The sequence below is a fragment of the Staphylococcus sp. NWU MK-U1 genome (assembly GCF_033283505.1).
GTDB lineage: Bacteria > Bacillota > Bacilli > Staphylococcales > Staphylococcaceae > Staphylococcus > Staphylococcus haemolyticus.
This window is the reverse complement of the sequence record NZ_JAVSMG010000001.1, coordinates 57,672-115,342: the sequence shown is the minus strand read 5'-3', so window position 1 is coordinate 115,342 and position 57,671 is coordinate 57,672. Positions and strand designations below refer to the sequence as shown.

The 57,671-nt window shown below is 32.8% G+C and carries 58 protein-coding genes, 1 pseudogene and 1 riboswitch (1 of these 60 only partly in view); of the genes and pseudogenes, 39 read left to right on the top strand and 20 right to left on the bottom strand.

The annotated features are described in order from the left end of the window. On the top strand, positions 1–322 hold the 3' end of the coding sequence (locus SBL16_RS00570; RefSeq protein WP_107611318.1) for a serine hydrolase domain-containing protein. Its footprint begins 854 nt before the window's first position; the window shows 322 of its 1,176 coding nt (coding positions 855–1,176); its start codon lies beyond the left edge, outside the window; the stop codon is at positions 320–322. A gap of 62 nt (positions 323–384) precedes the next feature. On the opposite strand, the pseudogene rihC reads toward SBL16_RS00570, so the two are convergent. From rihC to SBL16_RS00540, 6 genes and pseudogenes are all read right to left on the bottom strand, one after another. Beyond that, a pseudogene (gene rihC / locus SBL16_RS00565) lies at positions 385–1,283 on the bottom strand (ribonucleoside hydrolase RihC). A gap of 142 nt (positions 1,284–1,425) precedes the next feature. Continuing rightward, positions 1,426–1,716, bottom strand: a complete 291-nt coding sequence (gene qoxD, locus SBL16_RS00560; RefSeq protein ID WP_011276176.1) for a cytochrome aa3 quinol oxidase subunit IV — start codon at positions 1,714–1,716, stop codon at positions 1,426–1,428. Next, positions 1,713–2,318: a cytochrome aa3 quinol oxidase subunit III gene (gene qoxC, locus SBL16_RS00555; RefSeq protein WP_037535537.1), complete on the bottom strand. Its 606-nt coding sequence runs from the start codon at positions 2,316–2,318 to the stop codon at positions 1,713–1,715. Before qoxC ends, qoxD begins: the two co-directional genes overlap by 4 nt. Then, a complete protein-coding gene (gene qoxB, locus SBL16_RS00550) occupies positions 2,308–4,296 on the bottom strand; it encodes a cytochrome aa3 quinol oxidase subunit I (protein WP_107611317.1) in 1,989 nt (662 codons plus the stop codon). The genes qoxC and qoxB overlap by 11 nt, the downstream gene beginning before the upstream one ends. After that, on the bottom strand, positions 4,296–5,420 hold the full coding sequence (gene qoxA, locus SBL16_RS00545; protein ID WP_317952286.1) for a cytochrome aa3 quinol oxidase subunit II: 1,125 nt from the start codon (positions 5,418–5,420) through the stop codon (positions 4,296–4,298). The genes qoxB and qoxA overlap by 1 nt, the downstream gene beginning before the upstream one ends. 295 nt (positions 5,421–5,715) lie before the next feature. Next, complete coding sequence (locus SBL16_RS00540; RefSeq protein WP_011276172.1) at positions 5,716–6,033, bottom strand: DUF5011 domain-containing protein; 318 nt, start codon at positions 6,031–6,033, stop codon at positions 5,716–5,718. Positions 6,034–6,295: 262 nt separating this feature from the next. On the opposite strand from SBL16_RS00540, the gene SBL16_RS00535 reads away from it, so the two are divergent. Beyond that, positions 6,296–7,441, top strand: coding sequence for a globin domain-containing protein (locus tag SBL16_RS00535; protein ID WP_037535544.1), 1,146 nt, complete (start codon positions 6,296–6,298; stop codon positions 7,439–7,441). Between the two features lie 151 nt (positions 7,442–7,592). Here SBL16_RS00535 and folD read toward each other — a convergent pair whose 3' ends face one another. Beyond that, on the bottom strand, positions 7,593–8,450 hold the full coding sequence (gene folD, locus SBL16_RS00530; protein ID WP_037535546.1) for a bifunctional methylenetetrahydrofolate dehydrogenase/methenyltetrahydrofolate cyclohydrolase FolD: 858 nt from the start codon (positions 8,448–8,450) through the stop codon (positions 7,593–7,595). Between the two features lie 211 nt (positions 8,451–8,661). Between folD and purE the strand changes: the two genes are divergently transcribed. Genes purE through purD form a run of 11 tightly spaced genes read left to right on the top strand, consistent with a single transcriptional unit; the run spans position 8,662 to position 19,901 of the window. Further along, entirely contained in the window at positions 8,662–9,144 is a 483-nt protein-coding gene (purE, locus tag SBL16_RS00525) for a 5-(carboxyamino)imidazole ribonucleotide mutase (protein WP_107611316.1), read from the top strand. After that, entirely contained in the window at positions 9,131–10,255 is a 1,125-nt protein-coding gene (purK, locus tag SBL16_RS00520; protein WP_107611315.1) for a 5-(carboxyamino)imidazole ribonucleotide synthase, read from the top strand. Before purE ends, purK begins: the two co-directional genes overlap by 14 nt. Positions 10,256–10,258: 3 nt before the next feature. After that, positions 10,259–10,963, top strand: a complete 705-nt coding sequence (gene purC / locus SBL16_RS00515; RefSeq protein WP_107611314.1) for a phosphoribosylaminoimidazolesuccinocarboxamide synthase — start codon at positions 10,259–10,261, stop codon at positions 10,961–10,963. Further along, positions 10,963–11,223 (top strand): phosphoribosylformylglycinamidine synthase subunit PurS, encoded by a 261-nt coding sequence (gene purS, locus SBL16_RS00510; RefSeq protein ID WP_107611313.1) that lies wholly within the window; start codon positions 10,963–10,965, stop codon positions 11,221–11,223. The genes purC and purS overlap by 1 nt, the downstream gene beginning before the upstream one ends. A 1-nt stretch (position 11,224) precedes the next feature. Next, entirely contained in the window at positions 11,225–11,896 is a 672-nt protein-coding gene (purQ, locus tag SBL16_RS00505) for a phosphoribosylformylglycinamidine synthase I (RefSeq protein WP_033079948.1), read from the top strand. Then, complete coding sequence (gene purL, locus SBL16_RS00500; protein WP_107611312.1) at positions 11,889–14,078, top strand: phosphoribosylformylglycinamidine synthase subunit PurL; 2,190 nt, start codon at positions 11,889–11,891, stop codon at positions 14,076–14,078. The genes purQ and purL overlap by 8 nt, the downstream gene beginning before the upstream one ends. Next, entirely contained in the window at positions 14,057–15,541 is a 1,485-nt protein-coding gene (gene purF, locus SBL16_RS00495; RefSeq protein WP_107611311.1) for an amidophosphoribosyltransferase, read from the top strand. The genes purL and purF overlap by 22 nt, the downstream gene beginning before the upstream one ends. Further along, positions 15,534–16,565 (top strand): phosphoribosylformylglycinamidine cyclo-ligase, encoded by a 1,032-nt coding sequence (gene purM, locus SBL16_RS00490; protein WP_107611310.1) that lies wholly within the window; start codon positions 15,534–15,536, stop codon positions 16,563–16,565. Before purF ends, purM begins: the two co-directional genes overlap by 8 nt. Next, positions 16,565–17,131: a phosphoribosylglycinamide formyltransferase gene (gene purN / locus SBL16_RS00485; protein ID WP_037535564.1), complete on the top strand. Its 567-nt coding sequence runs from the start codon at positions 16,565–16,567 to the stop codon at positions 17,129–17,131. Before purM ends, purN begins: the two co-directional genes overlap by 1 nt. 15 nt (positions 17,132–17,146) lie before the next feature. Continuing rightward, positions 17,147–18,625 (top strand): bifunctional phosphoribosylaminoimidazolecarboxamide formyltransferase/IMP cyclohydrolase, encoded by a 1,479-nt coding sequence (gene purH / locus SBL16_RS00480; protein ID WP_107611309.1) that lies wholly within the window; start codon positions 17,147–17,149, stop codon positions 18,623–18,625. Between the two features lie 34 nt (positions 18,626–18,659). Beyond that, positions 18,660–19,901, top strand: a complete 1,242-nt coding sequence (gene purD / locus SBL16_RS00475; protein ID WP_107611308.1) for a phosphoribosylamine--glycine ligase — start codon at positions 18,660–18,662, stop codon at positions 19,899–19,901. A gap of 50 nt (positions 19,902–19,951) precedes the next feature. Here purD and SBL16_RS00470 read toward each other — a convergent pair whose 3' ends face one another. The 4 genes from SBL16_RS00470 to graF all read right to left on the bottom strand — a co-directional run bounded on the left by SBL16_RS00470 (position 19,952) and on the right by graF (position 23,341). After that, positions 19,952–20,761 (bottom strand): energy-coupling factor transporter transmembrane component T family protein, encoded by an 810-nt coding sequence (locus SBL16_RS00470; RefSeq protein ID WP_107611307.1) that lies wholly within the window; start codon positions 20,759–20,761, stop codon positions 19,952–19,954. Continuing rightward, positions 20,754–22,157, bottom strand: coding sequence for an ABC transporter ATP-binding protein (locus SBL16_RS00465; protein ID WP_107611306.1), 1,404 nt, complete (start codon positions 22,155–22,157; stop codon positions 20,754–20,756). The genes SBL16_RS00470 and SBL16_RS00465 overlap by 8 nt, the downstream gene beginning before the upstream one ends. A gap of 12 nt (positions 22,158–22,169) precedes the next feature. Beyond that, positions 22,170–22,745, bottom strand: a complete 576-nt coding sequence (locus SBL16_RS00460; RefSeq protein WP_053017839.1) for an ECF transporter S component — start codon at positions 22,743–22,745, stop codon at positions 22,170–22,172. Positions 22,746–22,832: 87 nt separating this feature from the next. Then, positions 22,833–22,932, bottom strand: a riboswitch (TPP riboswitch). A gap of 289 nt (positions 22,933–23,221) precedes the next feature. Next, the gene (graF, locus tag SBL16_RS00455; protein ID WP_107609884.1) at positions 23,222–23,341 is read right to left on the bottom strand and encodes a glycopeptide resistance-associated protein GraF; all 120 of its coding nucleotides are present in this window, start codon (positions 23,339–23,341) and stop codon (positions 23,222–23,224) included. A 149-nt stretch (positions 23,342–23,490) separates the two neighbouring features. Here graF and auxA point away from each other — a divergent pair, with 149 nt between their 5' ends. The 5 genes from auxA to ptsP all read left to right on the top strand — a co-directional run bounded on the left by auxA (position 23,491) and on the right by ptsP (position 29,067). Beyond that, on the top strand, positions 23,491–24,786 hold the full coding sequence (auxA, locus tag SBL16_RS00450; protein WP_107611305.1) for a lipoteichoic acid stability factor AuxA: 1,296 nt from the start codon (positions 23,491–23,493) through the stop codon (positions 24,784–24,786). A 189-nt stretch (positions 24,787–24,975) separates the two neighbouring features. Then, positions 24,976–26,148, top strand: coding sequence for a class I SAM-dependent rRNA methyltransferase (locus SBL16_RS00445; RefSeq protein ID WP_107611304.1), 1,173 nt, complete (start codon positions 24,976–24,978; stop codon positions 26,146–26,148). 57 nt (positions 26,149–26,205) lie between these two features. Beyond that, positions 26,206–26,748, top strand: coding sequence for a DUF697 domain-containing protein (locus SBL16_RS00440; protein ID WP_107611303.1), 543 nt, complete (start codon positions 26,206–26,208; stop codon positions 26,746–26,748). Positions 26,749–27,082: 334 nt separating this feature from the next. Then, complete coding sequence (locus tag SBL16_RS00435; RefSeq protein ID WP_011276148.1) at positions 27,083–27,349, top strand: phosphocarrier protein HPr; 267 nt, start codon at positions 27,083–27,085, stop codon at positions 27,347–27,349. A gap of 2 nt (positions 27,350–27,351) precedes the next feature. Next, positions 27,352–29,067, top strand: coding sequence for a phosphoenolpyruvate--protein phosphotransferase (ptsP, locus tag SBL16_RS00430; protein WP_107612281.1), 1,716 nt, complete (start codon positions 27,352–27,354; stop codon positions 29,065–29,067). A gap of 110 nt (positions 29,068–29,177) precedes the next feature. Here the strand turns inward: ptsP and SBL16_RS00425 are convergent, their stop codons facing one another. Continuing rightward, positions 29,178–29,411: a glutaredoxin family protein gene (locus tag SBL16_RS00425; protein ID WP_011276145.1), complete on the bottom strand. Its 234-nt coding sequence runs from the start codon at positions 29,409–29,411 to the stop codon at positions 29,178–29,180. A gap of 203 nt (positions 29,412–29,614) precedes the next feature. On the opposite strand from SBL16_RS00425, the gene SBL16_RS00420 reads away from it, so the two are divergent. The 4 genes from SBL16_RS00420 to SBL16_RS00405 all read left to right on the top strand — a co-directional run bounded on the left by SBL16_RS00420 (position 29,615) and on the right by SBL16_RS00405 (position 33,313). Beyond that, positions 29,615–30,967, top strand: a complete 1,353-nt coding sequence (locus tag SBL16_RS00420; protein WP_016930740.1) for a cytochrome ubiquinol oxidase subunit I — start codon at positions 29,615–29,617, stop codon at positions 30,965–30,967. Next, positions 30,967–31,983, top strand: a complete 1,017-nt coding sequence (locus SBL16_RS00415) for a cytochrome d ubiquinol oxidase subunit II (protein ID WP_107612282.1) — start codon at positions 30,967–30,969, stop codon at positions 31,981–31,983. The genes SBL16_RS00420 and SBL16_RS00415 overlap by 1 nt, the downstream gene beginning before the upstream one ends. 126 nt (positions 31,984–32,109) lie before the next feature. Continuing rightward, a complete protein-coding gene (locus SBL16_RS00410) occupies positions 32,110–32,769 on the top strand; it encodes a potassium channel family protein (RefSeq protein ID WP_011276142.1) in 660 nt (219 codons plus the stop codon). A gap of 157 nt (positions 32,770–32,926) precedes the next feature. Then, positions 32,927–33,313 (top strand): YbaN family protein, encoded by a 387-nt coding sequence (locus SBL16_RS00405; RefSeq protein WP_053017963.1) that lies wholly within the window; start codon positions 32,927–32,929, stop codon positions 33,311–33,313. A gap of 78 nt (positions 33,314–33,391) precedes the next feature. On the opposite strand, the gene rnjA is transcribed toward SBL16_RS00405, so the two are convergent. From rnjA to def, 3 genes are all read right to left on the bottom strand, one after another. Continuing rightward, entirely contained in the window at positions 33,392–35,071 is a 1,680-nt protein-coding gene (gene rnjA, locus SBL16_RS00400) for a ribonuclease J1 (RefSeq protein ID WP_037535591.1), read from the bottom strand. Continuing rightward, on the bottom strand, positions 35,071–35,289 hold the full coding sequence (locus SBL16_RS00395; protein ID WP_002448185.1) for a DNA-dependent RNA polymerase subunit epsilon: 219 nt from the start codon (positions 35,287–35,289) through the stop codon (positions 35,071–35,073). Before SBL16_RS00395 ends, rnjA begins: the two co-directional genes overlap by 1 nt. A 486-nt stretch (positions 35,290–35,775) precedes the next feature. After that, entirely contained in the window at positions 35,776–36,327 is a 552-nt protein-coding gene (gene def / locus SBL16_RS00390; protein ID WP_107612284.1) for a peptide deformylase, read from the bottom strand. A gap of 130 nt (positions 36,328–36,457) precedes the next feature. On the opposite strand from def, the gene SBL16_RS00385 reads away from it, so the two are divergent. The 13 genes from SBL16_RS00385 to SBL16_RS00325 all read left to right on the top strand — a co-directional run bounded on the left by SBL16_RS00385 (position 36,458) and on the right by SBL16_RS00325 (position 49,128). After that, positions 36,458–37,081, top strand: coding sequence for a YkyA family protein (locus tag SBL16_RS00385; RefSeq protein WP_037535598.1), 624 nt, complete (start codon positions 36,458–36,460; stop codon positions 37,079–37,081). Positions 37,082–37,253: 172 nt separating this feature from the next. Further along, a complete protein-coding gene (gene pdhA / locus SBL16_RS00380) occupies positions 37,254–38,366 on the top strand; it encodes a pyruvate dehydrogenase (acetyl-transferring) E1 component subunit alpha (RefSeq protein ID WP_011276135.1) in 1,113 nt (370 codons plus the stop codon). Positions 38,367–38,369: 3 nt separating this feature from the next. Beyond that, positions 38,370–39,347, top strand: coding sequence for an alpha-ketoacid dehydrogenase subunit beta (locus tag SBL16_RS00375; RefSeq protein WP_011276134.1), 978 nt, complete (start codon positions 38,370–38,372; stop codon positions 39,345–39,347). 202 nt (positions 39,348–39,549) lie between these two features. After that, a complete protein-coding gene (locus SBL16_RS00370) occupies positions 39,550–40,851 on the top strand; it encodes a dihydrolipoamide acetyltransferase family protein (protein ID WP_011276133.1) in 1,302 nt (433 codons plus the stop codon). Between the two features lie 3 nt (positions 40,852–40,854). Next, positions 40,855–42,261 (top strand): dihydrolipoyl dehydrogenase, encoded by a 1,407-nt coding sequence (lpdA, locus tag SBL16_RS00365; protein WP_011276132.1) that lies wholly within the window; start codon positions 40,855–40,857, stop codon positions 42,259–42,261. A 188-nt stretch (positions 42,262–42,449) separates the two neighbouring features. Further along, positions 42,450–42,722, top strand: coding sequence for a UPF0223 family protein (locus tag SBL16_RS00360; RefSeq protein ID WP_107612285.1), 273 nt, complete (start codon positions 42,450–42,452; stop codon positions 42,720–42,722). Between the two features lie 170 nt (positions 42,723–42,892). Further along, positions 42,893–43,432: a helix-turn-helix domain-containing protein gene (locus SBL16_RS00355; protein ID WP_107612286.1), complete on the top strand. Its 540-nt coding sequence runs from the start codon at positions 42,893–42,895 to the stop codon at positions 43,430–43,432. A 15-nt stretch (positions 43,433–43,447) separates the two neighbouring features. Continuing rightward, entirely contained in the window at positions 43,448–44,542 is a 1,095-nt protein-coding gene (locus SBL16_RS00350) for an ABC transporter ATP-binding protein (protein WP_107612287.1), read from the top strand. Then, complete coding sequence (locus tag SBL16_RS00345; RefSeq protein ID WP_037535609.1) at positions 44,535–45,338, top strand: ABC transporter permease; 804 nt, start codon at positions 44,535–44,537, stop codon at positions 45,336–45,338. The genes SBL16_RS00350 and SBL16_RS00345 overlap by 8 nt, the downstream gene beginning before the upstream one ends. A 5-nt stretch (positions 45,339–45,343) precedes the next feature. Next, complete coding sequence (locus SBL16_RS00340; protein ID WP_037535611.1) at positions 45,344–46,156, top strand: ABC transporter permease; 813 nt, start codon at positions 45,344–45,346, stop codon at positions 46,154–46,156. Further along, positions 46,153–47,226 (top strand): PotD/PotF family extracellular solute-binding protein, encoded by a 1,074-nt coding sequence (locus tag SBL16_RS00335; protein WP_107612288.1) that lies wholly within the window; start codon positions 46,153–46,155, stop codon positions 47,224–47,226. Before SBL16_RS00340 ends, SBL16_RS00335 begins: the two co-directional genes overlap by 4 nt. A 72-nt stretch (positions 47,227–47,298) precedes the next feature. Then, positions 47,299–48,501, top strand: coding sequence for a lipoteichoic acid stability factor AuxB (gene auxB, locus SBL16_RS00330; RefSeq protein WP_037535615.1), 1,203 nt, complete (start codon positions 47,299–47,301; stop codon positions 48,499–48,501). 141 nt (positions 48,502–48,642) lie between these two features. Then, on the top strand, positions 48,643–49,128 hold the full coding sequence (locus SBL16_RS00325) for a DUF4064 domain-containing protein (RefSeq protein WP_107613292.1): 486 nt from the start codon (positions 48,643–48,645) through the stop codon (positions 49,126–49,128). Between the two features lie 57 nt (positions 49,129–49,185). On the opposite strand, the gene SBL16_RS00320 is transcribed toward SBL16_RS00325, so the two are convergent. Together SBL16_RS00320 and SBL16_RS00315 are read right to left on the bottom strand one after the other, a co-directional pair. After that, entirely contained in the window at positions 49,186–50,526 is a 1,341-nt protein-coding gene (locus tag SBL16_RS00320) for an Nramp family divalent metal transporter (protein ID WP_053017971.1), read from the bottom strand. A gap of 349 nt (positions 50,527–50,875) precedes the next feature. After that, entirely contained in the window at positions 50,876–51,487 is a 612-nt protein-coding gene (locus tag SBL16_RS00315; RefSeq protein ID WP_011276122.1) for a YktB family protein, read from the bottom strand. A gap of 179 nt (positions 51,488–51,666) precedes the next feature. Here SBL16_RS00315 and SBL16_RS00310 point away from each other — a divergent pair, with 179 nt between their 5' ends. Beyond that, positions 51,667–52,482, top strand: coding sequence for an inositol monophosphatase family protein (locus tag SBL16_RS00310; RefSeq protein WP_107612290.1), 816 nt, complete (start codon positions 51,667–51,669; stop codon positions 52,480–52,482). Between the two features lie 71 nt (positions 52,483–52,553). Here SBL16_RS00310 and SBL16_RS00305 read toward each other — a convergent pair whose 3' ends face one another. Further along, complete coding sequence (locus SBL16_RS00305) at positions 52,554–52,745, bottom strand: DUF5325 family protein (protein WP_011276120.1); 192 nt, start codon at positions 52,743–52,745, stop codon at positions 52,554–52,556. Between the two features lie 97 nt (positions 52,746–52,842). On the opposite strand from SBL16_RS00305, the gene typA reads away from it, so the two are divergent. Then, complete coding sequence (gene typA, locus SBL16_RS00300; RefSeq protein ID WP_011276119.1) at positions 52,843–54,687, top strand: translational GTPase TypA; 1,845 nt, start codon at positions 52,843–52,845, stop codon at positions 54,685–54,687. A gap of 120 nt (positions 54,688–54,807) precedes the next feature. On the opposite strand, the gene SBL16_RS00295 is transcribed toward typA, so the two are convergent. Next, complete coding sequence (locus SBL16_RS00295; protein ID WP_011276118.1) at positions 54,808–54,999, bottom strand: YlaI family protein; 192 nt, start codon at positions 54,997–54,999, stop codon at positions 54,808–54,810. Between the two features lies 1 nt (position 55,000). Continuing rightward, positions 55,001–55,486: a hypothetical protein gene (locus SBL16_RS00290; RefSeq protein ID WP_107612291.1), complete on the bottom strand. Its 486-nt coding sequence runs from the start codon at positions 55,484–55,486 to the stop codon at positions 55,001–55,003. Between the two features lie 141 nt (positions 55,487–55,627). Here SBL16_RS00290 and SBL16_RS00285 point away from each other — a divergent pair, with 141 nt between their 5' ends. Beyond that, positions 55,628–55,906 (top strand): YlaN family protein, encoded by a 279-nt coding sequence (locus SBL16_RS00285; protein WP_011276116.1) that lies wholly within the window; start codon positions 55,628–55,630, stop codon positions 55,904–55,906. 324 nt (positions 55,907–56,230) lie between these two features. Continuing rightward, positions 56,231–57,457: a cell division peptidoglycan polymerase FtsW gene (gene ftsW / locus SBL16_RS00280; RefSeq protein ID WP_037536194.1), complete on the top strand. Its 1,227-nt coding sequence runs from the start codon at positions 56,231–56,233 to the stop codon at positions 57,455–57,457. The last annotated feature ends 214 nt before the right edge of the window (positions 57,458–57,671 follow it).

Below are 57,671 nucleotides of genomic sequence, written 5' to 3'. Positions count from 1 at the left end.
TATGTCTACACATGATATGGCTAGATTAGTTAATGATTTACAGCAAAATAATATTTTCAATCAAGCAGTTACAACATCCTTACTTCAAGAAATTGGGAGCACTAAATATCCAGAATCTTATAGATATGGATTCTATTCGACTCCTCAAGTCAATCGAATTAATGGTGTGTTTTTCGGTCAAATATTCACGGTATATTTTAATGAAGATTATATTATTGTACTGGCTACGAATAAAGTTGATTATTCTAAAGTGTCAAATGAGTCAATTATTTCTCATATTTATTATCAATTACTTGGTCAAAATATTTATGAAACCAAATAAAGAGAGCTATAACGAAATGTAATAAAGATGCATTTTGTTATAGCTTTTTTAATTAAAATGAATTATTTAATTGTGTCTTTAAATATTGAGCAGTAGTTCTTATTTAGACTTGAAGTAACAATTTTACAATTTCGATAGGGGGAGTCGTAATCAACAACTGTAGCTCCCTTGGTCAATGTGCCATGTAATTCAATTCGTACACTAGCTAGTATCGTTTCATAGCTTTCAGGATCAAGTAAATATAATACTGTGAAGACATCATATAATTTTAACCCTTTAGCGAAGTCTTTCTCTCTATAATGTTGAAAGGTTTGATAGAACATTGAACTTGTTCTACTCATATGTTCAAATGACGCTAAATAGTCATGAGTTAACAGCGATTGTCGCGCTAAATCAAGTCCAATCATAGTAAGGGGAAGGTCACTCTCAAAAACAATATGCGCTGCTTCAGGATCACTATAGATATTAAACTCTGCAAGTGGCGTTACATTACCTCGTCCTGAACTTCCTCCCATTAAGACAATTTCTCTAATATGATCTTTAACTTCAGGAAACGTACTTATTAATAGAGCAATATTCGTAAGCGGACCTAACGCTATAAGCGTAATAGGGGTGTTTGAATGTAAAAGTATTTCCTTCATTGCAGTTATTGAGTTAGTAGAAGCCAATTGGTCATTTGATATAGATGGGAAGTCGTATCCATCCATACCACTTTCTCCATGAACTTGGCTTGCATCTATTGCTTTATTAATTAACGGTTTTGCAGAACCTCTGTGAACAGGTACGTCACTATTGAAGAAAGCTTTCAATTTCAGAGCATTAGCAGTCGTTTTTTCTATATTGACATTTCCATTAACTGTGGAAATCATTTTACATCGAAGAATGGATGTAATAGAGCAACACTCAATTCAGCAGCGTCATCAATTCCTGGATCAGTATCTATGATTATGGGTAAAGTCATTATTCAAATGCATCTCCTTCACAATAAATGATTTAAATTAAAGATAACTTAAATCAGGTATGATATGAAAGCATAAAGAAAGAACCTGTTTGAAACTCTGACGAGTTTCATAACAGGTTCTTTGTATGAGATAAATATTAAATTATAAGTGGTGAGAATGTCCACCTTGCATAACCCAATACGTACCAATAACAGTCACTAATGTGATGATAATCGCAAAGATAACTTTGAACGATTGTACTTGACCATCTTTACCTTCAGTTAAGTGCATGAACATTAATAATTGAACTGCAGCTTGAATAAAAGCAAAGCCAAAGATGATTGTTGTTTTAGCATGGAATGTCATGTTTGTGTATAGAGTTACGAAAACTGCTAATAACGTCAAGACGATTGAGGCAATAAAGCCAACTGTATGTTTTACGATTGTATTCATCCGCTATACACCATCCCTATCATATATACGGCAGTGAAGATGAAGATCCAAACAACATCTAAGAAGTGCCAGTATAAACTTACAATGAATAATTTAGGAGCATTAAATTTATTAAGACCACGTGTAGCCACTTGAATTAATAAACAAATGATCCAACCAATACCTAATGATACGTGAGCACCGTGTGTACCTAATAGGATGAAGAAACTAGACCAATAAGATCCAATTTGTGGTGTTACGCCTTCAGAAACATAGTGAGCAAATTCGTAAATTTCGAATCCAACGAACACTAGACCTAAAAGGACAGTAAGAATCATCCAGAACATCATTAAGTTTTGTTTTTCTTTACGCATGTAATAAATTGATATACCACATGTGTAAGAACTAATTAATAAGGCAAACGTCATAATTAATACAAGCGGTAACTCGAATAATTCTGTTGTCATTTTGCCAGCATAATCGCCACCATGTTGCAACGTTAATAACGTTGCGAACAAGGTACCGAATAATGAGAATTCGGCTGTAAGGAAAATCCAGAAGCCAAGTTTATTTAATTGACCTTCGTGCGTACGTGAATCAACAGTATTTGTATCATGACTCATGACCTACAGCCTCCCTTTCTTTAATACGAGCTTCTCTTAAACGAGCTTCATTTTCAGCAACTTCAGAAGCAGGGATATGATAACCATGATCTTGTACGAAACTTTGGTAAACTAATGAACCAAGAATACCTACTAAGCAGATTGCGGCAGGAATTACAGTTTCGAAGATTAAGAAGAAACCACCTAATAACATGAATATACCCATAATTACACCTGTGTGTGTATTGTTTGGCATATGAATGTCTTTATAGTTATGGTTATCTAAATAATGACGACCATGTTCTTTCATATCAACAAATGTATCATAGTCATTCCAATCTGGAGTGATAGCAAAGTTGTATTTAGGTGGAATTGCAGAAGCAGTAGACCACTCTAAAGTACGTCCAAGACCATCCCAGTTATCTCCAGTAGCTTCACGTGGAGCTTTGATATGACTGTATACAATGCTTACTACTAAGAATAGGAAACCAACAGCCATTAATAATGCACCAATAGTAGAGATTACGTTTAATAACCACCAACCATCAGAAGGCATATAAGTGTATAAACGACGAGGCATTCCGTCTAATCCAAGAATGAATTGTGGTAAGAAACATACGTTAAATCCAATCATGAATAACCAGAAGCACCATGCGTTTAATTTTTCGTTTAATTTGTAACCCATCATCTTAGGATACCAGAAGATTAAACCAGCTAGGCAGGCAAATACAACACCAGTAACCAATGTATAGTGGAAGTGAGCTACTAAGAAATAAGTATTATGGTATTGATAGTCAGCTGATGCCATCGCTAACATTACACCTGTAACCCCACCTAATAAGAAGTTAGGGATGAAGGCTAATGAGAATAGCATTGGTGACTCGAACGTAATACGTCCTTTATATAATGTTAATAACCAGTTAAATAATTTAACTCCGGTTGGTACACCGATTAACATTGTTGAAATTGAGAAGAATGAGTTGATTAAAGCACCATTACCCATTGTGAAGAAATGGTGAACCCAAACTAAGAAACTTAAGAATGCGATACCAGCAGTTGCCCACACCATACTTTGGTGTCCGAATAAACGTTTACGAGCAAATGTTGGAATAATTTCTGAATAAATACCAAATGCAGGCAAGATAACGATATAAACCTCAGGGTGCCCCCATACCCAGAAGAAGTTTGCCCATAACATTGGCATACCGCCATCGGCAACTGTAAAGAATGCAGTTCCAAATACACGGTCAGTAGTCATTAATGCAAGTACAACTGTGAATACTGGGAATGCAAGAATTACGATTAAAGACGTAATAAATGTTGTTACAGTAAACATAGGCATTTGCATGAATTTCATTGTTGGTGTTTTACATCTAAGTATTGTTACGAAGAAGTTAATACCAGTCATTAAACTACCAATACCTGAAATCTGAATTGCGACTAGGTAATAGTTAACACCTGGGCCTGGACTAAATTCACCAGCTAATGGTGCATAGTTTGTCCAACCAGCTGCTGGTGAACCACCAATAATGAATGAAAGGTTGAATAAAATCATACCAACGAAGAATAACCAGAAACTAATGTTATTCATAACTGGGAACGCCACATCACGAGCCCCAATTTGTAGTGGAACGACTACGTTCCATAAACCAAATATGAATGGCATAGCCATAAAGATAATCATGATAACGCCGTGCGTACTGAAGATTTCGTTATAGTGATTTGATTCCAAGAAAGTATTATCTGGAATTGTTAATTGAGTACGTAATAGTAATGCATCAATACCACCACGAACGAACATAAGTACGGCACAAATTAAGTACATTAAACCGATTTTTTTATGGTCTACGGATGTGAACCATTCTTTGTAAAGATATTTCCATAACTTGAAGTAAGTAATTACTGCGATTAAACCAATAACTAGGAATGGCGCACCAATTTGTGCCATTGTAATCATCCAGTTACCTTTAACGAGCAATTGATCCCATGGAAAATTCATTAATGTCCACCTCCATGATCATTGTCTGCTTTGCTACCAAATTTAGACGCATTTTCGTCTTTTGCACTTTTACTGATTTTTTCCATTTCCTTAGAGTTATGATCTTCTTCTTTCTTGAATTCATTATCATAAGGATCATTGTTACCAAGAATCATAGGTTTCATACCATGACGCTTATAGTTAGCGTTAGTGATTTGAACCTTACGAGCTGGTTTTTGTGGTTTATCAGTAACATCTTTGTACAAGTCTTTCTCAGCTACAAAGTTAGGATCTTTTTGAACATAATTGTAACGTTTGTAAGCGTAGAAGATGTACTCTGGATCAGCTGCAGGGTCAACGAATGCCATATGCGTACCACTGAATGTCAATTCTTTATTAGGTGTACTTGGTAAGAGTTGTTTATCAAACTCATCTTGGCTAAGTGTTTTCTTGCTCTTAGCATCTTTAACCCAAGAATCGAATTCACTTTGGTTTACAGAGTGAACTTTAAACGTTTGGCGAGAGAAACCTTCACCATTAAAGTTTGAGTTACGTCCTCTGAAAGTACCTGTTTCATCGGCTTGTAAAGTCCAATCCATTGTCATGCCAGTCATGGCATATTTTTGACCACCTAGTTGAGGAATCCAGAAACTTGTCATCGTATCCATAGCTTGTAATTTGAATACTACAGGACGATTTTTAGGAATAGTTAAAGTATTAACCGTTTCAACTTTTTGTTCTGGATAAGCGAAGAACCATTTGTACCCAGCACTTACTGCGTATACAACTATAGGATCTTCCTTACTTTCTGGTGGTTTCTCATAATCGTATAAAGTTTTAACTGTTGGAATAGATAAAGCAATTACGATAATGATAGGTACCACAAACCAAATTGTTTCAATTAAAGAATTGTGGTGCATCTTACCAGTTTCGCTGTTTTTATTGTAGCTATACTTGAAAATAAAAATAGCGAACATGGTAAGTACAACAGCAACAATAACAAGCATGAAGATGATTGAATAGATAATCAAGAACTTCTGACTACTTGCTACTGGCCCTTTTGCATTAAATACTTCAACATTCGAACAACCACTAAGTAAAATTAGCGTGCCGAACATTAGAAGCAAAGACTTAAATTTTGACACTTTTTTGACCTCCTAATACTACAAATGTAGGGCTTATCATTAATTTTAGTTTATTACGCAATATTTACAAGTACTTATCCGAAAAAAATTATAATTATATATAGGAAACAACTAGAAACAATAGGAATGACGGGGAATGTAAGATTTGTTAAAATTATGTGTCTATTCTGTGAAAAATGACAAATTTAAGTGAAATACGCATATAGTTGAGAAACGTTATCATTTTCAGTGTTTTCAAGGGTTTTTGACACAAAAAAAGATGAGATTATTCATCTCATCTCAAAAATTTATCATATTATTTAACTTCTATGTATCGAGTTGAAGTTTCTTCTGCACCATCTGAATCAATGACATTATATTTCACTTTATATTTGCCTACTTTAGAAGTATCAACATGACCATCTACAGTGATCTTATGTGTTAAATCACCATCTTCTTTATCATAAGCACTAATTCCATTTAGTAGATTATAATTTTGGCCTTTTTCGATTACGATATCATTCACACCTCTAAGCTCAGGGGAGTGATTAGTTGTTGCTTCTGCACTTAAGTTGGGGGTAACTAGAGTTGCGGAGACGCCTAGCGCTGAAAGTGACTGGATTAGTTTATTCATTAAGTTAACCTCCGTTAAAAAATAAAGTCATTGAGTAATTTAATTAAACTATACAATATATTCTGAAAATAAACATCATACTATAGTCCTAATATATCGTATTATTTTAAGAATTTAAATAATAAGAAGAAAAATATATATTAAGATTATGTAAAATGAACAATTTGTGAATTTAATTACAATTGATTTAAAAATTTTGCAAATTGGAATAGAATGAATATGGAAAAGGTTTGAAATATTTAACTAAATGGGAGTGACTTTCATGTTAAATGAAAAAGAAAAAGGCATTATCAAAGAAACGGTACCTGTATTACAAGAGAAAGGCACTGAAATAACATCATATTTTTACAATAGAATGTTCAATCAACATCCAGAATTAAAAAATATGTTTAACCAAACGAACCAACAAAAAGGATTTCAATCAACTGCATTAGCGCAAAGTGTTTTAGCAGCAGCTGTTAATATTGATAATTTAGGCAACATCATGCCTGTAGTTAAAGAAATCGCTTATAAACATTGTGCATTAGAAGTTCCACCAGCAGGTTATGACATTGTTGGAGAAAATTTAATAGAAGCAATTAAGGCAGTAGTAGGACTAGAAGATGATCATCCAATCATCCAAACATGGAAGAAAGCTTATCAAGAAATCGCAGATGTGTTTATTCAAGTTGAAAAAGATATCTATGCTAGTATGCTTTGGGAAGGTTTCCAACCTTTTGAAATCGAAAAAATCGAACAATTATCTTCAGATATCAAAGCTTTCACAGTTAAATCTACTGACTATGACTTAAGTCAATTTACACCGGGTGAATACATCACTGTGGATGTTAGTAGTGAAAAAATGCCATATCGTGCAAAACGACATTATTCAATTGTATCTGGAGAAAAAGAGCGTTTAACATTTGCTGTTAAACGTGATGTGACAACTGACCATGAAGGTGAAGTTTCAACTATATTGCATGATGAATTAAAAGAAGGAGACAAAATTAATTTATCAGCACCTGTAGGTCCATTTGCGGTTGCAAATCCTGAAAACTCTCAATTATTTATTGGTGCGGGTATCGGTGTTACACCATTAGTTTCAATGTTTAATGAAGTGGTTGTTAAAGATAGCAATGCTCAATTTATTCAAGTAACTGGAGATGTCAACGATACACCATTCACTTCATATTTAGAAAATATTAGTCAAAAATCAGACAAAGCAAAATATGAACTTTATGATCGCGAAAAAAATGGCTATTTAACTAAAGAATACTTAGAAAAATATATAAGTGAAAATACAGAGATTTATGTTTGTGGTGGTGCTAAATTCATACAATCAGTTATTGAAGTATTAAAAGCATTAGATGTTGATCAAAGTCATATTCATTATGAAACATTTGTACCAAAATTAAGTGTTGCAGTTTAATATTGAATTAAATATTTATTAATAGGATTTTGTATAAATTATAAATGAATAAAGCACAAGGATGATATTTAATAAACATCACCCCTGTGCTTTTATTTCGAATTGTTTAATTGAAGTTTAAACGAATTACTCATAAGTAAGAATAATTATATTATTCAATGCCACGACGCATTTTTTCAGCTAATAATGTATTATTAAGCACCATAGTAATTGTTAATGGGCCAACACCACCTGGAACTGGCGTAATTGCACCGGCAACTTCTTTAACTTCTTCAAATTCAACGTCACCTTTTAATTTACCATTCTCATCTGGAGTGTTACCAACGTCAACAATAACAGCGCCTTCTTTTACATCATCTTTAGTTACTAAACCTGGTTGACCAACTGCGCTGACAATAACATCAGCATCTTTCAAATGGCTATGCATGTCTTTAGTACGTGAATGTAGAATAGTTACTGTAGCATTAGCTTGTAATAATAATTTTGATACTGGTTGACCAACAATATGGCTACGACCAATAACAACTGCATTTTTACCTTCTAAATCAATATCAGCATGTTTAAGGATTTCCATAATGCCTAGTGGCGTACATGGAACAAAAGTTTGCTCATCAATATATAACTTACCGATATTTGAAGGGTGGAAGCCATCAACGTCTTTTTCAGGATTAATTGCTTCTAAGATTTTTTGTTCACTTACTTGTTTAGGAAGAGGTACTTGAACTAATATTCCACTTACTGAATCATCATTGTTTAAACGGTCTAATTCTTTTAATACATCTTCTTCAGAAGTATCCTCATCTAAATGAACAATTTCAGAAATCATGCCGATTTTTTCAGCAGCTTTCTTTTTAGAGTTTACATAGCTTTGACTAGCACCATCATTACCTACTAAGATTACGGATAATTTTGGTGTGTAACCTTTTTCTTTTAAAGCTTCAACTTGATTTTGTAAACCTTGTCTGTAGTCCTTAGAAATTTGTTTCCCATCTAAAATTTTTGCAACCACAAAAAATTCCTCCTTGTTTGTTTAAATCATACTTATACCTTAACTTTAAATCTTCAGTTACGTCAATTGATAGCCAAAAGACGTAAATTAAAATTAAAAATTAAGTTAAAGTTCGATTTTTGATTGAAAAAGCATCTCATGATTGTTATGCTATATCTGTAATATACAACTAATCGTAACTAAATTTCAAACTTTTGAAAGGGTGTACAACGTGAAAGTAGCGGTTATTATGGGTAGTTCTTCAGATTGGAAGGTTATGCAAGAAAGTTGTGCGATGTTAGATGAATTCGAAATACCGTACGATAAGAAAGTCGTTTCGGCACATCGTACGCCTAAATTAATGTATGAATTTGCAAGTCAAGCTAGAACACATGGATACGATGTCATTATTGCTGGTGCAGGTGGTGCTGCGCATCTACCAGGAATGGTTGCATCAATGACAACAATACCTGTTATAGGTGTACCGATTGAGTCAAAAAGTTTAAAAGGATTGGATTCTTTATTATCGATTGTTCAAATGCCAGGAGGTATACCGGTGGCTACAACTGCAATAGGTAATGCAGGTGCAAAAAATGCTGGGGTATTAGCTGCGAGAATTTTAAGTATTAGTAATGAATCAGTTCGTAAATATTTAGATGAATATGAGCAAAGTCTAGTAGATAAAGTTGGTGAAATGCAAAATGATCTTCAATAAATTAAAATTCGGTGACACGATTGGTATTATCGGAGGCGGTCAATTAGGTAAAATGATGGCTCAATCTGCTCAAAAAATGGGTTTTAAAGTCATTTGTTTAGATCCTAACCCTGATAGTCCGTGTAAGTCAGTAGCTCACGAATTTATAACTGCTGCTTATGATGATGAAGAAGCTTTACATGAACTCGGTGAGAAATCTGATGTAATCACTTATGAGTTTGAAAATATTTCAGCTGAACAACTTATTCGTCTAACTCAAAAATTCAATATTCCTCAAGGTTATCAAGCTATTCAATTATTACAAGATCGTTTAACTGAAAAACTAACATTACAACAAGCAGGATCTAAAATTGTTCCTTTTTTACCTATTAAAGAGGAAAAAGACCTAAATGTTGTGATTAATCAATTAGGATATCCATTTATAGTTAAAACGCGTTTTGGTGGATACGATGGTAAAGGACAAGTCTTAGTTAAAAATGAAGAATCAATTCAAGAAGCCAAAGATCTCATTTCACAACAAGAGTGTGTAGCAGAACAATTTCTTGATATTGCACTCGAAGTTTCTTTAACTGTTACGATTGGTAACCAAAAACAAATTACGTATTTCCCTCTTCAAGAAAATGAACATCGAAATCAAATATTATTTAAAACCATTGTGCCTGCGAGAAGTGATAAGGAACAGGAAGCTAGAGATGAAGTAAATAAAATTATTAATGAGGTACATTTTGTAGGTACGTTTACAGTCGAATTCTTCATCGATAAATCAAATCATTTATATGTAAATGAAATTGCACCACGTCCACACAATTCCGGACATTATTCAATTGAAGCCTGTGATTATTCACAATTCGATACACATATTCTAGCAGTTACTGGACAAAATCTTCCAAAAGAAATTGAGATTTTAAAACCTGCAGTAATGATGAATTTGTTGGGGCGCGATTTAGATTTATTAGAAGATAAGTTCGCTAATCATCCAGAATGGCATGTTCATATTTATGGGAAACCTGAACGTAAACCTAATCGTAAAATGGGGCATATGACAATTTTAACGAATAATGTAGATGAAACTGAGAAAGATATGCTCAAACAGTTTGAAGGGAGAGAATAGTTAATGGCGCTATTGTATGAAGGAAAAGCGAAAAGAATTTTCTCAACAGATAATGAAGGTCAATTGCGAGTTGAGTATAAAGATGAAGTTACGGCTGGTAATGGTGCAAAAAAAGACAAAATGGAAGGTAAAGGACGATTAAATAATCAAATTACCTCTATTATATTTGAATATTTATCTCAGCATGGAATTGCGAGTCATTTTATTAAGCAGCTTTCTGAAACGGAACAATTAGTTGAAGAAGTTAAAATCATTCCACTAGAAGTTGTAGTACGTAACATAGCAACAGGTTCTATAACAAAACGCTTAGGTTTTAACAAAGGTTATGAATTCGAAGCACCGTTAGTTGAATTTTTCTATAAAAATGACGACTTAAATGACCCGTTAATTACGGATGATCACGTTAAACTTTTAAAAATAGCGAGTGATAGTGAAATTGAAACATTAAAAACTATGGCTAAAGATATTAATAAAGTATTAGTTCAATTGATGGATGAGATGGATTTAAGATTAGTTGATTTTAAAGTTGAATTTGGTAAAACCTCTGACGGTAAAATTTTATTAGCTGATGAAATTTCTCCAGATACATGTCGTATTTGGGATAAATATTCTGATTCTAACTTTGATAAAGACGTCTATCGCAATGATACAGGTTCACTTATTGACACATATACAACATTTTTAAATAAATTGGAGGAACTAAAATAATGAAAACGATTGAACTTCACATTACATTACAACCACAGGTGTTAGATACTCAAGGACAAGCACTAAATCGAGCTGTTCACGACTTAGGTTATAAACAAGTTAATGATATTCGTGTAGGTAAAGTTTTATTCATGACGGTTGATGAAGCAACTGATGAAGCGGTCGATAACATTGTGACGACATTAAGCGAAAAGTTATTCGCAAATACTGTAATTGAAGAATATAGTTATAAAATCGTTGACGAAAAGGAGAATGCATAAGATGAAATTTGCTGTTCTCGTATTCCCAGGATCTAATTGTGATAGAGATATGTATAACGCAGCGATTAAGTCAGGTGCGCAAGCAGATTATGTTGATTATCGTGAGACATCATTGGAAGGTTACGATGGTGTATTAATTCCTGGTGGTTTTTCATTTGGAGACTATTTACGTTCAGGTGCAATGGCGAGTGTAGCACCAATAATTAACGAAGTAAAGCGCTTGGCTAATGATGGCAAACCCGTTCTAGGTGTATGTAACGGATTCCAAATTCTCACTGAGATTGGTTTATTACCTGGTGCATTACTCCATAATGATTCTCATTTATTTATTAGCAGAAATGAAAATCTAAAAATTGCCAATAATCAAACTCCTTTTACAAATTTGTATGGTGAAAATGAAATTGTAGTTTATCCAGTAGCGCATGGCGAAGGTCATTATTATTGCACAGATGACATATATAACGAATTAGTTGAAAATAATCAAATTATCTTAACATATGAAGATAATCCAAACGGCTCTCATGAAAATATTGCAGGTATTGTAAATAAAGCAGGAAATGTTTGCGGAATGATGCCACACCCTGAACGTGCGCTTGAAAAAATTCTTGGAACTGACAGTGGCGTGAAATTATTTGAAGCAATGGTTAATAGTTGGAGGGAACAAAATGTCTAAGTTTATCGAACCTAGTATCGAAGAAATTAAGCTTGAAAAATTATATCAAGATATGGGCTTAAGTGACGCAGAATATAACAAAGTTTGTGAAATATTAAGAAGAGAACCTAATTTTACAGAGGTAGGCATCTTCTCGGTTATGTGGAGTGAGCACTGTTCTTATAAGCACTCTAAACCATTCTTAAAACAATTTCCAACTACTGGTGAGCATGTCTTAATGGGACCAGGTGAAGGCGCAGGTGTTGTGGATATTGGTGATAATCAAGCAGTAGTATTTAAAGTTGAATCACATAACCATCCGTCAGCTATCGAACCTTATCAAGGTGCTGCAACTGGTGTAGGTGGCATCATTAGAGATATCGTATCAATTGGAGCTAGACCAATCAATCTGTTAAACAGTTTACGTTTCGGTGAATTGTCAGTTAAACAGAACCAACGTTTACTTAAAGGTGTAGTACGTGGTATTGGCGGTTATGGAAATTGTATCGGTATACCTACAACAGCTGGAGAAATTGAATTTGATGATCGTTACGATGGAAATCCATTGGTTAATGCCATGTGTGTAGGTGTTATTGATCATGACATGATTCAAAAAGGGACTGCTAAAGGTGAAGGTAACTCAGTCATTTATGTAGGGTTGAAAACAGGTCGTGATGGTATTCATGGTGCAACTTTTGCATCTGAAGAGTTAACTGAAGAAAGTGAAAGTAAACGACCATCTGTTCAAATTGGTGACCCTTTTGTAGGTAAAAAATTAATGGAAGCCACATTAGAAGCGATTACTTTCGACGAATTAGTTGGTATTCAAGATATGGGTGCCGCTGGTTTAACATCTTCATCATCAGAAATGGCAGCTAAAGGTGGCAGTGGTCTTGAATTACATTTAGATCAAGTGCCAACACGAGAATCAGGTATTTCACCTTATGAAATGATGCTTTCCGAAACACAAGAAAGAATGTTATTAGTAGTTGAAAAAGGTACTGAACAAAAATTCTTAGATTTATTTGAAAAACATGAACTTGATAGTGCAGTAATTGGTGAAGTAACAAATACTGACCGCTTCGTACTTAAATATGAAGATGAAGTATTCGCGGATATACCGGTTCAATCACTTGCAGATGAAGCGCCGGTCTATGTTTTAGAAGGTGAAGAGAAAGAATATAACACATCTAAAAATGACTATAGCTCTATAAATGTCGAAGAAACATTCAAGAAACTTCTAATACATCCAACGATTGCCTCAAAACATTATTTATATGAACAATATGATCAACAAGTTGGTGCCAATACTATCATTAAACCAGGTTTACAATCTTCAGTTGTTCGTGTTGAAGGTACGAATAAAGCTGTAGCCTCTACAATTGATGGTGAAGCGCGTTATGTGTTTAATCAGCCTTATGAAGGTGGAAAAATGGTCGTAGCTGAAGCCTATCGCAATTTAATAGCAGTAGGTGCAACACCACTTGCTATGACGGATTGCTTAAATTATGGCTCTCCTGAAAAGAAAGAAATCTATCAGCAGTTAATTGATTCTACGAAAGGTATGTCAGAAGCGTGTGAAGTATTAAAAACACCGGTAGTTTCAGGTAACGTATCACTCTATAACGAAACACGTGGCACATCCATTTTCCCAACGCCTGTCGTAGGAATGGTAGGTTTAATAGAGGATATTGATTATCTGAAAGATTTCCATCCTGAAGCTGGTCATAAATTATATTTAGTTGGTGAAACAAGAGATGACTTTGGTGGTAGTCAAGTTGAAAAATTATTATATGGTAAAGTCAATCATGAATTTGAAGCGATTGATTTAAGCGATGAAGTTAATAAAGGAGAAGCAGTCAAGAATGCGATTAGAAGTGGCGTAGCTTCTCACGTACAAACAGTTGGTAAAGGCGGTTTATTGATCACTTTAGCGCGTATCAGTGCTCATTATGGTTTAGGATTAGAAGCTTCAATTGACCTTTCAGATGCACAATTGTTTAGTGAAACGCAAGGTCGATATATTATTGTGGTTAAAGAAGGACAGACGTTAAATATTGAGGGAGCAGTAGAAATTGGTCAATTAACAGATGTTGATGAATTTAAAGTTTCTAATGCTCAAAGTTCGATTGTTGATAAAGTCTCAGAGATTAAAGAAAGTTGGGAAGGAGCAATTGCACAATGTTTAACTACAGTGGATTAAACGAAGAATGTGGTGTGTTCGGCATTTGGAATCATTCAGAAGCCGTTCAATTAACATATATGGGACTTCACAGTTTACAACATCGTGGTCAAGAAGGTGCAGGTATTGTTGTATCAGATGGAGAAGTTTTAAAAGGTGAACGTGGTCTTGGATTGTTAACAGAAGCAATTAAAGGTGATCAAATGGATCAACTCAAAGATGGACACAACGCCATTGGCCATGTTCGCTATGCCACATCAGGTAATAAAGGGATTGAAAATATACAACCATTTTTATATCACTTTTACGATATGAGCGTTGCGATTTGCCACAATGGTAATTTAATTAATGCCCAGACGTTACGTCAATATTTGGAAAAACATGGTGCAATCTTCCATTCTTCATCTGACACTGAAGTGATTATGCATTTAATACGCAGAAGTAAAGCACCAACTTTTGAAGAAGCTTTAAAAGAGAGCTTGCGACAAATTAAAGGCGGATTCACATTTGCAATACTTACTAAAGATGCATTATATGGAGCAGTAGATCCTAATGCCATCCGTCCACTGGTAGTAGGTAAAATGCAAGATGACACGTACATCTTAGCTAGTGAAACATGTGCCATTGATGTATTAGGTGCTGAATACGTGCAAGATATCCATGCCGGAGAATATGTTGTTATTAATAATGAAGGTATTGAAGTGAAATCATATACGAGTCATACAAATACAGCAATTTCAGCTATGGAATATATTTATTTCGCTCGTCCTGATTCTACTATTGCTGGCAAAAATGTTCATGCTGTTCGTAAAGCATCTGGAAAAAAATTAGCACAAGAAAGCCCTGCAAATGCAGATATGGTTATTGGTGTACCCAACTCATCATTATCAGCTGCAAGTGGGTATGCTGAAGAAAGCCACCTACCTTATGAAATGGGGTTGGTGAAGAACCAATATGTAGCTCGCACATTTATCCAACCGACTCAAGAGTTAAGAGAACAAGGTGTCCGCGTTAAATTGTCGGCAGTCAAGGATATCGTAGAAGGTAAACGAATTGTTTTAGTTGATGATTCAATTGTGCGTGGAACAACGAGTAAACGTATTGTCAGAATGTTAAAGGACTCCGGAGCTAAAGAGGTTCATGTAAGAATCGCTTCTCCAGAATTTATGTTCCCAAGCTTTTACGGAATAGATGTTTCAACGACTGCTGAACTCATTTCAGCAAGTAAGTCACCTAAAGAAATTTGTGATTATATTGGTGCAGACTCATTATCTTATTTAAGCGTAGACGGTCTAATTGAATCGATTGGATTAGATTATGACGCACCTTATAGTGGTTTATGTGTAGAGAGCTTTACAGGTGATTATCCAGCAGGACTATTTGATTACGAAGATAAATATTATAAGAACTTAAGTCAACGTCAACAGGATTATATTAATAATCATAAACACTACTTTGATAGAGAGGGTAATATTCATGTCTAAAGCTTATGAACAATCAGGTGTTGATATTCATGCAGGTTATGAAGCGGTTGAGAGAATGTCTAGTCATGTTAAACGAACAATGCGTAAAGAGGTACTAGGTGGTTTAGGTGGATTTGGTGCTACCTTTGATTTATCTCAATTAAATATGAAGGCGCCTGTACTAGTTTCTGGTACAGATGGTGTTGGTACTAAATTGAAATTGGCAATTGATAATGATAAACACGACACAATCGGAATTGATGCAGTAGCGATGTGTGTAAATGACATTTTGACTACTGGTGCTGAGCCATTATATTTCTTAGATTATATTGCAACGAATAAAGTTGTTCCGGAAGTAATCGAACAGATTGTTAAAGGTGTAAGTGATGGATGCGAAGAGACTAACACTGCACTTATTGGTGGAGAAACAGCTGAAATGGGTGAAATGTATCATGAAGGAGAATATGACCTTGCCGGATTTGCTGTTGGAGCAGTCGAGAAAGACGACTATATTGATGGATCAGCAATAAAAGAAGGTCAAGCCATCATTGGTTTAGCCTCTAACGGAATACATTCAAATGGTTATAGCTTAGTACGTAAATTAATTAGAGAATCTGGTATAGATTTAAATGACGATTTTGATGGTCGTACGTACTTAGAAACATTTTTAGCCCCAACGCAATTATATGTTAAACCAATTCTTGCTTTGAAAAAAGCTATTCAAATTAAAGGAATGAATCATATCACTGGTGGTGGTTTCTATGAAAACATTCCACGTGGATTACCTGATGGATTAGCAGCAAAAATTGATACAAAAGCTTTTCCTACACCAAAAGTATTTGATTGGTTACAACAACAAGCTAATATTGGAACGAATGAAATGTACAATGTCTTTAATATGGGTATTGGTTTCACAGCCATAGTAGATAAAAAAGACGTTGCACAAACACTTGATATCTTAAAACAACAAGGTATTTCTTCTTACGAAATAGGTGAAATTATTGCCAATGCAGAGTCACCCATTTTACTTGAGGGGGTAGAATAGTGACTAAAGTAGCTATATTTGCATCTGGATCAGGTAGTAATTTTGAGAATATTGTGCTAAAAGCAGATAAAGGGGAGCTTAACAATATAGAAATTACTTCTTTATATACTGATCATCACGATGCATATTGTGTTGAACGAGCCAAACAATTAAAAGTAGCAGTTAATATAAATGAGCCTAAGAATTTCACTACTAAAGCAGATTACGAACAACATTTAATAGAACTATTAAAGCGTGAAGAAGTTGAGTGGATAATACTTGCTGGCTATATGAGATTAATTGGACCTGATTTATTAGACGCTTACGAAGGTAAAATTTTAAACATACATCCATCACTATTACCGAAATATAAGGGGAAAGATGCTATTGGACAAGCGTTTAATAGTGGCGATAAGATAACTGGTTCAACTGTACATTATGTTGATAGTGGTATGGATACGGGAGAAATTATTGAACAACGACAATGTGATATAAAACAGGACGATACTAAAGAGAATTTGGAAGAACGTGTAAAGCGTTTGGAGTATGAACTTTATCCAAGTGTTATAGCTAAAGTTATTAAATAAGGAGTTAATCTAATCATGAAAAAAGCAATTTTAAGTGTCTCAAACAAAAGTGGAATAGTGGAGTTTGCTAAATCTTTAATCAAATTAGATTATGAATTATATTCAACTGGAGGAACTAAAGGTGCTTTAGAAGATGCTTCTGTACCGGTGAAATCTGTTTCAGAATTAACACAATTTCCTGAAATTATGGACGGACGTGTTAAAACATTACACCCGGCAGTACATGGTGGCATTTTAGCAGATCGTGATAAACCTGAACATTTAGAACAGTTATCAGAACAACATATTGATTTAATCGATATGGTAGTAGTTAACTTATATCCATTCCAAAAAACAGTCGCAAAACCGGGTGTAACAGAAGCAGAAGCAATTGAAAACATCGATATTGGCGGACCTACAATGTTACGTGCTGCAGCTAAAAACTTTAAACATGTGACTACAATTGTACATCCAGCTGATTATAATGAAGTCATTGAGCGCATAAAGGAAGACCGACTCGATGAGGATTTCCGTAAAGAATTAATGATTAAAGTTTTTGCACATACGAACGAATATGATCATGCCATTGTAAGTTTCTTCAAAGGTGATAGTGAACAATTAAGATATGGTGAGAATCCACAACAATCAGCGCGTTTTGTACGTACTTCAAATAGCAAACACACAATTGCAGGTGCTAAACAATTACATGGTAAAGCTTTAAGTTTTAACAATATTAAAGATGCTGATTCTGCACTTTCACTTGTTAAGAAATTTAAAGAGCCTGCTGCCGTTGCAATTAAACATATGAACCCTTGTGGTGTTGGTATTGGCGACAATATTGAAACTGCATTTAAACATGCTTATGAAGCAGATAACCAATCTATCTTTGGTGGCATTATCGCATTAAATAGAACAGTAACTGCTGATTTAGCCGAAACATTACATGCTATATTTTTAGAAGTAGTGATTGCTCCAAGATTTACTGATGAAGCTTTAGACATTTTAACTAAAAAGAAAAACATACGTCTATTAGAAATAGATATGACTATTGATAATCGTGAAGAAGAATTTGTTTCAGTTTCAGGTGGTTACTTAGTTCAAGATAAAGATAATTTTGAGGTAGCTAAAGAAGATATGAAAGTAGTAACTGAAAAAGTGCCAACTGATGATCAATGGGATGCAATGCTACTAGGTTGGAAAGTGATTCCATCTGTTAAAAGTAATGCTGTTATATTGAGTAATACCAAACAAACTGTAGGCATTGGTGCAGGTCAAATGAATCGTGTTGGTTCAGCCAAAATTGCTTTAGAGCGTGCTATAGAAATGAATGACAATGTTGCTTTAGTATCAGACGGCTTTTTCCCAATGGATGATACGGTTGAATTAGCTGCAAAACATGGTGTCAAAGCCATCATACAACCGGGTGGATCAATTAAAGATCAAGACTCAATAGATATGGCGAATAAATATGGTATTGCCATGGTGACTACAGGCATGCGTCACTTTAAGCATTAATTAATCATTCAAAATAACGGAAGGGGTAATATTAATGAATGTTTTAGTTATCGGAGCAGGTGGTCGAGAGCATGCTTTAGCAAATAAATTGCATCAATCACCGTTAATTGATCAATTACACGTAATTCCAGGTAATGATGCTATGGGTAATGTTGCAAGTGTGCATACTGAGATTGCAGAGTCTGATCATGAGTCAATCTTAAACTTTGTTAAAGAAAATAAGGTTGAATGGGTGGTTGTTGGTCCTGAACAACCATTAATTGATGGTTTATCTGATAAATTACGTCAATCAGGAGTTAAAGTGTTTGGTCCTAATAAGGATGCAGCTCAAATTGAAGGATCTAAGCTGTTCGCTAAAAAAATTATGCAAAAATATAATATTCCAACAGCAAAATATAAAGAAACTAATAACAAAACAGATGCGCTGGCGTATGTAAATCATTGTGATTTACCAATTGTAGTTAAAAAAGATGGTTTAGCTGCTGGTAAAGGTGTAATCATTGCTGAAACACGTGAAGACGCAATTAATGCAGTTGAAACACTTTATCCTGAAGAACATGGTGAAGTGGTCTTTGAACAATTTTTAGAGGGTGAAGAATTTTCATTAATGACTTTTATTAACGGGGATTATGCAGTTCCATTTGATTGTATTGCGCAAGACCATAAACGTGCTTTTGATAATGATGAAGGACCAAACACTGGAGGAATGGGTGCATATTGCCCGGTGCCACATATTACTGAAGATGTCTTAGAACGCACGAATAAAGATATTGCACAGCCTATTGCAAAAGCGATGAAAGCTGAAGGTTATGATTACTTTGGATTACTTTATATTGGTGCTATTTTAACGTCAGAAGGCCCGAAAGTAATTGAATTTAATGCGCGCTTTGGTGATCCTGAAGCTCAAGTTTTATTAAGTCGTTTGGAAAGTGATTTAATGGCTCAAATTGTTGCTTTAGATCGTAAAGAACCTATTCTATTTCAATGGCAAGAAGATTTTGTTGTAGGAGTTATGTTAGCTTCTAAAGGATATCCAGGCGCTTATGAAAAAGGAGCTAAAGTAACAGGCTTTGAATTAAATGATACTTATTTTGTGAGTGGATTGCGTAAAGAAGATGATGCATTTGTTACTTCAGGAGGCAGAGTTATATTAGCTGTTGGAAAAGGAGAAACAATTGAAGAAGCGCAAAAAGCAGCCTATAATAATGTAGAAAAAATTAAGAATGATAATCTATTTTATCGTAATGATATTGGGAATAAAGCATTGAATAAATAAAAGTAAAAAAATAGGGCGTATCCTGATGAACAGTGATACACCCTATTTTTTTATGAGGTATAACCTGATACACGAGCATCAGTAATCCCAGTGATAGGGAAGTATTGTGAAAGATAAAATGCGATGATTAATATGGCCACAACACAAATTACAAATAAAATATCTTTATAAGAAAACGGTGCTTTATAATAATATGTTCTTGGGCCATCTTTGAAGCCTTTAGATTCCATAGCAACAGACAGTTGATGCGCACGACGGATATTTTGACTTAATATTGGTATCAATAAATGTTTTAATCGTTTTAGGCCTCTATAATTTGAAGCATCAATTATTTGATAACGCATTTTCAATGACCGTCTTAATTGAATTAATGAAGTGAAAATGAGAGGCACCATTCTAATTGCAGCCATAAATGCATATGCAATTTTTGGTTTTACTTTTAAATGTTGCATCAAACTGTAAAAAATCATTACAATTTCGGATGTCAATGCTAATAAAATACCAAACATAGAGACTGTTATAGTTCTTAGTGATAAATGTAAACCACGTACGATGCTTTCAGTACTAATTTGAATGATCCCCCATTTAAATAACATATGCGTACCATCACCATAAAGAATCATAAATAATGATGATAATAAGGCAAATAAGACAGAGGCTAAAATAAATGCACCGGTGATTTTAAATTGAGTCCCATTAAATGCCATTAAAAAAATAAACATAATTATTGTTATATAAATCATATAATCAAAATTGTGAACGAAAATAATGAAAATAAATAATGATACACCAAGTAAAAGTTTTGTAATGATATTAACGTCATCTACAAAGGAATAATGTTTCTTCCAACGTTCAAACATTTGATTCACCTTCCTTCTCGATGAGTTGGTTGTCTTCAACTATTAAACGACGTGTTGGATAACGATGTATGATTTCAGGATCGTGAGTAACCATAATAATGGTTTGTCCATTAGAAACTCTCTCTTGGAATAGTTCAATTAATTGAAATGTATTATGGCTATCAAGTCCAAATGTAGGTTCATCAAGTAAAATGATTTCTGCTCGTGAACTAAGTGCAGTTGCCACACTAAGTCGTCGTTTTTGTCCCATAGATAATTCAAAAGGATGTTGATTTTTAACAGCTTCTAAATGTAATAACTTTAATAGTTTCATCGTTTCTTTTTCAGCGATTGATGGTTCTTGATGATTATAATGAATATATATTTCTTCATAAACTGAATTTGTTATAAATTGTAATTCTGGGTTTTGATAAACTAAATACATATGTTGAGCTGCGTCTTTAATTTTCTTTAACGTAGTATTTTTATATGACATAACGCCTTCATACTTTATTAGTTGCATCATGGATTCTAATAATGTTGTTTTACCTGTACCATTTTTTCCTGTAATAGTAATCCATTCTCCTGAACGAACAGTTAATTCGGGTACTTGGAATAAATGTTTTTTTCCTCGAATAATATTACCATTTTTGTAGGCAAATAGCGTTTCATCTGTACTAGGTGAAAATTCAGTTGATTTTGGGGCATGGTCCCAAGCTTGTGGGTGCCATACACCAAATTCTGTGAGTAAACTTTCGCAATTTTTCAACACATAATCTGGTGTTCCATCTGCTATGATTTGTCCTTCATAATTCATTAAAATAACTCTATCCACGTGTTCCCAGATGTGTTCAACTTTATGTTCTACTATAAGTACAGTTTGATCAGACCATAGTTGAATAAGTCTTTGCCATAAATCAGCTGTAGCATCTACATCTAACATGGCAGTTGGTTCATCTAAGAATAATGTATTAGCTTCTTGTAAAATAGTTTCTACAATAGCGAGTTTTTGTTTCATGCCACCACTTAAATGATTGACAAAAGTATTATCAGTAACATTTAAATCAACAGAAGCAAGAGCTTCTTCAATGAGTGGATCCATTTGACTACGTGGTACTTGTTTGTTTTCAAGAACGAATGCAAGTTCCTCATACACTTTAGGCATACAAAATTGAGTATCTGGATCTTGAAAAATGACGCCGGAGTGTGAGTCAATTTCAAGTTCATCATACTTCATCGGTAATTCAATTAGATTTGGAACGATACCACTTAATACATTAAGCAATGTGCTCTTACCAGATCCAGAAGGACCTAGTAAAAGCACTTTTTCTTTATCTTTAATTTCAATATTTAAATTATCGAAGATTTTACGTTCGCCGTTAGGATATTTTAGACGTAAATTTTTCGCTTTTAACACTTTAATTTCCCCTTATAGGTTGTCGTAGTCTTTTTGAGATGCAGGGCGGAATAATTTCGTTACACCTGTTTGATCTAATGCTTTAACAATCAGATAAGATAATAAACCTGCGATTACAATACCACTAATAGAACGGAAGATAATGAATAAAAGAAGGTTCCATCCTGCTACTTCAGCTAAATAGCCATAATAATAATCAACTGGGAATGATATTAAAGCAGTTGCTAATCCTGCTAATACAGCAACCATTAATGATCTAGATTTATATTTGAAAATAGCAAAAATAATTTCACAAGCTAAACCTTGAAGAATAGCATATACAATTGTAGGAATATCAAATTTACCCATAACGATTGTTTCACCAGCGCCTGCAGCAAATTCTGCAATTAGTGCAATACCAGGCTTAGGAATTATTAAATACGCAACGATAGCTGCCATAAACCAAACGCCATAAGTTAATTGCTCAATGTGAACACCGGCAACTTGGGCCACATTATATGCAAACCACCATAAGTTATAAATAATAGCAAATACTACTGCTATCAGAACAGTTACTAATATTTCTGAAAGCTTTAAACCTTTTGACATGTTATTTCCTCCTAAAAAAACGCACAACCATCCGTAGAAAGTTGTGCGTGAATTTAAATAAAATGCTATATGTATTTACCACAATTATTTATATTAGCAACACTTTCCTACGCTAGTTTTAACTAGTTCAGGTTCAAAGGGTTCGAGGGTAAACCTCATCTCAGTATACACACCCCTAGTGCGTTTTATATTTAATTTATTTTAAATGTATGACTTTTAAGATTTAATGTCAAGATGATTTTGCTAAGTTACAAATAAAAAGGGGGAGTAGATTTGGTTTTACTCTGAATCCGCTATTCCCTAATACACTTAACTGTTGAAATCTCTAAAATATTTAAACCTTGTATTAAAAACAAAAAACTGAGAAAAGCTCGAAAAGAGCGTTCTCTCAGTTTTAGTTAACAACTACTTTTTAGCAGTGTAGCGGTTAAATATTATATTGTTCTCAACTTCAGTGAATTGAGATTTCTTAATAATTAATCTAAAGTGTCTTGAACATCTTTTTTAGTTTGCTCAATATCATCTGATTTTTCTTCGTTTTGTTCTTTTAATTTTTCTTCAACTTCTTTTGCTTTTTTAGCATCTTCGTTTGTCATAATTAACACTCCTTGATAGATTAATAATTACATTTTAAATTTACCCATATAAAAGTAGGATAAACTTATATAGGTCTCGAGATGTATTTTATTGTTTAATAAAGACAAGATGAACATCTTACTATATAATGAATTTTGAGGTGAACAGTATGTCTTTTCTTAAGAAACACACCGAGATAATTTTTAGTTATATTATCGGTATCGTTTCACTCTTCACGGGTCTCATAATATTAATAAACTTACCTTTAATCAATCAATTAAAAGATAAAGAAAAAGTTGAATTGAAAATTCATAATTTATGGGATTTTCTTAATGCATTCTTCAGTGAAATAATTAGAGTGATGAGTAGGTTCATAGGCAACTTTCCTATTATTAGTGCAGTCATAATTATTCTGTTTGGTATTCTTGTAATGCTTATTGGATACGCATTATTTAGAACTACGAAATATGATTACGACATCTCAATTTTCTTTTTAATTATTGGGATTTTATACTTCCTCATTTCAATTACTTTAATGACTCAAGTGTACGGTTTTTGGGCAATTATCTTTATTATTCCTTTTATAATTCACACAGGCTACATTGTATATAAAGATGAACTTAATGTTGCTAATAGAAAAAGCCATTATCTATGGATTATCTTTTCATACGGAATAAGTTATTTAATTACTCAAATTTCTCTGTACGGTAAAATTGATGCCAATGAAATTGCACCAATAGATATCTTAAGTGTAAATACATTTTTCTTAGTTATGTGGTTATTAGCGCAAGCTTCAATTTGGAATTTCCTATTCTTAAGAAGAGCTTTACCACTAACTAAAGAAGAATTGGGTGAAGAAGAACCAGAATTATCAAGAACAAGTAAGGGAAATGTTTCGAATCAGTCTAAAGTTCATTTTAAACAACTTCAAGATAAAACATCAGAATATGCACGTAAGACGAGAAGAAGTGTCGATTTAGAAAAAATCAGATCAAAACGTGATAAATTTAAAAATAAATTCAAAAATGTATTTAACATTGAAGAAGATGATATACCAAATTGGATGAGACGTCCTAAGTGGATTAAACCAGCATATGTAGAAATATTCTGTGGCTTCATTCTATTCTTATTTACATTTATCGAATTTAATAACAGAAACGCATTGTTTGTTTCTGGTGAATGGGAACTATCTCAAACGCAATATGTTGTTGAATGGGTAACATTGTTATTGTTAATGTTTGTAATCATTACATACATTGCAACTACATTTACACATTTCTTAAGAGGTAAATATTATTATTTACAATTATTTATGATTAGTATTCTATTCTTTAAATTGTTAACTGAATTCGTAAACATTATGATTCATGGATTATTATTATCAATTTTTATTACTCCAACACTAATCTTAATGTTGATGGCGGTTATTATCGCATTTACGTTACAATTGAGAGAAAGACCTTAATTATTTCAAATTTTACTTAGGTGGAAGCGTGAAATCTATGGTGACAAAATAGACTTCGCGATCCACCTTTTTTGTTTATGTTATTTTGTGTAATGACAAATTCATATTTGTTAAAATGATAACGAATAATATTTAGAAATTTTTATAAACTTAAAACTACAAAAGCATTCAAATTAGGAGCGTTTACAAATGAAAATAGCAACTTTAAATAGAGGTAAGGAATCAAAGTATTTAAATCAATATCCACTTGTGGATGAAGATGATATTTATAAGAATGATCATTTAAAAGAAGGCGATTTATTTTATCTTATGAACGGTCAAGAACAGTACATTGCGACTGCATATGTAGGACGTCAACATAAAGGTTTAGGCTGGGTATTGAGTTATGATCAAAACGAAGTCATTAATACTTCTTTTTTCGAGAAACAATTTCAAATTGCATTACAAGAGCGTGATTATTACTATCACATTGAAGGTACTAATGCGTTTAGACTATTTAACGCTGAAGGCGATGGTGTTGGAGGTTTAACAATCGATAATTACGATGGTCACTTATTGATTCAATGGTATTCAAAGGGGATTTATAAGTTTCGCTATAATGTCATTGAAGCCATTCAACAAGTATTTCCATTTAAGTCAATTTATGAAAAAATGCGTTTTAAAGACTCTGAATACACCGGTGGACATGTACTCGGTGAAACACCTGATTTTCCAATAGTTATTGAGGAGAATTTTACATTTTACAATATAGACTTAAATGATGGTTTGATGACAGGTATATTCTTAGATCAAAAAGAAGTACGCAAGAAATTACGTGATCATTTTGCAAAAGAGAAAGATATACTAAATTTATTTAGTTATACAGGTGCATTTTCAGTAGTAGCTGCTCAAAATGCTAAATCAACGACAAGTGTGGATTTAGCCAACCGTTCACGTAGTTTAACTGAAGAAAACTTTGGTTTAAATGGTATTGACCCTAAAAGTCAATATATATATGTCATGGATACATTTGATTTTTACAATTATGCTGCACGACATGGCAAAGTATACGACACAATAGTTATTGACCCACCAAGTTTTGCAAGAAATAAGAAGAAAACATTCTCAGTACAAAAGAATTATGATGATTTAATTAATGGTGCATTAAATATACTTGCTCCAAATGGCTCGTTATTATTATGTACAAATTCAAGTGCTTTCTCATTAAAAGCATTTAAGAATGTTATTAAAACAACACTTAACGAAGCGGGTGTAACTTACGATATTGAGGAAGTAATGGGCTTACCTAAGGACTTTAAAACACATCCGCACTATAAACCCTCAAAATATTTAAAAGCTGTATTCATTAATGTCAAGCATTAAATAATAAAAAGTGGGTATAAATGTTTAATGAATGAATTATGAAAGGTGTGTCTATTAATGGGCATTATGAATAGATTTTCAAGTGGAGTTACAAATAAAGTTGGCAATAAAGTTTTAAACATTGAAGAAATTAAAGAAAAAAGTATTTTACCAACAACGAAAGAAGAAATAGCTGAGCGCAGAGCTAAAGCAGAAACAATTGTGAAGAAGAAGTCACTTTTATCTTCAGGTATGAGTGTAGTACCAATTCCAGGATTAGATTTCGGTGTAGATATTAAATTAATGAGAGATATTATTGAAGATATTAATAAAATTTATGGTTTAGATCACAAACAAGTTAATACACTTGGCGATGATGTGAAAGAACGAATTCTTGCAGCAGCTGCTATACAAGGTAGTTCATTTATTGGTAGAAAAGTGTCTAGTGCAGTACTTAAAGTGATTATTAGAGATATGGCAAAACGTGCTGCAGCAAAACAAACTAAATGGTTCCCAGTTGTGGGACAAGCTGTCTCAGCATCAATAAGCTATTATTTCATGAATAAACTTGGACGTGAACATATCGAAAAATGTGAAAAAGTGCTTCATGATATTATTTAAATTGAAAATGTTGTAGTATAATTGAAGTGAGCTTAGTGATAAAGCTAAAATAATTATCATACAAATTTGTCTTAAAATATCATTTAAACCGAAGTTGTTATAGGGATTTTAATTAGTGTTTTGTGCATATTGTAAGTAAGTAAAAAATATTGAAGATTAGAATCTAATTTATACAATTTGAAACACTTGTTTATTTCTATAAAAACCGATTATAATAGTTTTTCAATCCTATTAGAATTGAATTTAGTATTATATTTTGGTAGTGTTATGGTATAAAATTATGTTAGATTATGACAAATTTGAATATTCTAACTTTGCGAAGGAGAAATAGATTATGGAACAAAAATCTTATGTAATTATCGATGAAACTGGTATTCATGCACGTCCTGCAACTATGTTAGTTCAAACTGCATCAAAATTTGATTCAGATATTCAATTAGAATATAACGGTAAGAAAGTTAACTTAAAATCAATCATGGGTGTAATGAGTTTAGGTGTAGGTAAAGATGCTGAAATTACTATCTATGCTGATGGAAGCGATGAAGCAGACGCAATTCAAGCTATCAGTGATGTCTTATCTAAAGAAGGTTTAACTGAATAATTATGTCAAAATTAATTAATGGTATTGCGGCATCAGACGGTGTCGCAATTGCTAAAGCTTATTTATTAGTAGAACCTGATTTATCATTCACTAATGAAAAAGTCACTGATACTGATGCTGAAATCCAAAAATTCAGAAATGCGTTAGAAGCTTCTAAAATTGAATTAACTAAAATCAGAAATAATGCTGAAAAACAATTAGGTCCTGATAAAGCCGCAATCTTTGATGCGCATTTATTAGTACTTGATGATCCAGAGTTGATTCAACCAATCGAAGACAAAATTGCGAACGAAAAAGTGAGTGCCCCAGAAGCGCTTGATGAAGTAACTTCACAATTTATTACAATCTTCGAATCTATGGATAATGAATACATGAGAGAGCGTGCAGCAGATATTAGAGACGTATCTAAACGTGTGCTAGCACATCTTTTAGGTGTTGAATTACCAAACCCAAGTATGATTGATGAAAGTGTTGTTATCGTTGGTAACGACTTAACGCCTTCAGATACTGCACAATTAAATAAAGAATTTGTTCAAGGTTTCGTAACAAATATTGGTGGTCGTACGAGCCATTCAGCAATTATGAGTCGATCATTAGAAATTGCTGCAGTTGTTGGTACAAAATCAGTTACTAAAGAAGTTAAACAAGGCGATATGGTTATCGTTGACGGAATCACAGGTGACGTTATTGTTGACCCTACAGAAGATGAGTTAATTGCTTATCAAAACAAACGTGAACGTTTCTTTGAAGATAAAAAAGAATTACAAAAATTACGTGATGCTGAAACGGTAACAATCGACGGTGAATATGCTGAATTAGCTGCTAATATCGGTACACCTGATGATTTATACGGTGTAATGGAAAATGGTGCTGAAGGAATCGGTTTATATAGAACTGAATTCTTATATATGGGTAGAGATCAAATGCCAACTGAAGATGAGCAATTTGAAGCCTATAAAAAAGTGCTAGAAACAATGAAAGACAAACGAGTTGTAGTTCGTACATTAGATATTGGTGGCGATAAAGAGTTACCTTATTTAAATCTACCTAAAGAGATGAACCCATTCTTAGGTTACAGAGCAATTCGTCTATGCTTAGATCAACAAGATATTTTTAGAACACAATTACGTGCATTATTACGCGCGTCAGCATACGGTAAATTAAACATTATGTTCCCAATGGTAGCTACAATCAATGAATTCCGTGATGCTAAAGCCATTCTTTTAGAAGAAAAAGAAAACCTTAAAAATGATGGTCATGACGTTTCTGATGAAATTGAGTTAGGTATCATGGTTGAGATTCCATCTACAGCTGCTTTAGCTGATATCTTTGCTAAAGAAGTGGATTTCTTCAGTATTGGTACTAATGATTTAATTCAATATACTATGGCAGCTGACCGTATGTCAGAACGCGTTTCATACTTATACCAACCTTATAACCCAGCAATTTTACGCTTGGTTAAACAAGTCATTGAAGCTTCTCATAAAGAAGGTAAATGGACTGGTATGTGTGGTGAAATGGCTGGAGATGAAACAGCTATTCCATTACTATTAGGTTTAGGATTAGATGAATTCTCAATGAGTGCGACATCTATCTTAAAAGCTAGAAGACAAATTAATGGTTTAAGTAAAAATGAAATGTCTGAATTAGCTAATCGTGCAATTAATTGTGCTACTCAAGAAGAAGTAAAAGATTTAGTTAATAACATTTCTAAATAATGATGTATTCGAAACACCTTAACTTTAGTTGAGGTGTTTTTGTATTACAAAATAAAAAACCTAACAACTAAATAGTTCCTTTTTAGTGTTAGGTTATTAGTGTGATGACTTTATGATTTAATGTGACACTTAGTGTTGATTTTATCCAAGTCAACTTGATACATTGGTTCACCATCTAAGAGTATAAAAGGTGTGGCAAATGCATCGTAATCAATCATCTCTGAACGATACTCATTATTCGAGATATTTTTTTCAATGTAATCCACCTTGTGTTCTGTAAGATAATTTTTTACAAATGTACAAGGCGGGCAATCATTTTGAGTATAAATAACTAATTCCGTCAATTTAGTTCACTCCCAATTTGGTTATTATCATGAAAATTACTATATAAAATTTTTGATTCAATTGCGTACTGTGAAAATTATGTGAATTAATTATTAAAAATCTTTCTTAAATTTAAGCAAAAGGATTTAGTTAGAAATTAGAACATAATATAATTTAAATTAATTGCTTTTTAAAAATTAGATATAGAAAAGGTGATAAAATTATGGATTCCGTTGAAATTAGTCGTTTCCTAACAGGTATGACTCTAGCAGTACATATCATCTTTGCGACTGTCGGTGTTGGTATGCCTTTAATGTTCGCAATCGCAGAATTTTTAGGAATTAAAAACAAGGATCCTAAATATATAGCACTAGCTAAGCGTTGGTCGAAAGGTTATACCATTACTGTGGCTGTTGGTGTTGTAACTGGTACGATTATCGGTTTACAATTATCATTAATTTGGCCAACATTTATGAAAATGGGTGGGCACGTGATTGCTTTACCTTTATTTATGGAGACTTTTGCATTTTTCTTTGAAGCTATTTTCCTTAGTATTTATTTATACACATGGGATCGCTTTAAAAATAAATGGACACACTTCATTATTAGTATACCAGTCATCATTGGTGGTTCATTCTCCGCGTTCTTTATTACTTCTGTAAACTCATTTATGAATACACCTGCAGGTTTTGAAATGAAAGATGGCAAAATGGTTAATGTACAACCACTTGAGGCAATGTTCAATTCATCATTCCTAGTTAGGGCGTTTCATGTAGTAGCTACAGCAGGTATGACAATGGCGTTTATTCTTGCATCTATTGCGGCTTTTAAATTATTGAAAAATAAATACAACAAAGATGCAGAATATCATAAAAAGGCCTTAAAGATGACTATGATTGTTGGTTTCATATCAACATTATTGTCAATGTTAGCTGGAGACTTATCTGCTAAATTCTTACATCAAGTTCAACCAGAAAAACTTGCAGCTTACGAATGGCATTTTGATACACAATCTAAGGCTGATTTAGTATTTTTCGGAGTTTTAAATGAAAAGACTCAAGAAGTTGAAGGTGCAATCAAGATTCCAGGTATGCTTAGTTTCTTGGCGGATAACAATGTAAATACTAAAGTAGAGGGTCTTAATGACTTCCCTAAAAATGAATTACCTCCATTAATCGTTCATTATTTCTTTGACTTAATGGTAACGATGGGTGTGTTATGTTTTGTTATTTCAGGAGCCTTTATTTTAACTTTAATGATTAAAAAACTGCGTAAATACGTTACGCATAAAGGTATGCTATATGCAGTTCTTCTAACAGGGCCAGCTGCTATGTTAGCAATCGAATTTGGATGGTTTTTAACTGAGGTAGGTCGTCAGCCATGGATTGTTAGAGGTTATATGCGAGTAAGTGAAGCTGCTACTCAGGCAGGAGGAATAACACTTGTAACAATTCTATTCGGACTACTTTATCTAGTATTACTTTTTACATCTGCATATGTTTTAATTCGCATGTTCAAAGACAAACCTGCTCAAGATGATGTAGATAAAGTCATTGAAAAAGGAGGTCATGCTTAATGGATTACACAACTATAGGTATTACCGTACTTTGGACTTTCTTATTCTTATATATCATTGTTGCTTCAATTGACTTTGGTGCAGGTTTCTTTACCTTACACACAAAATTAACTGGGGAAGAGAAAAAGATAAATCACTTAGTAGAGCGTTACTTAAATCCTGTTTGGGAAGTTACTAATGTTTTCTTTGTTTTCTTCTTTGTCGGATTCGTAGGATTTTTCCCTGATTCAGCGTTATACTTTGGTACTGTGCTATTAGTTCCTGGTTCAATTGCGTTGATTTTAATTTCTATTAGAGGAAGCTTTTACGCGTTTGAACATTATGGTCAGGATACTAAATTACCATGGATTATCATGTATGGACTTACAGGTTTGTTAATACCAGCATCATTGGCAACGGTATTAACTATATCAGAAGGTGGCTATATTACTGAACGTGGCTCACATTTTGATTTAGATTGGTTTCAATTATTACTAAGTCCATTTGCATGGTCAGTCGTCTTTCTAGCAATCATAAGTGTATTATATATTTCTTCTGGATTTTTAACATATTATGCTTCGAAAGCTAAAGACGAAGTAGCTTATAAATATATGCGACAATGGTTTATTTTCTGGGGACCTCCAATGATTATTATTTCTCTATTTGTTTTCTTATCTCTAAGAATTCAAAATGCAGATCATTTTAATAATGCAGTTCAAAATTATTGGTGGATGTATGCATTAAGCTTTATTTGTTTTGTAGTAGCCGGAATTTTAAACTTCATCAAGAAATATCATGGTCTAGCATTTATCATGGTTATATTACAAATGGCATTCGCTTTTTATGGATACGGAATAAGCAAATTACCTTACTTGTTATATCCCTACATCAAAGTAAGTGATTCAGGTGTTAATGCTTCAATGGGCTTAGCACTAGTGATTGTATTTATTTTAGGTTTACTTTTATTAGTTCCATCGTTAATATTATTATTAAGATTATTTGTATTCGATAAAGAATATGTTGAAGGTAAAAAATAATTAAAATAATAAAAGGGGGCTGAAATGATTAACATCTATGTACATTAACTTGGTTAGTAGTAATCTACATGATGTCGATTGTTTCAGCTTTTTCCTTATTTTTTTATAGATAGGGGTAGCCATTAAATGGAGAAAGAATATGTTGTTATTGGGTTAGGCCGATTTGGTGGAAGTATTGTAAGAGAATTAAATGCATTAGATATGGATGTTATGGCAATTGATAGGGATGAGGCACGTGTCAATGAATATAGTGATATTGCAACGCATGCTGTAGTAGCTGATACTACAGATGAAGCAGTGATGAAAAGTTTAGGTATACGTAACTTTGATCATGTTATAGTAGCGATTGGTGAAAATATTCAATCTAGTACATTAACTACGCTAATTCTCAAAGAGTTAGGTGTTAAGAAAGTTACAGCTAAAGCTCAAAATGATTATCATGCTAAAATTTTAAATAAAATTGGTGCGGATACAGTTGTCCATCCTGAAAGAGATATGGGACGACGAATCGCTCATAATGTCGCAAGTGCTAGTGTTTTAGATTACCTTGAATTGGCAGATGAGCATTCACTAGTTGAATTAAAAGCAAGCGAAAAAATGACAGGCCAATCGATTATTGATTTGGATATTCGTGCGCAATTTGGAATTAATATAATAGCAATTAAACGAGGCAAGGAAATTGTTGTATCGCCAGACCCGTCTATGAATATAGAATTTGGAGATATATTGATTATGATCGGACACGATAATGATTTAAATCGTTTTGAAAAGAAAATTGTAAGATAAATGTTGCATCACAACTATTAAATGACTACTAAATAAAAAGCTATTGATTTCATATTTAGTAACATTGATATTTGTGATGTTTTTATAAACAGTTAGAAGAATTTAAAAATCAGCAACATATTTTAAGAATAAGATGATGGAGTGATGATTCTACTAAATGAGATATGTATTAATAGTATTAGGAATAGTATTTACTGTAATCGCGTTCATAGGGGCAGTATTACCATTACTACCTACGACACCTTTTCTAATTTTAGCAGCGATTTGTTTTACTAATAGTTCCCGGAAATTCAAAATATGGCTTGAAAGCACTCAAATTTATAAAAATTATGTTGAAAATTTAAAAAAATACAAAGGGTATACTATGAAAGAAAAAATAAGAATACTTATAAGTTTATATATAGTAGTTGGTTTTTCTATTTTTATGATTTCAAACTTATATATTCGAATTGGATTAGTGATAATGGTCGTGATTCAAACAATTGTATTATTTACATTTGTTAAAACGTTGCCAGCAAATTTTAATCAAGAGAAAGATTCATAGATGAAATTCCATAAAAAATCCGTAAATGAATATTATAATTCATTTACGGATTTCTCTATGTGAAGTGCATCATTATATTTAATCTTCGTTTACTTTCATAATTACAGGTAAAATCATTGGGCGACGAGCAGTTTTATCGTATAGATAAGGTTGTAATGTCTCAATGATTGAAGATTTAATTTGATGCCATTGAATATTTGGATTAGCATTTAATTTAGAAATTACGTCGGTTTTAATTTTGCGTTGAGCGTCATAAATTAATTGACCTGATTCACGCATGTACACAAAACCACGAGAAATGATATCTGGACCTGAAAGTAATTTATTAGTGTTGAAATCAATACTAACCACTACAATGACTAATCCTTCTTCAGATAATAATTTACGATCACGAATTACAACGTTACCTATATCACCAATTCCACTACCATCTACTAACACATTACCAGAAGGTATGCGACCGGCTTTACGAGCAGAGTCATGTGTTAATGCGAGTACATCACCGATATCAAAGATAAAGACGTTCTCTTCTTTAACACCACAGTCGACACCCGTTTGTCCATGCGCTTTAAGCATACGATATTCACCGTGTATTGGTAAGAAAAATTTCGGTTGAATCAAGCGAAGCATAAGTTGTTGATCGCCTTGAGAACCGTGACCTGATGTATGGATATTTGAAATTTTACTATGGATAACATCAGCACCAGCTTTATATAATGCATTAATCGTGCGATTGATACTCTTAGTGTTACCTGGAATAGGTGATGAACTAAATACAACAGTATCATCAGGTATAATTTTAATTTGCTTATGAGTTCCATTTGCAATTCGTGATAAAGCCGCCATCGGTTCACCTTGAGATCCTGTACATAAAATTAGTAATTCATGTTTTGGAATGTTGTTAATCTTATTTGGTTCAACAAAAGTTTCTGGCGGTGCTTTAATATAGCCTAATTCCATACCGATTTTAATATTATTTTCCATGGAACGACCAAATGTTACTATTTTACGATTGTATTTAATAGCAGCCTCAACCGCTTGTTGTACACGGTAAATGTTAGAAGCAAATGTAGCAAATATGATACGTCCTTTACAGTTACGGAAAATTTTATCTACATTTTGACCTACTTCACGTTCACTTAATGTGAAATCAGGTACTAATGCATTTGTTGAGTCAGATAATAGACATAATACGCCTTCTTTACCCAATTCTGCCATTTTAGCAATATTCGCAGGTTCGCCTACAGGAGTGAAATCAAATTTAAAGTCACCTGTATGAACAATCTTACCTTCAGGTGTATCAATTATTACACCATAAGCTTCAGGAATACTATGTGTAGTTAAGTAAAATGATATTTCAAAGTGTTTAGACTTAATAACACTATCTTCTGTAATCTCATTTAATGAAGCATTACGTAATAAGTTGTGTTCGTCTAACTTGTTGCGAATTAATCCTAATGCTAATGGACCGCCATAGATAGGTACATTAATTTGCTTTAATAGGTAGGGCACACCACCTATATGGTCTTCATGTCCATGTGTAATGAATAGACCGACAATTTTGTCTTGATTTTGTTCGAGGTAAGTGTAATCAGGAATTACATAATCAATCCCTAATAAATTATCATCAGGGAATTTTATTCCGGCATCAATGATAACAATTTCATTTTTATATTCGATAGCATAAGTGTTTTTACCGACTTCACCTAAGCCACCTAAAGCATATACACCTACTTCGTTAGCATGTAATTGCTTCATTATTGAGCATTCTCCACGTTAAAATGATCAGAATGTTCTTTTTCATATTCTAAATGTGCGCCCTCTAATTTAGTAATGAATTCGATATTGTAATTGCGGTCTTTTAAATAACGTCTTACTTGTTCTTCTGTTTCACCTTCAACATAAATCGTATTTGTGTTTTCACGAACGATTACTTCGTCTTTATTATGTTGGAAAAATACTTTAAATACTGCCATATTGGATAGTTCCTCCTAAATTTAAACATCTAAATTGATTATATTAATCTGAACCCTAATATATTAACTTGATACATCAAATCTTGTTGATTACGACAATAGGAATTGCTTCATAAATCATAAATAAGAAGATAAATTTATCTGTATAAATAATGATTTTAAAGTCACTTGATGATTGTCGACCTAGTGATATACATTCATAGAAATATCTTGTAAATTTGACTCTCAAGCTTTCACTAAGGTAATTGTTAATGTCGTTCATTATTTGAAAATTAGCGTTAAACTAAGATTTCAGTTACTACTCATTTTACCTTATGTATATAAATAAATAAAGCAGTTTATATCTCTTCATTACTTCATCAACGTTATATATTTTTTAAAAATTATTAAAAGTAATAAATTCAATTTAACAACCATAATACAAATAAAAAACTCAAACTAGTTCCATCATTGAAAATAGTTTGAGCAAAATAAAATTGTTAAAAGTTATACTTCAACAGAATCAGGTAGTGGAGTTAATGGATTATCTTGATCAATATAGTCATAGAACATAACACCATTTAAATGATCAATCTCATGTTGGAATATAATTGCTGGGTAACCTTTTAATCTCAATTTAACTTCGTTACCATCAATGTCTAACGCTTTAATTGTTACTCTGAAATGTCTATGAACTAAACCAGGGATATTTTCATCCACACTTAAGCAACCTTCTCCAGTAGGTAAATAAGCACGTTGAACACTGTGACTCATAATTTTAGGATTAACTAGCATATAGTCATATGCTTTTCCATTTCCATCATCAGGTAAATAGACAGCAATCATTCGTTTTGAAACATTAATCTGTGGGGCGGCTAGACCTACACCAGAACGTAAACCATATTTTTTTGCAATGTCATCATCTTGACTATTAATTAAAAATTGACGCATTTCTTTTAATGTACTTTTATCTTCATTAGAAAGAGGTAAACTTACGTCTTCAGCTTTAGCACGTAACGTAGGATGACCATCTCTTATAATATCTTTCATTGTTAACATGTCATACACCTTCCTTACAATAAAATATAACAGAAAAATGAATAATAAGTACATTATCTTATTTCATTTGATTTATAAAGTATAATTCTATATTATTACAGTCGAATGACTACTAGGAGGTTTACACTCAATGAAATTACGTAAAACAGTTGCGGTAGTAGCAGCATCAACTATTTTATTAGCAGGCTGTACAACAGATAAAAAAGAAGTTAAAGCGTATAATGAAAATATTCAAAAAGCTTTTGATAAAGAGCAATCAATCAATAGCATTAGCAAAAAATTAAACTCACTTGAGGAAAAGAAGCAAGGTTTATATAAAAAAGCTAATAGTGATAACGAGGATACTCGTAAGAAAGCTGCTGATGATATTCTTGAAAATATCAAACAGAGACAAGAAACATTCGATAAAGAAGTATCAACTTTAAATGATTCTGAAAAACAGTTTAAAAAAGGCGAGTCACATATTGATGAAATTAAAAGTGATGATAAGAAAAAAGAAGTTAAACAATTAGACGATGCTGTAAAAAATAAATATAAAGTTCATGATGAATATGCAAGTGCGTATAAAAATGTCTTGGAAAAAGAAAAAGACTTGTTCGAACTTATTAAACAAGATGGTGTAACTCAATCGCAAGTTGATGAAAAAAATGATGCATTGAATAAAGCTCAGAAGAATTTCCAAAATAAATTTAAAGATTATTCAAAAGCTATGAACACAGTTAATAAAGAAAAACAAGATGTTGATAATCTGTAGCAATATAAGCATTAGTACAGATTAGTTGATTGGAATGATACAGTTGTAAAAAACTGTATCTTTTTTAGTAATACAGAACTTTACTAAAATATTTAACAGTATAAATAAATTGTGGTACACTATGAGAGGATAAAATGAATTTCTATTATATGGGAAAGGTATGGTGAATTGAATGGCTCCTAAGTTACAAGCCCAATTCGATGCAGTAAAAGTATTAAATGATACTCAGTCGAAATTTGAAATGGTTCAAATTTTGGATGTAGATGGTAATGTCGTAAATGAAGACTTAGTACCTGATTTAACTGATGAACAACTAGTAGAATTAATGGAAAGAATGGTATGGACACGTATTCTTGACCAACGTTCTATTTCATTAAACAGACAAGGACGTTTAGGTTTCTATGCGCCTACAGCTGGACAAGAAGCTTCTCAATTAGCTTCACAATATGCTTTAGAAAAAGAGGACTTCATCTTACCTGGTTACCGTGATGTGCCACAAATCATTTGGCATGGTTTACCATTAACTGAAGCTTTCTTATTCTCAAGAGGACACTTCAAAGGAAATCAATTCCCTGAAGGTGTTAATGCATTCAGTCCACAAATCATTATCGGTGCTCAATACATTCAAACTGCTGGTGTAGCATTCGGTATTAAAAAACGTGGTAAAAAAGCAGTTGCTATCACATACACTGGTGACGGCGGTTCTTCACAAGGTGACTTCTATGAAGGTATCAACTTTGCTTCTGCTTATAAAGCGCCAGCAATTTTTGTTATCCAAAACAATAACTATGCTATTTCTACACCACGTAGTAAACAAACAGCAGCAACTTCATTAGCTCAAAAAGCTATTGCAGTAGGTATCCCAGGCATCCAAGTTGATGGTATGGATGCATTAGCTGTATATCAAGCTACTAAAGAAGCTCGTGATCGTGCTATTAATGGTGAAGGTCCAACATTAATTGAAACTATGACTTACCGTTATGGTCCACATACAATGGCTGGAGATGACCCAACTCGTTATAGAACTTCAGATGAAGATGCAGATTGGGAGAAAAAAGACCCATTAGTTCGTTTCAGAAAATTCCTTGAAAACAAAGGATTATGGAACGAAGAAAAAGAAAATGAAGTTATTGAACGTGCTAAAGACGACATCAAGAAAGCTATCAAAGAGGCTGATAATACTCCAAAACAAACAGTTATTGACTTAATGGATATCATGTACGAAGATATGCCTCAAAACTTAGCTGAACAATATGAAATTTACAAAGAGAAGGAGTCGAAATAAGCCATGGCACAAATGACAATGGTTCAAGCGATTAATAATGCGCTTAAAACTGAATTGCAAAATGACGAAAACGTATTAGTTTTCGGTGAAGACGTTGGTGTTAACGGCGGTGTATTCCGTGTAACTGAAGGTTTACAAAAAGAATTCGGTGAAGACCGTGTATTCGATACACCATTAGCTGAATCAGGTATCGGTGGTTTAGCTCTTGGTTTAACTGTTGAAGGTTTCCGTCCTGTAATGGAAATCCAATTCCTTGGTTTCGTATTTGAAGTATTTGACGAAGTTGCAGGTCAAATTGCTCGTACACGTTTCCGTTCAGGTGGTTCAAAAGTAGCACCTGTTACAATCCGTGCACCATTCGGTGGTGGTGTTCATACTCCTGAACTTCACGCTGATAACTTAGAAGGTATTTTAGCTCAATCACCTGGTATTAAAGTAGTTATTCCTTCAGGTCCATATGATGCTAAAGGTTTATTACTTTCATCAATCAGATCTAATGACCCGGTTGTATATTTAGAACATATGAAATTATATCGTTCATTCCGTGAAGAAGTTCCTGAAGAAGAATATACAATTGACATCGGTAAAGCTAATGTAAAAAAAGAAGGTAACGACATCACATTAATCGCTTACGGTGCAATGGTTCAAGAATCTGAAAAAGCTGCTGAAGAATTAGAAAAAGAAGGTTACTCAGTTGAAGTTATTGACTTACGTACTGTACAACCTATCGATATCGATACTTTAGTTGCATCAGTTGAAAAAACTGGCCGTGCTGTAGTAGTTCAAGAAGCTCAACGTCAAGCTGGTGTTGGTGCTACTGTAGCTGCTGAATTAGCTGAACGTGCTATTCTTTCATTAGAAGCACCAATCGCTCGTGTGGCTGCTGCTGATACAGTATATCCATTTACACAAGCTGAAAATGTTTGGTTACCAAACAAAAACGATATCATTGAAAAAGCTAAAGCAACTTTAGAATTCTAATATTTTAGCTTATCAATTAGCTAGCAAGCAGACTTATAGGAAGTAAGTAAAATGTTTACTTTTTACTCTATGTGTGAATAAGTAAGTGTAAACTAGAGATTTAGGGCAAAATAGTTTGAGTTTAGGCTTTCAAATTATTCTGTCCTTGCTCTATGTTATAAATTTATTAAATGATGAATAAGAAATCTAGGAGGACAAGAACGTGGCATTTGAATTTAGATTACCCGACATTGGTGAAGGTATCCACGAAGGTGAAATTGTAAAATGGTTTGTTAAAGCCGGAGATACAATTGAAGAAGATGATGTATTAGCAGAGGTTCAAAATGACAAATCTGTAGTTGAAATCCCATCTCCTGTTAGCGGTACTGTTGAAGAAGTTGTAGTTGACGAAGGTACTGTAGCAGTTGTAGGTGATGTTATTGTCAAAATCGATGCACCTGATGCAGAAGATATGCAATTTAAAGGTGGTCACGATGACGATGCTTCATCTGAAGAAGCACCAGCTCAAGAAGAAGCTAAAACTGAAGAAGCACCAGCAGCATCAGCTTCACAAGATGAAGAAGTAGATGAAAATAGACAAATCAAAGCTATGCCATCTGTTCGTAAATATGCACGTGAAAAAGGCGTTAACATCAAAGCAGTAGCTGGTTCAGGTAAAAATGGTCGTATTACTAAAGAAGATATCGATAACCACTTAAATGGTGGCGGTGCTCAAGCAGCAACAGCATCAAATGAAAGTGCAGCTGCTTCAACATCAGAAGATACTTCTGCAGTTCAAACTCAATCAGTACCTGAAGGAGACTTCCCTGAAACTACTGAAAAAATCCCAGCAATGCGTAGAGCAATTGCGAAAGCAATGGTTAACTCAAAACACACTGCTCCTCACGTAACATTAATGGATGAAATTGATGTTCAAGATTTATGGGATCACCGTAAAAAATTCAAAGAAGTTGCAGCTGAACAAGGTACTAAATTAACTTTCTTACCTTATGTTGTTAAAGCATTAGTTTCTGCACTTAAAAAATACCCAGCACTTAACACTTCATTCAATGAAGAAGCTGGCGAAATTGTACACAAACATTACTGGAATATTGGTATTGCTGCTGATACTGACAGAGGCTTATTAGTTCCTGTAGTTAAAAATGCAGACCGTAAATCAATCTTCCAAATTTCAGATGAAATCAACGAATTAGCAGTTAAAGCTCGTGATGGTAAATTAACATCTGATGAAATGAAAGGTGCAACATGCACAATCAGTAATATCGGTTCAGCTGGTGGACAATGGTTCACTCCAGTTATCAACCACCCAGAAGTAGCTATCTTAGGTATTGGCCGTATTGCTCAAAAACCTATCGTTAAAGATGGTGAAATCGTAGCAGCTCCAGTATTAGCTTTATCATTAAGCTTTGACCACAGACAAATTGATGGTGCAACTGGACAAAACGCTATGAATCACATCAAACGCTTATTAAATAATCCAGAATTATTATTAATGGAGGGGTAAAACATGGTAGTTGGAGATTTCCCAATTGAAACAGATACTATTGTAATTGGAGCAGGTCCTGGTGGATATGTTGCAGCAATTCGCGCAGCACAATTAGGACAAAAAGTTACTATCGTTGAGAAAGGTAACTTAGGTGGTGTATGCTTAAACGTTGGTTGTATTCCTTCAAAAGCATTATTACACGCTTCACACCGCTTTGTAGAAGCTCAACACTCTGAAAACTTAGGTGTTATCGCTGAAAGCGTATCACTTAAATTCGACAAAGTTCAAGAATTCAAAAAATCAGTTGTAAACAAATTAACTGGTGGTGTTGAAGGCTTATTAAAAGGTAATAAAGTTGAGATTGTAAAAGGTGAAGCTTATTTCGTTGATAATAACAGCTTACGCGTTATGGATGAAAAAAGTGCACAAACTTACAATTTCAAACACGCTATTATCGCAACAGGTTCTAGACCAATTGAAATTCCTAACTTTGAATTTGGCAAACGTGTTATCGATTCAACAGGTGCATTAAACCTACAAGAAGTTCCAGGTAAATTAGTCGTTGTAGGTGGCGGTTACATTGGTTCAGAACTTGGTACTGCATTTGCTAACTTTGGTTCAGACGTTACAATTTTAGAAGGCGCTAAAGAAATTCTTGGCGGATTCGAAAAACAAATGGTTCAACCAGTTAAAAAAGGCATGAAAGAAAAAGGCGTTGAAATCATTACTGAAGCAATGGCTAAAAATGCTGAAGAAACTGAAAATGGCGTTAAAGTTACTTATGAAGCTAAAGGTGAAGAAAAAACTATCGAAGCTGATTATGTATTAGTAACTGTTGGTCGTCGTCCAAACACAGACGAATTAGGTTTAGAAGAGTTAGGACTTAAATTCGCAGATCGTGGATTATTAGAAGTAGATAAACAAAGCCGTACTTCTATAGACAATATATATGCAATTGGTGATATCGTTCCTGGTTTACCACTTGCTCATAAAGCAAGTTATGAAGCTAAAGTAGCTGCTGAAGCTATCTCTGGTCAAGCATCAGAAGTAGACTACATCGGTATGCCAGCTGTATGTTTCACTGAACCAGAATTAGCTCAAGTAGGTTACACAGAAGCACAAGCTAAAGAAGAAGGTTTAGACTACAAAGCTTCTAAATTCCCTTATGCTGGTAACGGCCGTGCTTTATCATTAGATGATACAACTGGTTTCGTTAAACTTATCACACTTAAAGAAGACGATACTGTTATCGGTGCACAAATTGCCGGTAATGGCGCTTCAGATATCATTTCTGAATTAGGTTTAGCTATTGAAGCTGGTATGAATGCTGAAGATATCGCATTAACAGTACATGCTCACCCAACATTAGGTGAAATGTCTATGGAAGCTGCTGAAAAAGCAATTGGAATGCCAATCCACACAATGTAATTTTTAGTCAAACTGACTAACTATATAGATCGAATAACTTTAATTAGATTTGATTGAGGTTATTTGACATCCAAGAGGGGTGCAACTCAAGTTCATGTTTGAACTTAGTTTCACCCCTTTTTTATAATTATTTAACCAAAAAAGGGTAATAGATTACTAATAGCTAATACAATGAATGGAGGAATAAAATGGAATACCAATATCCACTAGACTTAGATTGGTCTAATGAAGAAATAGTTGATGTGATTGCTTTCTTTAATAAAATTGAAAATTACTATGAAAACTCGGTTAACGGTCAAGACTTAATGAATCATTATAAACGATTCAAAGAAATTGTTCCCGGCAAAGCAGAAGAAAAGCAATTATTTAAAGAATTTGAAGAAAAAAGTAATTATAATAGTTATAAAGTTGTACAAGAAGTAAAGAACAATCCCGAATTAACATCATTCAGTGCAAAATAACTTATAACGATTTAACGTTAATTATTAAAAATCATAATATCTACATCATTAATTTTAATTAATTTCAAAAAAGTATTGAAGTTAAAGCTATATTTTGTTACTTTTATTAAGCATTAAACAAAATGTTTAATATTACTAAACAAAGTATAGCTTTTTTAAGGTGATTAGCGATGCAAATTGGAAATAAATTACGTAATTTAAGACGTCAAAAGAATTTAACGCAAGAAGAGCTAGCAGAACGAACAGATTTATCAAAAGGGTATATATCTCAAATTGAGAGTCAACATGCTTCTCCTAGTATGGCAACATTTTTAAATATTCTAGAAGTGTTAGGTACTTCTCCTAGTGATTTTTTTAAAGAGAAGTCAAAAGAAAAAGTGCTATACACTAAAAATGAACGAACTATTTATGATGAATATGATAGAGGTTATGTACTTAATTGGTTGGTAATGAAATCTAATGAATTTGAAATGGAACCGCTCATATTATCATTAAAACCAGGTGCGTCTTATAAACATTTTGATCCATCTGAGTCAGATACATTTATTTATTGCTTAAAAGGGTGTGTAACACTTACATTAGGAAATTCACGATATCAGGCAAATGAACAAGATGTTTTATATTTTAGGGCTAATGAAATACATCAACTACATAATGAAACAACCGATGAAATTGAAATTTTAATTGTTGCGACAGCATCATATTTATAAAGGGGGAGTATAGTAATGGAGCCATTGTTATCTTTTAAAGGTGTGACAAAAGGTTTTGACGATGTAACGATATTAAACAAAATGGATTTAGAGATTGAGTCAGGACATTTTTATACATTACTAGGTCCTTCAGGTTGTGGTAAAACCACAATATTAAAACTTATAGCTGGGTTCGAACAACCAGATGATGGAGATATTATATATTTAAATAAATCAATAGGTGATTTACCTGCAAATAAAAGAAAGGTAAACACTGTTTTCCAAGATTATGCTTTATTTCCGCATTTGAATGTTTATGACAATATTGCTTTTGGTTTAAAGTTGAAAAAGCATTCCAAAAAAGATATTGATAAAAAAGTAATGGATGCATTAAAACTAGTAAAATTATCAGGGTATGAACAAAGAAATATTAATGAAATGAGTGGCGGTCAAAAGCAACGCGTTGCTATCGCAAGAGCAATAGTTAATGAGCCAGAAATTTTATTATTAGATGAATCTCTATCTGCTTTGGATTTAAAATTAAGAACTGAAATGCAGTATGAATTACGTGAATTACAAAAACGTTTAGGAATTACCTTCATATTTGTTACTCACGATCAAGAAGAAGCATTAGCGCTAAGTGATTACATATTTGTTATGAAAGATGGTAAAATTCAACAATTTGGTACACCTACAGATATTTATGATGAACCGGTCAATCGTTTTGTAGCTGATTTTATAGGCGAATCCAATATTGTTGAGGGTAAAATGGTTCAGGATTTCGTAGTAAATATATATGGTCAAGATTTTGAATGTGTAGATGCTGGTATACCTTCAGGCAAAAATGTCGAAGTCGTCATTAGACCTGAAGATATTTCATTAATAGAAGCAGACAAAGGGTTATTTAAAGCTACTGTTGATTCAATGCTATTTAGAGGCGTTCATTATGAAATTTGTTGCATTGATAGAAAAGGATATGAATGGGTCATACAGACAACTAAAAAAGCAGAAGTTGGAAGCGAAGTAGGACTCTATTTTGACCCTGAGGCAATACACATCATGGTTCCAGGTGAAACAGAAGAGGAATTTGATAAACGTATTGAAAGTTATGAGGAGTTTGACAATGCGTAATATAAATAAAGTACTAATCATTCCATATTTATTATGGATGGTGTTATTCATAATAGTGCCGGTTATTTTACTTGTATATTTCTCATTCACTGATTTAAATGGTCATTTTAGTTTGACAAACTATGAACAAATATTATCAATGAAATATTTAAAAATGATGTGGGATTCGATTTTTTATGCAGCATTAATTACTATAATCACTCTATTAATTAGCTACCCTGCTGCTTATTTTATTCGTTCGTCAAAAAATCAAAATATGTGGTTGCTCATTTTAATTATTCCGACGTGGATAAATCTATTACTTAAAACATATGCTTTTATTGGTTTACTAAGCCATGAGGGTTTAATAAATAGATTTCTAAATTTTATTCATTTACCTTCGGCTAATCTATTATTTACACCGGGTGCATTTTTATTAGTAGCAAGCTATATTTATATACCATTTATGATTTTACCTATATTTAATAGTATGAAAGCTATCCCAAATAATTTGTTACAAGCTTCTAGTGACTTAGGGGCTAGTCCATTTACTACATTTAGAAAAGTTATCGTACCTCTAACTAAAGAAGGTGTCATGACAGGCATTCAAGTAACATTTATTCCAGCATTATCGCTATTCATGATTACAAGATTAATTGCAGGTAATAAAGTTATCAATATTGGTACATCGATTGAAGAACAATTCCTAGTTATTCAGAATTACGGTATGGGTTCTACAATCGCCATATTCTTGATTGTATTTATGGCATTTATTTTAATCATTACTAAATCGAAATCTACGGACGAAAGAAGGTGAATTAAATGAAGTGGTATGGAAAATTATATATTGGCATTTTATTAGCTATATTATATATTCCGATATTTTTCCTTATGTTTTATTCATTTAATTCAGCGGGAAATATGATTCATTTTGAGCATTTTACTTTGGAACATTACCAAAGTCTATTTCAGAATGATCGTCTGATGTCTGTAATTTTTAATACGGTAGCAGTTGCGCTATTAGCAGCTGCAATTTCTACCATAATAGGAACATTTGGTGCCATTTCATTATATTATTTAAGAAATAAAAAATTTAAAGTAACATTATTAACGCTTAATAATGTGCTAATGGTTTCGTCTGATGTAGTGATTGGTGCCTCATTTTTAATTATGTTTACAGCAATAGGGCATTTAACTGGTTTAGGACTAGGTTTTGGAACAGTGTTAGCGTCGCATATTGCATTTTGCATTCCTATCGTAGTTATCGTAGTGTTACCACAGTTATATGAAATGAATAATAATATTTTAAATGCTGCACGTGATTTAGGTGCTACGGAATCACAAATACTTGGACGTGTATTAATACCTAATTTAATGCCTTCAATTATAGGTGGATTCTTTATGGCGCTAACATACTCTTTAGATGATTTTACAGTAAGTTTCTTTGTAACCGGTAATGGCTTTAGTGTATTATCTGTAGAAGTTTACGCTATGGCACGTAAAGGTATTAGTATGGAAATAAATGCAATTTCAACTATTTTATTTGCAGCTATTGTATTAGGGATTGTTGGTTATTATGCAATACAACATACAGTTAAGAGACGACAATTAACTAAGCGAGGTGTAAATCAGTGAAGCAATTTTTACAGTTAATATTAGGTGCAATTGTCGTTGGATTAATATGCTTAGGTATAAGTCACTGGTTTAAATCGCAGGATAATACTAGTACTGGTGAAAAGATATACGTGTATAATTGGGGAGAATATATAGACCCCGCTTTAATTAAACAATTTGAGAAAGAAACAGGTATTCGAGTTATATATGAAACGTTTGATTCTAATGAGGCCATGGAAGCTAAAATTAGAAATGGTGGAACCCACTATGATGTGGCTTTTCCTAGTGAATATACCGTTCAGAAATTGAAGCGTGAAAATTTATTGGAACCACTAGATCATAGTAAAATTCCAAATATAAAAAATTTAGATTCTGATTACATGAACATGTCATATGATAGACATAATAAGTATTCACTACCTTATTTCTTTGGTACTGTAGGCATCTTATATAATAAAGAGGTATACCCAAATGAAGACTTTAGTAGTTGGCAAGCATTATATCAGCCTAAATATAAAAACGATATTTTATTAGTTGATGGTGCACGAGAAATTATGGGATTAGCTTTGAACAAATTAGGATATAGTTTAAATGATACAAATCCAAGTCATTTAAAAGAAGCAGAGAAAGATTTGAATCACCTTACACCACAAGTTCGTGGCGTTGTTGGAGACGAAGTCACAATGATGCTTGAACAAAATGAGGGGAATATTGCAGTAGTATGGAGTGGTGTTGCAGCTCCTTTAGTGCAAGATAGTGACAAATATAATTATGTTATTCCAAAAGAAGGGTCTAACCTATGGTTTGATAATATGGTTATTCCTAAAACCGCTCAAAATAAAGAAGGGGCTTATAAATTTATGAATTTCCTTCTTGATGCTAAAAATAATAAGCAAAATACAGAATGGGTCGGATATGCTACACCTAATAAAGCGGCTCGTCAGTTGTTACCTAAAGAAGTTAGAGATGATCATCGTTTCTATCCTACTCAAAAAGAGCAATCACGATTAGAAGTCTATAAAGATTTAGGTCCTAAAACTTTAGGAGAATATAACGAAAGTTTCTTAAACTTTAAAATGTCTTTAAAATAGACTATAAATAGTAGTTATTTTATAATGAATTAGATATAATTATTTGATAAGTAAAATAAGGAGTTGTAATACATGTCAGGAGAACGTTACACGCAAATCAAACGGCCTGTGAGTCGTCTGACTGAAAAACTTTTAGGTTGGTTTAGTTGGATTTTCTTACTTATATTGACGGTTATTACAATGTTTATTGCACTCGTGTCATTTAGTAATGATACATCAATTCAAAATCTTGAAAACTCAATGAATAGTAATGAACTAATTCAGCAAATTTTAACAAATAATAGTTTAAATACAACACAATTTGTAATTTGGTTACAAAATGGTGTATGGGCAATTATTGTTTATTTCATAGTGTGTTTGCTTATTTCATTTTTAGCACTTATATCTATGAATATGAGAATACTTTCTGGATTCTTGTTTTTAATTGCCTCAATTATTACATTGCCATTAGTATTATTATTCGTAACATTAATTATTCCTATTTTCTTCTTTATTATTGCAATCATGATGTTTGCAAGGAAGAGCAAGGTCGAGACAGTGCCTATGTATGGACCATCACACGGCTATGAAAATCAATATTATCCTAGAGATGAATATGATGATCGTTATTATGGATCTGATAGAAATATTAATGATGACTATGATTACGACGATCATAATCAATATAATGATTATGATGAAGACTATGTTGAATCACCACGTAAAACCAAAAAATCTGAACGTCGTACACGTCGTAAAAAGCCTTATTACAATGATGATATCGATAGTAATTATCGAGATAACAACTACGATGAAACAACGATTCGTAATGATGGAGAGCAAGATTTAGCAACTGATACTGAGGAAGATAAATATAATCAATATCCAAAACGTGCAATTACTGGAGAGTATCAATCGGATGCTGATGATGTTGAAGCAACGGGAGTACTCTCTAGACAGGCTAAATACAACAAAAAGGCGAATAAAAAATCACAATTTGATAACACTAGTGATGAAGAGTCTTACGATTTTGCTGAAAATGTAGTAGATACTGAGCCAAAAGTTGATAAAAGAGAAGAAAAAGCACAACGTAAGAGAGAAAAAGCTGAAATTAAAGCTAAGAAAAAAGAAAAGCGCAAAGCTTATAATCAACGTATGAAAGAGCGTCGTAAAAATCAACCAAGTGCTGTTAGTCAACGTCGTATGAACTACGAAGAACGTAAACAAATCTTGAATAAAGATGACATCGAATCAGAGAAAGACGTCAACAACCAAGAAGAAGATAATAAAAACTAATATACATTTAAAACGGTTAAGTCATATATGGCTTAACCGTTTTTGTGTCAATATCCACAATTTAATTCATGAAGTTAGTCGCAAACAGATTACAATTTTAGTATGATTTAATTAAATACTTTAATAATGGAGGCTAAGAAAGTGAGTAGAAAAGTAGAGTTAATTCTTGGATGGATTGCTTGTGGTTTAAGTATTATTTATTTAATTATGTCATCACTATCTTACTTTATGGTTAGAAATAACAATAATACTGAACAATATCAACAAATGCTAAAACAATTTGGAAATCAAGATGTTAAAGTTACACCTGAAATGGTCAACTTTGCTATGGCTTTTTCTATGGGAACATTAATCTTTTCAACGTTGTTAGGCATTATTGGTATGTTAATCATTAAAGGTCGTCCTATTTTAGCAGGTTGTCTTTTAATTGTCGCAGCATTAGTAGGTATATTTAATATGAGTTTAATTGCAGGAATATTGTGGATTGTTGTAGCAATCATATTATTTGTTAAAAAGGATCCTAATCTACCTAAACAAAAACCTAAATCAACAAAAGTAAACATGGATGAATGGCAAACTGAAAAATCATATAATGAACGTAAGAAAGATGATCCATATATTTATTAAAATATAAAACTAAAATCTAACGACTTAGTATTTATAATGCTAAATCGTTAGATTTTTTTATAATTCTTTAAAGGTTTCTATTATTAGATAAATATTTAGGAAACTCAATATGATGATCAAACCCCAAGCACATATATTAACCCACTTTTTATTTTTAAACGGACCCATTAATTTTTCATTACTTGTGGCTAATTGCAGAGGTATTAATGAGAAAGGTAGTGCAATACTTAAGAACACTTGTGAAAATACTAGCAATTGTTCCATTTTAGACTCATTGCCTCGGAAAATAACAAGACATATTAAAACAGGTATGACAGCCAAACTTCTTGTGACTAAGCGTCTCATCCAATTTGGTATAGAAAGTTTTAAGAATCCTTCCATAACTATTTGACCTGCGAGTGTACCAGTGATTGTTGAATTCTGACCGGATGCTAATAATGCTATTGCGAATAGTGTACTCATTATACTTCCCATTACAACACCTAACACAGGTTGTGTTCTTAAAGCTTGATATAAATCATAGAAACCACCTAAGCTATTTGAATTGACGCCATAAAACAAAGCAGCCCCTAGAACAAGTAGCAAGCAATTTACAATAAATGCGATACTTAATTGAATATTAGAATCAATTGTTGCGAATTTAATCGCTTGGGCTTTTTCAGTAAAGCTATGGCGATTATACTTACGTGATTGCACGATTGATGAGTGCAAATATAAATTATGAGGCATAATTGTAGCGCCAATAATACCTAATGCAATATACAAGATACTATGATTAGCAATAATTTGATAATGTGGAACAAATCCGTTTAGTATTTCAATTAAATTTGGAGATGAAATGTAAACTTCAAAAACAAAAATCATTAGTACAGTAAAGATTAAAGTACCGACGATTGCTTCAATCTTTCTAAAACCAAATTTCATTATAAAAAGTAATAAAAATACGTCAAAAACTGTTATTAAAGCACCTATGATTAAAGGAATATTAAAAAGTAAATCCAAAGCAATCGCGCTTCCGATTACTTCAGCAATATCAGTGGCAATGATTGCAAGTTCAGCAATCACCCAAAATATAATTGCAGTTGGTTTGTTTAAATAATGACGAGTCATTTGTGCTAAATCTTTATCAGTAGCGATACCTAAACGAACAGTCATACTTTGTAACAACATTGCTGATAAGCTAGATATTAAAATTACAAATAATAAAGTATAACCAAATTGTGCGCCACCTTGCATTGATGTAATCCAATTTCCTGGATCCATATAACCAACAGCTACAAGTAAACCTGGTCCTAGAAAAGCTAAAAATTTCTGACTAGTACGTTGCGAGCCATTAAATTCGATTGTGCTATTAATTTCATCTAAACTACGTTGTCCTTTGTTGTCTATTACACCCATGAAAAAACTCCTTAAACTAATATATTTTATAATAATCTAACTTTATTTTTAGGTCAATCTAATAAAATTGGGTGTAAAAAAAGTGGGACAGAAATAATATTTTCCAAAATTTATATCGTTGTTTCCCCAACTTGCTCTGCTTGTAGAATTTCTTATTTTGAAATTTTCTTTGTTGGGGCCCGGCTCAGCCCGGCAAGGTTGAATCGAATTAAAAAAGCTTGTTACAAGTGCATTTTTAAATCAGTCAACTACTGCCAAAATATATTTGTAGCCTGAGTCATTGAATTATGGCCCAGGCTCTTACAAAGGTAAACATAGTTTACAACTCATATTGAATTAAATGTTTTATTTATTCATAGAATTTTAAAAATTCATCAAAAGTTTCTTTTACGAAAGATAGGAAGGCTTTATCAGATTTTAATTCAGCATCTTTAGGAGAGAGGGAGCGTGCAACGAAAAACTCTCCTTTCTTAACATTCTTAACACGATCAATTGCTTTATGTAATTCATCGTCACTTAAATCTTTAATGTAGGATTTTTCAGGTTTCATGTGGTCTAAACTCACTTGATAGTCCTCAGGCAATTGTTTAAGCACATCAAAGTGTTTATCAAACACTTTTACACGTTCAGCTTTATCTTTACCTTCATGCATAACACCGAACATTAAAAATAAATGGTCTTTAAATAAACCAATTTGGAAATGAGGTAGCATCTTATATCCACGTTTATTTGGAGCAAAAGCTACCCATGTATCTACAGGAGGATTTACACTTCTACGAGCATGTTTTGCAACATGTGCATAAAAAGTTTCTCCAGTTTGAGAAGTGAAATATTCACTAAAATAGTCTCCTAGTTGATTAAGTTGAGGTCTTACATATTCATTTAATGCTTCCATTCGAGCATCTAGGCCTTCAACTTCAAACGCTTTGAAATCTTTAGGTTTAAATGTATATTGTGTCATTAGCGTTGCTCCTTTTCAGAATAATTAATTTAAAGTTATTGTAGCACAGAATGACTCAATCATTCCAAAAGCAGAATTAAGGTTTCAAGCGTTTAAACTCACAATTATAAGGTATACAATGATGTATAGATAATATTGCCAGAAATTCTGTATAATAGAAGACAACAGGAGATGATGATATGTCACTATATGAATTTGCACAAGGTTTAATACTAGAAGCGGGCAACAAAGTTAGAATAATGATGAAAGAAGATTTAAGTATTGAAACGAAATCGAACCCAAACGACTTAGTAACAAATGTTGATAAAGCAACTGAAAACTATATATACGATGCAATTCTAAGAAGTTATCCTGATCATCGCGTCATTGGTGAGGAAGGACATGGACATCATATGGAAGACGTCAATGGTGTGGTATGGGTTGTTGATCCAATTGATGGAACTTTAAATTTTGTTCATCAAAAAGAGGGATTTGCGATTTCCATAGGTATTTATCGAGATGGCAAGCCATATGCAGGTTTAGTTTATGATGTAATGAAGGATGTACTATACCATGCTAAAGTTGGCGAAGGTGCTTTTGAAAACAATCATGAATTAAAAACCATTGATAACACGCAACTTAACCAAAGTTTAATAGGAATTAATCCAAACTGGGTTACTAAACCAAAAATGGGACCTATTTTTTCAGAAATTGTAAACCAAGCAAGAAGTTGTAGAGCTTTTGGAAGTGCGGCATTAGAAATTATAAGTGTAGCTAAAGGACAATTGGCTGCATATATCACGCCAAGATTGCAACCATGGGATTTTGCAGGTGGTTTGATTATTTTAAATGAAGTTGGTGGAATTGGAAGTAATTTAATGGGTGAACCGCTCACTATTGAAAGTGCTAATTCTATTTTAGTTGGAAATAAAGCAACGCATAATGAGATTCTAGAAAATTATTTAAATCCTCATAATGAGGTATTAACAGAGTTACATCAACGTTTTAGAAAATAAAAAATGTCTCGGTCAGTCAACTTTGAAAGGTGAATTTCTTCCAAATTTTGCTACCGAGACATTTTTCTATATTAAAGCCAGTTATTTTCACGATATTTCTTTTTAAGCGTGAATCCAGCGCCAAAAGTTGCAATGAAAAGTATAAATGTTAAAATCATCATTGGAATACTACCAGCTCCAACACTGAAACTAAAAAGCACTAAAAATATTACTGCTATAATAGATAGCACCCAAAATATACCTTTAGACTTAGGTTTTTCCATCCCATACCCCACCTTTTTGTTATCTTTTACTAATAATATGATATAATAAAAAAGTTGTAATTAAAAGTGGGAGTTTATTCGAGAAAGGAATAATAAAATGACTAATAGAAGAGAAGATGTACGTAATATTGCAATCATTGCGCACGTTGACCATGGTAAAACGACTTTAGTAGATGAATTACTAAAACAATCTGGAATTTTCAGAGAGAACGAACATGTTGACGAAAGAGCAATGGACTCTAATGACTTAGAAAGAGAACGTGGTATTACAATTCTTGCTAAAAATACTGCGATTGACTATAAAGGTACAAGAATTAACATCTTAGATACACCTGGACATGCTGACTTTGGTGGCGAAGTTGAACGTATTATGAAAATGGTTGACGGTGTTGTACTTGTTGTAGATGCTTACGAGGGAACAATGCCACAAACACGTTTTGTACTAAAAAAAGCATTAGAACAAGATTTAAAACCCGTTGTAGTAGTAAATAAAATTGACAAACCATCAGCTAGACCTGAAGGGGTAGTAGATGAAGTTTTAGATTTATTTATCGAATTAGAAGCGAATGATGAACAATTAGACTTCCCAGTAGTATATGCATCAGCTGTCAATGGTACTGCTAGTCTTGATTCAGAGAAACAAGATGAAAACATGCAATCATTATATGAAACAATCATAGATTATGTTCCAGCGCCATTAGATAATCATGATGAACCATTACAATTCCAAGTAGCATTATTAGACTATAATGATTATGTAGGACGTATTGGTGTAGGACGCGTATTTAGAGGTAAAATGCGTGTCGGTGATAACGTGTCACTTATTAAATTAGACGGTACAGTTAAGAATTTCCGTGTGACTAAGATCTTCGGTTATTTTGGATTGAAACGTGAAGAGATCGAAGAAGCACAAGCTGGTGATTTAATTGCGGTTTCAGGAATGGAAGATATTAACGTAGGTGAAACAGTTACACCTACAGACCACCAAGAAGCTCTCCCTGTATTACGTATTGATGAACCAACTCTTGAAATGACATTCAAAGTAAATAATTCACCATTTGCAGGACGTGAGGGTGATTATGTCACTGCACGTCAAATCCAAGAACGTCTAGATCAACAACTTGAAACAGACGTTTCATTAAAAGTTACGCCAACTGATTCTCCTGATACATGGGTAGTTGCAGGTCGTGGTGAGTTACATTTATCTATCTTAATTGAGAATATGAGACGTGAAGGTTTTGAACTTCAAGTATCTAAGCCACAAGTTATTTTACGTGAAATTGACGGTGTTCTAAGTGAACCTTTCGAACGTGTTCAATGTGAAGTGCCTTCTGAAAATGCAGGTTCAGTAATTGAATCATTAGGTGCACGTAAAGGTGAAATGTTAGACATGTCGACTACTGATAACGGATTAACGCGTTTAATCTTTATGGTACCTGCACGTGGTATGATTGGATACACAACTGAATTTATGTCTATGACTCGTGGATATGGTATTATCAACCATACATTCGAAGAGTTCAGACCTCGTGTTAAAGCACAAATTGGAGGTAGACGTAATGGTGCGCTTATCTCAATGGACCAAGGTCAAGCAACTGCATACGCTATCATCAATTTAGAAGATCGTGGTGTTAACTTCATGGAGCCAGGTACTGAAGTGTACGAAGGTATGATTGTTGGTGAACATAATCGTGAAAATGATTTAACTGTTAATATTACTAAAGCGAAACATCAAACAAACGTACGTTCAGCAACTAAAGATCAAACACAAACTATGAACCGACCAAGAATTCTTACGCTTGAAGAAGCTTTAGAATATATTAATGATGATGAACTAGTAGAGGTTACTCCTCAAAGTATTCGTTTAAGAAAGAAAATCTTAAATAAATCATTACGTGAAAAAGAAGCTAAACGTGTTAAACAAATGATGCAAGATGAGTAATTAAAGTTTATAACGTAAAATATAGTTTGAAACATCAAATTTGAAAGCCAGTAAATGAAATTTTGTCATTTCATTTTACTGGCTTTTTTGAGTAAAACCTAATTAAATTTACTAAAATAATTACAATTCTTCACTCTTAATAAAGTTAAACGGTTGGTGTTTGTTAAGACGTTGTTTTGGTCTATCTAAACGACTTTTACAATCATCGCACATAAAAGTTCTTATAGGATTATTTCGAAGTCGTTTGGCTTCAACCGTATTTTCATCAATTAAAACCTTTGTATCACAAATGATACACTGAACTTCACGCAAATTAGATCACCTCTATATGCGTAACATACTTAAATTCATGTGAGTATCCTTTTTTATCTGGGTTGAAAACAAAGCTGTCTACTGCATTATCATCATACATACGCTTTCCATCTTTCGCAAATTGGAAAAATAGATAAGGTAATAATTCTATTGGAACTTCAATTGAGAACTCATCATTAAATAATTTTATCGCAGTAGCATTGTCTTTTGGTTCTGCAATTTTAAAGAAAGGTGTCATATTGATTGCAAATGAATCTTCTAATACAGAACGCTTACGATATTTTATCTCTGAGTTTAAAGTAGGTGGATTCGTTTGACCTTCAAGAATCGCTCTATTCCATTCGCGATTATCTTCGAATCTAATTGGTTTCGTTCCTTCAAACACACCACTTTCAATGTCTTCAATTTTTACTTTTCTATCATCGAATATCCAAGTTGTACTATCCAAAGTGATAGGGAACTTGACTAAGCCTTTGATTTGAATCATTTTTTTGCCCACTCCCTAATTTCGTTCTAGTCATTATTTTATCACAATTAAATTCTTGTATTCACTGAATAAACTTGCTTTTTAAAAAGTAGTAAGATAAACTTTTGATATGAAGATATTTAATGATAGGGGGAGTATGTGATGCCGAAGCAATCGAAGATGAGTAACGTGGCTTATGAGCAATTAAATCAAGATGCTGATAGAATCTTACATTTAATTAAAGTTCAAATGGATAATTTAACTTTACCTTCATGCCCGTTATATGAAGAAGTTCTCGACACACAAATGTTTGGTTTACAAAAAGAAGTTGATTTTGCAGTTAAGCTTGGCTTAGTTGATAAAGAAGACGGCAAAAATTTAATGCTTCGTTTAGAAAAAGAATTATCTAAACTTCATGAAGCGTTTACAAATGTAAAATAACTATCGATTAAATATATAAGTAAAGTTTATTCAATTACTTTTCGTTTATAAATTTGAGTTATTTGTAATATTAATTACATACAAATTATCTCACCATAGTGACTGAAATATTATGTTTATAATATTTTCAGTCATTTTATATTTTAAGCATTATTATCATATTAAATATAGAAATTTTGAAAGTAATGAATAGATTTAAATTTAGTTTATATTTGTTAAACAACGAGCACAAAGTATATAATAGTTTAGACGGAAAATTTGGTTTAAAACGTAATTTTATTTACCATTATAATTTTAAAATTCTAGAATTGGATGATCATTTTTATGAGTAATTTAAAAAATATATTTAGATACATAGGTAGAACTGCAAAGTTCATCGATTATCCATTATTAATTACATACGTTGTTTTATGTCTTTTCGGTTTAATCATGGTTTATAGTGCAAGTATGGTTGCTGCAACTAAAGGGACGTTAACAGGTGGACTTGAAGTATCTGGCACGTATTTTTATAATAGACAACTCATTTACGTTATTATGAGTTTTATTGTCGTATTTTTTATCGCTTTTATGTTGAATATTAAAATATTACAACAACCCAATATTCAAAAATGGATTATGATTATAATCTTCGTATTACTATTTTTAACACTTATTATAGGTAAAAATATTAACGGATCTAAAAGTTGGATAAATCTTGGATTTATGAACTTACAAGCATCGGAATTATTGAAAATTGCATTCATATTGTATATTTCATATGTAATAAGTAGAAAATTACCGCAAGTAAGAGAGAAAATTAAAGTAATTGCTGCGCCACTATTTTTAATAGGCGTATGCTTATTTTTAGTATTGTTGCAAGGTGATATTGGTCAAACGTTGTTAATCATGATTATTATTGTTTCAATGTTTATTTTTGCAGGTATCGGTGTCCAAAAATTAGTAAGAGGACCGGTTTTGCTTATTGCAGGAAGTTTCATCGCGATTGCATTGCTCTTTATTGTAAGTGGAATGATGCCACATTATTTAAAAGCGCGTTTTAGTACATTAATGAACCCATTTAGTTCAGAAGCCGGTACAGGTTATCATTTAACTAACTCATTGATGGCAATTGGTAATGGTGGATTATTTGGTCGTGGTTTAGGCAATGGAATTATGAAACTTGGTTATTTACCAGAAGCACATACTGACTTTATATTTGCAGTCATTTGTGAGGAACTTGGTTTAGTAGGTGGATTATTCGTCATTTGCTTATTATTTTTCATAGTTTATCGTGCTTTCGTATTAGCTACTAAAACACCATCATATTTCTATAAATTAATTTGTGTAGGCGTTGCTAGTTATATTGGCAGTCAGACTTTTGTCAATTTAGGTGGTATTTCAGCAACTATTCCATTAACTGGTGTACCTCTACCATTTATAAGTTTTGGTGGTTCATCAATGTTGAGTTTAAGTATCGCAATGGGTCTACTATTATTAGTCGCAAAACAAATAAAAATTGATGAAAAACGATCACAAAAAGCTAGAAAACAAAAACTAGGTATAACTAGATAATCTCTTAAATAAGGATGATAACCTTTACGTGAAATAAAGCTTAATTTCATGTAAAGGTTTTTACATTTTTATGAAAATATAATATACAACGTCATTGTAAGTGGAGTATTATTATTTAAAATGATAATATAAAGTTATAACTAATGATAATTTTTAGTGATTACCACAGAAATATTTATTTTTAATAGTTTATTAATACGGAAATCATTTTCAT

Excerpts from the sequence above, each read along its gene's own strand:
- qoxD (WP_011276176.1), bottom strand. The coding sequence starts at position 1,716 with ATGAATACAATCGTAAAACATACAGTTGGCTTTATTGCCTCAATCGTC.
- qoxC (WP_037535537.1), bottom strand. The coding sequence starts at position 2,318 with ATGAGTCATGATACAAATACTGTTGATTCACGTACGCACGAAGGTCAA.
- qoxB (WP_107611317.1), bottom strand. The coding sequence starts at position 4,296 with ATGAATTTTCCATGGGATCAATTGCTCGTTAAAGGTAACTGGATGATT.
- SBL16_RS00540 (WP_011276172.1), bottom strand. The coding sequence starts at position 6,033 with ATGAATAAACTAATCCAGTCACTTTCAGCGCTAGGCGTCTCCGCAACT.
- SBL16_RS00535 (WP_037535544.1), top strand. The coding sequence starts at position 6,296 with ATGTTAAATGAAAAAGAAAAAGGCATTATCAAAGAAACGGTACCTGTA.
- purK (WP_107611315.1), top strand. The coding sequence starts at position 9,131 with ATGATCTTCAATAAATTAAAATTCGGTGACACGATTGGTATTATCGGA.
- purC (WP_107611314.1), top strand. The coding sequence starts at position 10,259 with ATGGCGCTATTGTATGAAGGAAAAGCGAAAAGAATTTTCTCAACAGAT.
- purS (WP_107611313.1), top strand. The coding sequence starts at position 10,963 with ATGAAAACGATTGAACTTCACATTACATTACAACCACAGGTGTTAGAT.
- purQ (WP_033079948.1), top strand. The coding sequence starts at position 11,225 with ATGAAATTTGCTGTTCTCGTATTCCCAGGATCTAATTGTGATAGAGAT.
- purL (WP_107611312.1), top strand. The coding sequence starts at position 11,889 with ATGTCTAAGTTTATCGAACCTAGTATCGAAGAAATTAAGCTTGAAAAA.
- purF (WP_107611311.1), top strand. The coding sequence starts at position 14,057 with ATGTTTAACTACAGTGGATTAAACGAAGAATGTGGTGTGTTCGGCATT.
- purM (WP_107611310.1), top strand. The coding sequence starts at position 15,534 with ATGTCTAAAGCTTATGAACAATCAGGTGTTGATATTCATGCAGGTTAT.
- purH (WP_107611309.1), top strand. The coding sequence starts at position 17,147 with ATGAAAAAAGCAATTTTAAGTGTCTCAAACAAAAGTGGAATAGTGGAG.
- purD (WP_107611308.1), top strand. The coding sequence starts at position 18,660 with ATGAATGTTTTAGTTATCGGAGCAGGTGGTCGAGAGCATGCTTTAGCA.
- SBL16_RS00470 (WP_107611307.1), bottom strand. The coding sequence starts at position 20,761 with ATGTTTGAACGTTGGAAGAAACATTATTCCTTTGTAGATGACGTTAAT.
- SBL16_RS00460 (WP_053017839.1), bottom strand. The coding sequence starts at position 22,745 with ATGTCAAAAGGTTTAAAGCTTTCAGAAATATTAGTAACTGTTCTGATA.
- graF (WP_107609884.1), bottom strand. The coding sequence starts at position 23,341 with ATGACAAACGAAGATGCTAAAAAAGCAAAAGAAGTTGAAGAAAAATTA.
- auxA (WP_107611305.1), top strand. The coding sequence starts at position 23,491 with ATGTCTTTTCTTAAGAAACACACCGAGATAATTTTTAGTTATATTATC.
- SBL16_RS00445 (WP_107611304.1), top strand. The coding sequence starts at position 24,976 with ATGAAAATAGCAACTTTAAATAGAGGTAAGGAATCAAAGTATTTAAAT.
- SBL16_RS00440 (WP_107611303.1), top strand. The coding sequence starts at position 26,206 with ATGGGCATTATGAATAGATTTTCAAGTGGAGTTACAAATAAAGTTGGC.
- SBL16_RS00435 (WP_011276148.1), top strand. The coding sequence starts at position 27,083 with ATGGAACAAAAATCTTATGTAATTATCGATGAAACTGGTATTCATGCA.
- ptsP (WP_107612281.1), top strand. The coding sequence starts at position 27,352 with ATGTCAAAATTAATTAATGGTATTGCGGCATCAGACGGTGTCGCAATT.
- SBL16_RS00420 (WP_016930740.1), top strand. The coding sequence starts at position 29,615 with ATGGATTCCGTTGAAATTAGTCGTTTCCTAACAGGTATGACTCTAGCA.
- SBL16_RS00415 (WP_107612282.1), top strand. The coding sequence starts at position 30,967 with ATGGATTACACAACTATAGGTATTACCGTACTTTGGACTTTCTTATTC.
- SBL16_RS00410 (WP_011276142.1), top strand. The coding sequence starts at position 32,110 with ATGGAGAAAGAATATGTTGTTATTGGGTTAGGCCGATTTGGTGGAAGT.
- SBL16_RS00405 (WP_053017963.1), top strand. The coding sequence starts at position 32,927 with ATGAGATATGTATTAATAGTATTAGGAATAGTATTTACTGTAATCGCG.
- rnjA (WP_037535591.1), bottom strand. The coding sequence starts at position 35,071 with ATGAAGCAATTACATGCTAACGAAGTAGGTGTATATGCTTTAGGTGGC.
- SBL16_RS00395 (WP_002448185.1), bottom strand. The coding sequence starts at position 35,289 with ATGGCAGTATTTAAAGTATTTTTCCAACATAATAAAGACGAAGTAATC.
- def (WP_107612284.1), bottom strand. The coding sequence starts at position 36,327 with ATGTTAACAATGAAAGATATTATAAGAGATGGTCATCCTACGTTACGT.
- SBL16_RS00385 (WP_037535598.1), top strand. The coding sequence starts at position 36,458 with ATGAAATTACGTAAAACAGTTGCGGTAGTAGCAGCATCAACTATTTTA.
- pdhA (WP_011276135.1), top strand. The coding sequence starts at position 37,254 with ATGGCTCCTAAGTTACAAGCCCAATTCGATGCAGTAAAAGTATTAAAT.
- SBL16_RS00375 (WP_011276134.1), top strand. The coding sequence starts at position 38,370 with ATGGCACAAATGACAATGGTTCAAGCGATTAATAATGCGCTTAAAACT.
- lpdA (WP_011276132.1), top strand. The coding sequence starts at position 40,855 with ATGGTAGTTGGAGATTTCCCAATTGAAACAGATACTATTGTAATTGGA.
- SBL16_RS00360 (WP_107612285.1), top strand. The coding sequence starts at position 42,450 with ATGGAATACCAATATCCACTAGACTTAGATTGGTCTAATGAAGAAATA.
- SBL16_RS00355 (WP_107612286.1), top strand. The coding sequence starts at position 42,893 with ATGCAAATTGGAAATAAATTACGTAATTTAAGACGTCAAAAGAATTTA.
- SBL16_RS00350 (WP_107612287.1), top strand. The coding sequence starts at position 43,448 with ATGGAGCCATTGTTATCTTTTAAAGGTGTGACAAAAGGTTTTGACGAT.
- SBL16_RS00345 (WP_037535609.1), top strand. The coding sequence starts at position 44,535 with ATGCGTAATATAAATAAAGTACTAATCATTCCATATTTATTATGGATG.
- SBL16_RS00340 (WP_037535611.1), top strand. The coding sequence starts at position 45,344 with ATGAAGTGGTATGGAAAATTATATATTGGCATTTTATTAGCTATATTA.
- auxB (WP_037535615.1), top strand. The coding sequence starts at position 47,299 with ATGTCAGGAGAACGTTACACGCAAATCAAACGGCCTGTGAGTCGTCTG.
- SBL16_RS00320 (WP_053017971.1), bottom strand. The coding sequence starts at position 50,526 with ATGGGTGTAATAGACAACAAAGGACAACGTAGTTTAGATGAAATTAAT.
- SBL16_RS00315 (WP_011276122.1), bottom strand. The coding sequence starts at position 51,487 with ATGACACAATATACATTTAAACCTAAAGATTTCAAAGCGTTTGAAGTT.
- SBL16_RS00310 (WP_107612290.1), top strand. The coding sequence starts at position 51,667 with ATGTCACTATATGAATTTGCACAAGGTTTAATACTAGAAGCGGGCAAC.
- SBL16_RS00305 (WP_011276120.1), bottom strand. The coding sequence starts at position 52,745 with ATGGAAAAACCTAAGTCTAAAGGTATATTTTGGGTGCTATCTATTATA.
- typA (WP_011276119.1), top strand. The coding sequence starts at position 52,843 with ATGACTAATAGAAGAGAAGATGTACGTAATATTGCAATCATTGCGCAC.
- SBL16_RS00290 (WP_107612291.1), bottom strand. The coding sequence starts at position 55,486 with ATGATTCAAATCAAAGGCTTAGTCAAGTTCCCTATCACTTTGGATAGT.
- SBL16_RS00285 (WP_011276116.1), top strand. The coding sequence starts at position 55,628 with ATGCCGAAGCAATCGAAGATGAGTAACGTGGCTTATGAGCAATTAAAT.
- ftsW (WP_037536194.1), top strand. The coding sequence starts at position 56,231 with ATGAGTAATTTAAAAAATATATTTAGATACATAGGTAGAACTGCAAAG.